Source organism: Sphingopyxis sp. HIX, from assembly GCF_001468285.1.
GTDB lineage: Bacteria > Pseudomonadota > Alphaproteobacteria > Sphingomonadales > Sphingomonadaceae > Sphingopyxis.
The window spans coordinates 1-54,237 of record NZ_LNSB01000036.1; the positions used below are offsets into that span (position 1 = coordinate 1).

At 67.0% G+C, this 54,237-nt stretch carries 63 protein-coding genes; 44 read left to right on the top strand and 19 right to left on the bottom strand.

What is annotated here, in order from left to right; translation table 11 throughout:
* Positions 1-217: 217 nt before the first annotated feature.
* Together ATE62_RS16295 and ATE62_RS16300 are read right to left on the bottom strand one after the other, a co-directional pair.
* Positions 218-565: a GntR family transcriptional regulator gene (locus tag ATE62_RS16295; RefSeq protein ID WP_058808177.1), complete on the bottom strand. Its 348-nt coding sequence runs from the start codon at positions 563-565 to the stop codon at positions 218-220.
* A gap of 70 nt (positions 566-635) precedes the next feature.
* Positions 636-1,217 (bottom strand): nitroreductase family protein, encoded by a 582-nt coding sequence (locus ATE62_RS16300; protein ID WP_058808223.1) that lies wholly within the window; start codon positions 1,215-1,217, stop codon positions 636-638.
* Between the two features lie 181 nt (positions 1,218-1,398).
* Here ATE62_RS16300 and ATE62_RS16305 point away from each other — a divergent pair, with 181 nt between their 5' ends.
* From ATE62_RS16305 to ATE62_RS16325, 5 genes are read left to right on the top strand one after another with little or no spacing between them, the layout of a single operon-like run.
* Entirely contained in the window at positions 1,399-2,982 is a 1,584-nt protein-coding gene (locus tag ATE62_RS16305; protein WP_058808178.1) for a peptide MFS transporter, read from the top strand.
* 3 nt (positions 2,983-2,985) lie between these two features.
* Complete coding sequence (locus tag ATE62_RS16310) at positions 2,986-4,401, top strand: amidohydrolase (RefSeq protein WP_058808179.1); 1,416 nt, start codon at positions 2,986-2,988, stop codon at positions 4,399-4,401.
* Positions 4,398-5,699 (top strand): amidohydrolase family protein, encoded by a 1,302-nt coding sequence (locus tag ATE62_RS16315; RefSeq protein WP_197411674.1) that lies wholly within the window; start codon positions 4,398-4,400, stop codon positions 5,697-5,699. Before ATE62_RS16310 ends, ATE62_RS16315 begins: the two co-directional genes overlap by 4 nt.
* A gap of 55 nt (positions 5,700-5,754) precedes the next feature.
* The gene (locus tag ATE62_RS16320) at positions 5,755-6,456 is read left to right on the top strand and encodes an NnrU family protein (RefSeq protein ID WP_058808180.1); all 702 of its coding nucleotides are present in this window, start codon (positions 5,755-5,757) and stop codon (positions 6,454-6,456) included.
* Complete coding sequence (locus ATE62_RS16325) at positions 6,453-6,956, top strand: DUF1003 domain-containing protein (RefSeq protein ID WP_058808181.1); 504 nt, start codon at positions 6,453-6,455, stop codon at positions 6,954-6,956. Before ATE62_RS16320 ends, ATE62_RS16325 begins: the two co-directional genes overlap by 4 nt.
* 146 nt (positions 6,957-7,102) lie before the next feature.
* Here the strand turns inward: ATE62_RS16325 and ATE62_RS16330 are convergent, their stop codons facing one another.
* Both ATE62_RS16330 and ATE62_RS16335 read right to left on the bottom strand, forming a co-directional pair.
* A complete protein-coding gene (locus ATE62_RS16330; RefSeq protein ID WP_058808182.1) occupies positions 7,103-8,098 on the bottom strand; it encodes an aldo/keto reductase in 996 nt (331 codons plus the stop codon).
* Positions 8,095-9,345 (bottom strand): dicarboxylate/amino acid:cation symporter, encoded by a 1,251-nt coding sequence (locus tag ATE62_RS16335; RefSeq protein ID WP_082662859.1) that lies wholly within the window; start codon positions 9,343-9,345, stop codon positions 8,095-8,097. The genes ATE62_RS16330 and ATE62_RS16335 overlap by 4 nt, the downstream gene beginning before the upstream one ends.
* 167 nt (positions 9,346-9,512) lie before the next feature.
* Here ATE62_RS16335 and glmM point away from each other — a divergent pair, with 167 nt between their 5' ends.
* The 7 genes from glmM to folP all read left to right on the top strand — a co-directional run bounded on the left by glmM (position 9,513) and on the right by folP (position 16,197).
* On the top strand, positions 9,513-10,850 hold the full coding sequence (glmM, locus tag ATE62_RS16340) for a phosphoglucosamine mutase (RefSeq protein WP_058808183.1): 1,338 nt from the start codon (positions 9,513-9,515) through the stop codon (positions 10,848-10,850).
* Positions 10,850-11,074 carry a DUF1272 domain-containing protein gene (locus tag ATE62_RS16345; protein WP_058808184.1) on the top strand — a complete coding sequence of 75 codons (225 nt, stop codon included), beginning with the start codon at positions 10,850-10,852 and terminating at the stop codon, positions 11,072-11,074. The genes glmM and ATE62_RS16345 overlap by 1 nt, the downstream gene beginning before the upstream one ends.
* Positions 11,071-12,246 carry a bifunctional hydroxymethylpyrimidine kinase/phosphomethylpyrimidine kinase gene (thiD, locus tag ATE62_RS16350; protein WP_058808185.1) on the top strand — a complete coding sequence of 392 codons (1,176 nt, stop codon included), beginning with the start codon at positions 11,071-11,073 and terminating at the stop codon, positions 12,244-12,246. Before ATE62_RS16345 ends, thiD begins: the two co-directional genes overlap by 4 nt.
* Positions 12,243-12,797: a ribonuclease HII gene (locus tag ATE62_RS16355; protein WP_058808186.1), complete on the top strand. Its 555-nt coding sequence runs from the start codon at positions 12,243-12,245 to the stop codon at positions 12,795-12,797. Before thiD ends, ATE62_RS16355 begins: the two co-directional genes overlap by 4 nt.
* Positions 12,798-12,813: 16 nt before the next feature.
* Positions 12,814-13,710, top strand: a complete 897-nt coding sequence (locus ATE62_RS16360) for an oxidoreductase (RefSeq protein ID WP_058808187.1) — start codon at positions 12,814-12,816, stop codon at positions 13,708-13,710.
* A 217-nt stretch (positions 13,711-13,927) separates the two neighbouring features.
* Complete coding sequence (locus ATE62_RS16365) at positions 13,928-15,067, top strand: site-specific DNA-methyltransferase (RefSeq protein WP_058808188.1); 1,140 nt, start codon at positions 13,928-13,930, stop codon at positions 15,065-15,067.
* Complete coding sequence (gene folP / locus ATE62_RS16370) at positions 15,067-16,197, top strand: dihydropteroate synthase (RefSeq protein ID WP_058808189.1); 1,131 nt, start codon at positions 15,067-15,069, stop codon at positions 16,195-16,197. Before ATE62_RS16365 ends, folP begins: the two co-directional genes overlap by 1 nt.
* 115 nt (positions 16,198-16,312) lie before the next feature.
* On the opposite strand, the gene ATE62_RS16375 is transcribed toward folP, so the two are convergent.
* The 3 genes from ATE62_RS16375 to ATE62_RS16385 form a co-directional block, all read right to left on the bottom strand.
* Positions 16,313-16,672, bottom strand: coding sequence for an ArsR/SmtB family transcription factor (locus ATE62_RS16375; protein WP_058808190.1), 360 nt, complete (start codon positions 16,670-16,672; stop codon positions 16,313-16,315).
* A 7-nt stretch (positions 16,673-16,679) separates the two neighbouring features.
* Positions 16,680-17,333: an SRPBCC family protein gene (locus ATE62_RS16380; RefSeq protein WP_058808191.1), complete on the bottom strand. Its 654-nt coding sequence runs from the start codon at positions 17,331-17,333 to the stop codon at positions 16,680-16,682.
* Positions 17,334-17,401: 68 nt separating this feature from the next.
* A complete protein-coding gene (locus ATE62_RS16385) occupies positions 17,402-18,838 on the bottom strand; it encodes a sigma-54-dependent transcriptional regulator (protein ID WP_058808192.1) in 1,437 nt (478 codons plus the stop codon).
* A 321-nt stretch (positions 18,839-19,159) separates the two neighbouring features.
* On the opposite strand from ATE62_RS16385, the gene ATE62_RS16390 reads away from it, so the two are divergent.
* The 7 genes from ATE62_RS16390 (at position 19,160) to ATE62_RS16420 (ending at position 24,284) form a co-directional block, all read left to right on the top strand.
* Entirely contained in the window at positions 19,160-19,279 is a 120-nt protein-coding gene (locus tag ATE62_RS16390) for an aa3-type cytochrome c oxidase subunit IV (protein ID WP_058808193.1), read from the top strand.
* Between the two features lie 10 nt (positions 19,280-19,289).
* Entirely contained in the window at positions 19,290-20,411 is a 1,122-nt protein-coding gene (locus ATE62_RS16395; RefSeq protein WP_058808194.1) for an NAD(P) transhydrogenase subunit alpha, read from the top strand.
* Between the two features lie 9 nt (positions 20,412-20,420).
* On the top strand, positions 20,421-20,786 hold the full coding sequence (locus ATE62_RS16400) for a PH domain-containing protein (RefSeq protein ID WP_058808195.1): 366 nt from the start codon (positions 20,421-20,423) through the stop codon (positions 20,784-20,786).
* A gap of 140 nt (positions 20,787-20,926) precedes the next feature.
* A complete protein-coding gene (locus tag ATE62_RS16405) occupies positions 20,927-21,547 on the top strand; it encodes a fasciclin domain-containing protein (RefSeq protein ID WP_058808196.1) in 621 nt (206 codons plus the stop codon).
* Between the two features lie 145 nt (positions 21,548-21,692).
* On the top strand, positions 21,693-21,974 hold the full coding sequence (locus ATE62_RS16410) for a proton-translocating transhydrogenase family protein (protein WP_058808197.1): 282 nt from the start codon (positions 21,693-21,695) through the stop codon (positions 21,972-21,974).
* Between the two features lies 1 nt (position 21,975).
* Complete coding sequence (locus ATE62_RS16415; protein WP_058808198.1) at positions 21,976-23,457, top strand: NAD(P)(+) transhydrogenase (Re/Si-specific) subunit beta; 1,482 nt, start codon at positions 21,976-21,978, stop codon at positions 23,455-23,457.
* A gap of 128 nt (positions 23,458-23,585) precedes the next feature.
* On the top strand, positions 23,586-24,284 hold the full coding sequence (locus ATE62_RS16420) for an aspartate/glutamate racemase family protein (RefSeq protein WP_058808199.1): 699 nt from the start codon (positions 23,586-23,588) through the stop codon (positions 24,282-24,284).
* A gap of 10 nt (positions 24,285-24,294) precedes the next feature.
* Here the strand turns inward: ATE62_RS16420 and ATE62_RS16425 are convergent, their stop codons facing one another.
* On the bottom strand, positions 24,295-24,825 hold the full coding sequence (locus tag ATE62_RS16425; RefSeq protein ID WP_058808200.1) for a DinB family protein: 531 nt from the start codon (positions 24,823-24,825) through the stop codon (positions 24,295-24,297).
* Positions 24,826-24,838: 13 nt separating this feature from the next.
* Positions 24,839-25,255 (bottom strand): DUF2147 domain-containing protein, encoded by a 417-nt coding sequence (locus tag ATE62_RS16430; protein WP_058808201.1) that lies wholly within the window; start codon positions 25,253-25,255, stop codon positions 24,839-24,841.
* Positions 25,256-25,374: 119 nt separating this feature from the next.
* Here ATE62_RS16430 and ATE62_RS16435 point away from each other — a divergent pair, with 119 nt between their 5' ends.
* The 9 genes from ATE62_RS16435 to ATE62_RS16475 all read left to right on the top strand — a co-directional run bounded on the left by ATE62_RS16435 (position 25,375) and on the right by ATE62_RS16475 (position 33,994).
* Entirely contained in the window at positions 25,375-26,595 is a 1,221-nt protein-coding gene (locus ATE62_RS16435) for a parallel beta-helix domain-containing protein (RefSeq protein WP_058808202.1), read from the top strand.
* Positions 26,592-27,620 carry an SO2930 family diheme c-type cytochrome gene (locus ATE62_RS16440; protein ID WP_058808203.1) on the top strand — a complete coding sequence of 343 codons (1,029 nt, stop codon included), beginning with the start codon at positions 26,592-26,594 and terminating at the stop codon, positions 27,618-27,620. The genes ATE62_RS16435 and ATE62_RS16440 overlap by 4 nt, the downstream gene beginning before the upstream one ends.
* Positions 27,621-27,627: 7 nt before the next feature.
* Complete coding sequence (maiA, locus tag ATE62_RS16445) at positions 27,628-28,260, top strand: maleylacetoacetate isomerase (protein ID WP_058808204.1); 633 nt, start codon at positions 27,628-27,630, stop codon at positions 28,258-28,260.
* Positions 28,257-30,320: a TonB-dependent receptor gene (locus ATE62_RS16450; protein WP_058808205.1), complete on the top strand. Its 2,064-nt coding sequence runs from the start codon at positions 28,257-28,259 to the stop codon at positions 30,318-30,320. The genes maiA and ATE62_RS16450 overlap by 4 nt, the downstream gene beginning before the upstream one ends.
* Before the next feature lie 287 nt (positions 30,321-30,607).
* Positions 30,608-31,054, top strand: a complete 447-nt coding sequence (locus ATE62_RS16455; RefSeq protein ID WP_058808206.1) for a MarR family winged helix-turn-helix transcriptional regulator — start codon at positions 30,608-30,610, stop codon at positions 31,052-31,054.
* On the top strand, positions 31,047-31,328 hold the full coding sequence (locus ATE62_RS16460; protein ID WP_231736295.1) for an HPr-rel-A system PqqD family peptide chaperone: 282 nt from the start codon (positions 31,047-31,049) through the stop codon (positions 31,326-31,328). The genes ATE62_RS16455 and ATE62_RS16460 overlap by 8 nt, the downstream gene beginning before the upstream one ends.
* Positions 31,325-32,191 carry an HprK-related kinase A gene (locus ATE62_RS16465; RefSeq protein ID WP_058808207.1) on the top strand — a complete coding sequence of 289 codons (867 nt, stop codon included), beginning with the start codon at positions 31,325-31,327 and terminating at the stop codon, positions 32,189-32,191. The genes ATE62_RS16460 and ATE62_RS16465 overlap by 4 nt, the downstream gene beginning before the upstream one ends.
* Positions 32,188-33,249, top strand: coding sequence for a nucleotidyltransferase domain-containing protein (locus ATE62_RS16470; protein ID WP_058808208.1), 1,062 nt, complete (start codon positions 32,188-32,190; stop codon positions 33,247-33,249). Before ATE62_RS16465 ends, ATE62_RS16470 begins: the two co-directional genes overlap by 4 nt.
* Positions 33,250-33,301: 52 nt before the next feature.
* Complete coding sequence (locus ATE62_RS16475; protein ID WP_058808209.1) at positions 33,302-33,994, top strand: alpha/beta hydrolase; 693 nt, start codon at positions 33,302-33,304, stop codon at positions 33,992-33,994.
* Here ATE62_RS16475 and ATE62_RS16480 read toward each other — a convergent pair.
* A complete protein-coding gene (locus ATE62_RS16480; RefSeq protein ID WP_058808210.1) occupies positions 33,991-34,659 on the bottom strand; it encodes an HAD-IA family hydrolase in 669 nt (222 codons plus the stop codon). The two genes, ATE62_RS16475 and ATE62_RS16480, sit on opposite strands and share 4 nt — an antisense overlap.
* A 59-nt stretch (positions 34,660-34,718) precedes the next feature.
* Between ATE62_RS16480 and glmU the strand changes: the two genes are divergently transcribed.
* From glmU to glmS, 7 genes are read left to right on the top strand one after another with little or no spacing between them, the layout of a single operon-like run.
* A complete protein-coding gene (glmU, locus tag ATE62_RS16485) occupies positions 34,719-36,077 on the top strand; it encodes a bifunctional UDP-N-acetylglucosamine diphosphorylase/glucosamine-1-phosphate N-acetyltransferase GlmU (RefSeq protein ID WP_231736296.1) in 1,359 nt (452 codons plus the stop codon).
* 4 nt (positions 36,078-36,081) lie between these two features.
* On the top strand, positions 36,082-36,621 hold the full coding sequence (locus ATE62_RS16490; protein ID WP_058808212.1) for a GNAT family N-acetyltransferase: 540 nt from the start codon (positions 36,082-36,084) through the stop codon (positions 36,619-36,621).
* Complete coding sequence (locus ATE62_RS16495) at positions 36,618-36,932, top strand: hypothetical protein (protein ID WP_058808213.1); 315 nt, start codon at positions 36,618-36,620, stop codon at positions 36,930-36,932. The genes ATE62_RS16490 and ATE62_RS16495 overlap by 4 nt, the downstream gene beginning before the upstream one ends.
* Complete coding sequence (locus ATE62_RS16500; RefSeq protein ID WP_058808214.1) at positions 36,929-37,393, top strand: GNAT family N-acetyltransferase; 465 nt, start codon at positions 36,929-36,931, stop codon at positions 37,391-37,393. The genes ATE62_RS16495 and ATE62_RS16500 overlap by 4 nt, the downstream gene beginning before the upstream one ends.
* A gap of 30 nt (positions 37,394-37,423) precedes the next feature.
* On the top strand, positions 37,424-37,648 hold the full coding sequence (locus ATE62_RS16505) for a ribbon-helix-helix domain-containing protein (protein WP_058808215.1): 225 nt from the start codon (positions 37,424-37,426) through the stop codon (positions 37,646-37,648).
* Positions 37,645-38,013 (top strand): PIN domain-containing protein, encoded by a 369-nt coding sequence (locus tag ATE62_RS16510; RefSeq protein WP_058808216.1) that lies wholly within the window; start codon positions 37,645-37,647, stop codon positions 38,011-38,013. Before ATE62_RS16505 ends, ATE62_RS16510 begins: the two co-directional genes overlap by 4 nt.
* A gap of 15 nt (positions 38,014-38,028) precedes the next feature.
* Positions 38,029-39,852 (top strand): glutamine--fructose-6-phosphate transaminase (isomerizing), encoded by a 1,824-nt coding sequence (gene glmS, locus ATE62_RS16515; protein ID WP_058808217.1) that lies wholly within the window; start codon positions 38,029-38,031, stop codon positions 39,850-39,852.
* A gap of 7 nt (positions 39,853-39,859) precedes the next feature.
* Here glmS and ATE62_RS16520 read toward each other — a convergent pair whose 3' ends face one another.
* Entirely contained in the window at positions 39,860-40,330 is a 471-nt protein-coding gene (locus ATE62_RS16520; protein WP_058808218.1) for a DMP19 family protein, read from the bottom strand.
* A 94-nt stretch (positions 40,331-40,424) separates the two neighbouring features.
* Positions 40,425-40,613 carry a hypothetical protein gene (locus ATE62_RS16525; protein ID WP_058808219.1) on the bottom strand — a complete coding sequence of 63 codons (189 nt, stop codon included), beginning with the start codon at positions 40,611-40,613 and terminating at the stop codon, positions 40,425-40,427.
* A gap of 69 nt (positions 40,614-40,682) precedes the next feature.
* Between ATE62_RS16525 and ATE62_RS16530 the strand changes: the two genes are divergently transcribed.
* Positions 40,683-41,342, top strand: a complete 660-nt coding sequence (locus tag ATE62_RS16530) for an HAD family hydrolase (protein WP_058808220.1) — start codon at positions 40,683-40,685, stop codon at positions 41,340-41,342.
* A gap of 442 nt (positions 41,343-41,784) precedes the next feature.
* Entirely contained in the window at positions 41,785-42,657 is an 873-nt protein-coding gene (locus ATE62_RS16535; RefSeq protein ID WP_058810405.1) for a dienelactone hydrolase family protein, read from the top strand.
* Positions 42,658-42,669: 12 nt separating this feature from the next.
* Here ATE62_RS16535 and ATE62_RS16540 read toward each other — a convergent pair whose 3' ends face one another.
* The 3 genes from ATE62_RS16540 to ATE62_RS16550 form a co-directional block, all read right to left on the bottom strand.
* Entirely contained in the window at positions 42,670-43,680 is a 1,011-nt protein-coding gene (locus ATE62_RS16540) for a lipase family protein (protein WP_058810406.1), read from the bottom strand.
* Positions 43,681-43,795: 115 nt separating this feature from the next.
* The gene (locus tag ATE62_RS16545; RefSeq protein ID WP_058810407.1) at positions 43,796-44,368 is read right to left on the bottom strand and encodes a hypothetical protein; all 573 of its coding nucleotides are present in this window, start codon (positions 44,366-44,368) and stop codon (positions 43,796-43,798) included.
* Between the two features lie 15 nt (positions 44,369-44,383).
* Positions 44,384-44,842, bottom strand: coding sequence for a DUF411 domain-containing protein (locus ATE62_RS16550; protein WP_058810408.1), 459 nt, complete (start codon positions 44,840-44,842; stop codon positions 44,384-44,386).
* Positions 44,843-44,883: 41 nt separating this feature from the next.
* Between ATE62_RS16550 and ATE62_RS16555 the strand changes: the two genes are divergently transcribed.
* Positions 44,884-45,468: a hypothetical protein gene (locus ATE62_RS16555; RefSeq protein WP_058810410.1), complete on the top strand. Its 585-nt coding sequence runs from the start codon at positions 44,884-44,886 to the stop codon at positions 45,466-45,468.
* Here ATE62_RS16555 and ATE62_RS16560 read toward each other — a convergent pair.
* Together ATE62_RS16560 and ATE62_RS16565 are read right to left on the bottom strand one after the other, a co-directional pair.
* Positions 45,453-46,418 carry an aldo/keto reductase gene (locus tag ATE62_RS16560; RefSeq protein ID WP_231736297.1) on the bottom strand — a complete coding sequence of 322 codons (966 nt, stop codon included), beginning with the start codon at positions 46,416-46,418 and terminating at the stop codon, positions 45,453-45,455. The genes ATE62_RS16555 and ATE62_RS16560 overlap by 16 nt on opposite strands.
* A gap of 99 nt (positions 46,419-46,517) precedes the next feature.
* Positions 46,518-47,108 (bottom strand): LysE family translocator, encoded by a 591-nt coding sequence (locus tag ATE62_RS16565; protein WP_058810415.1) that lies wholly within the window; start codon positions 47,106-47,108, stop codon positions 46,518-46,520.
* A gap of 74 nt (positions 47,109-47,182) precedes the next feature.
* Here ATE62_RS16565 and ATE62_RS16570 point away from each other — a divergent pair, with 74 nt between their 5' ends.
* Both ATE62_RS16570 and ATE62_RS16575 read left to right on the top strand, forming a co-directional pair.
* A complete protein-coding gene (locus ATE62_RS16570) occupies positions 47,183-47,635 on the top strand; it encodes an Lrp/AsnC family transcriptional regulator (protein WP_058810416.1) in 453 nt (150 codons plus the stop codon).
* Between the two features lie 67 nt (positions 47,636-47,702).
* Complete coding sequence (locus ATE62_RS16575; protein WP_058810420.1) at positions 47,703-48,689, top strand: LLM class flavin-dependent oxidoreductase; 987 nt, start codon at positions 47,703-47,705, stop codon at positions 48,687-48,689.
* 107 nt (positions 48,690-48,796) lie between these two features.
* Here the strand turns inward: ATE62_RS16575 and ATE62_RS16580 are convergent, their stop codons facing one another.
* Both ATE62_RS16580 and ATE62_RS16585 read right to left on the bottom strand, forming a co-directional pair.
* On the bottom strand, positions 48,797-49,699 hold the full coding sequence (locus ATE62_RS16580) for a cation diffusion facilitator family transporter (protein WP_058810422.1): 903 nt from the start codon (positions 49,697-49,699) through the stop codon (positions 48,797-48,799).
* Positions 49,696-50,133 carry a hypothetical protein gene (locus ATE62_RS16585; RefSeq protein ID WP_058810424.1) on the bottom strand — a complete coding sequence of 146 codons (438 nt, stop codon included), beginning with the start codon at positions 50,131-50,133 and terminating at the stop codon, positions 49,696-49,698. Before ATE62_RS16585 ends, ATE62_RS16580 begins: the two co-directional genes overlap by 4 nt.
* A gap of 162 nt (positions 50,134-50,295) precedes the next feature.
* On the opposite strand from ATE62_RS16585, the gene ATE62_RS16590 reads away from it, so the two are divergent.
* The 4 genes from ATE62_RS16590 (at position 50,296) to ATE62_RS16605 (ending at position 53,895) form a co-directional block, all read left to right on the top strand.
* Positions 50,296-51,483 (top strand): aspartate aminotransferase family protein, encoded by a 1,188-nt coding sequence (locus ATE62_RS16590; protein ID WP_058810426.1) that lies wholly within the window; start codon positions 50,296-50,298, stop codon positions 51,481-51,483.
* 31 nt (positions 51,484-51,514) lie between these two features.
* Entirely contained in the window at positions 51,515-52,438 is a 924-nt protein-coding gene (argF, locus tag ATE62_RS16595) for an ornithine carbamoyltransferase (protein ID WP_058810428.1), read from the top strand.
* Positions 52,435-53,349 (top strand): Hsp33 family molecular chaperone HslO, encoded by a 915-nt coding sequence (gene hslO, locus ATE62_RS16600; RefSeq protein WP_058810430.1) that lies wholly within the window; start codon positions 52,435-52,437, stop codon positions 53,347-53,349. Before argF ends, hslO begins: the two co-directional genes overlap by 4 nt.
* A gap of 141 nt (positions 53,350-53,490) precedes the next feature.
* The gene (locus tag ATE62_RS16605; RefSeq protein WP_231736298.1) at positions 53,491-53,895 is read left to right on the top strand and encodes a DUF3617 domain-containing protein; all 405 of its coding nucleotides are present in this window, start codon (positions 53,491-53,493) and stop codon (positions 53,893-53,895) included.
* The last annotated feature ends 342 nt before the right edge of the window (positions 53,896-54,237 follow it).

The window sequence follows — 54,237 nt, forward strand, 5'->3', positions numbered from 1 at the left end:
GCATCGCGACCAGATATGACAGGCTCCCCGCAAACTACCTGGCCAGCCTCTATCTCGCATCAATCCGCTTCTGGGCCTGAATGTCGAATCAACCTAGGCTTCGGGCGAAGCCCTTGATCCAGATGAAGGTCTGGCAAGGAAACTGAAGGCGCCTGCCGGCGCGATCATCTTCGTGTCTTTGCGTCTTTGCGCGAAATAATCCGCGCGATGGCCGGGATCAGGCCTCGGTCAGATCCAGCAAGGTCCGCGCATCCAGCCCGATGCGGCGCATCTGGTCGGCGACGGGGGGCCAGACATTCGCCAGGAAATCCTCGCGCATCAGCGTGCGCAGCCGCTCGGTCGCGCCGTCGGCGACGAACATGCCGACGCCGCGCTTGACCGTCACCAGCCCCTCGTCCTGGAAGGTCTGATAGGCCTTGGCGACGGTGAGCGGGTTGGCGCCCTCGTCGGCGGCGAGGCTGCGCACCGACGGGAGCATGTCCCCGTCCGCGAAGGTGCCGTCGAGGATGGCGTTGGCGATCACGTCGCGCAGACGCTGGTACACGGGTTTGGACTGGTCGAGCATGGCGCCTTAATGCCATAAGACAGCAGCACAGTCAAATCACAAAGTTAGCGATGTAAGCTTTCCTTTGTAACTAAATGTCCCAGCTGCGGACCACCTCGTCATATTCGGGCCGCGGCCGTTCGGAGAGGGGCGCGCCCGCGGTACCAAGGAAGAAATAGCCGACGATCGTGTCGCCCTCGCGCGCGCCGAACGCCGCGGCGACGTCGGGCGAATAGGCCGCCCAGCCGGTGAGCCAGCTGCCGACGAAGCCGTGCGCATGCGTGGCGTGGAGCAGGTTCATGCCCACCGCGCCCGCCGACATCTGCTGCTCCCAAACCGGAATTTTGGCGCCCGCGACGGGCGTCGAGAGCAGCACGAGCAGGGTGGGCGCCTGATGCGCGAACTGGTCGAGCGCCGACAGGTCGAGGCCGGCGGCGCCGGGGTTCTCCTTCACCCATGCTTCCTTGAGCAAGGTCGCGAAGGCCTCGCGCTGATCGTCCGCCACCGTGACGATCCGCCAAGGGGCAAGCTTGCCATGGTCGGGGGTGCGCAGCGCGAGCGCGATGACGTCGTGAAGCTGCGCAGCATCGGGGCCGGGCGCGACCATGTCGCGCGCCTTGCCCGAGCGGCGGGTGGCGAGATGGGCGAGGAGCGAGGAGGTGTCGTTGAACATGCGCGCCATGTGGCGCTTTCGGCGCGCCGGCGCAAGTGTTGCGAGTGATTCGCAACAAGATTCGGCCCGATCGCGATTGGTTTCGCGCGCAATTAGATTCTTCCCATACGCAATTTTCGCGCTAGGTTGCGGCCATCTGTCCCGTTTTCGGGACCAACATCATACCCAGGGAAGGGTCGCCATGACCAAAGCCTATGCCCAGCACGGGGATGCCGCCGGGACGATTCTCGGCCATCCGAAGGGCCTTTTCGTTCTGTTTTTCGCCGAGATGTGGGAGCGTTTCTCCTATTACGGCATGCGCGCGCTGCTGATTTTCTACCTCACCAAGCACTGGCTTTTCGACGATGGGCCGGCGGGGGTCATCTACGGCGCCTATACCGCGCTGGTCTATATCACCCCCGTTCTCGGTGGCTATCTCGCGGATCGCTGGCTGGGGCAGCGAAAGGCGGTCACCTATGGCGCCGTCCTGCTCACATTCGGCCATTTCATCATGGGGTTCGAGGGCGACGGCGGACAGGATCCGGCCAGCCTGAACATCTTCTGGCTGGCGCTGGCCTTCATCATCGTCGGCTCGGGTTTCCTGAAAGCCAATATCTCGGTGATCGTCGGCCAGCTCTATCCGCGCACCGACGTGCGCCGCGACGGTGCCTACACGATCTTCTACATGGGGATTAACCTCGGCGCCTTCCTCGGCTCGCTGCTCTGCGGCTATCTGGGCGAGGTCTATGGCTGGTCCTATGGCTTCGGCGCCGCGGGCGTCGGCATGCTGCTCGGCCTGATCGTCTTCATCTGGGGCAAGCCGCTGCTGCTCGGCCGCGGTGAACCCGAGGATCCGGCGAAACTCGCCGCGCCCGTCATGGGCATCAAGTTCGAATGGCTGCTCTACATCGTCGGCCTCGTCGCCGTCGCCGTCTGCTGGTGGCTGGTGCAGAATCAGGCGATCGTCGGGACGTTGCTCGGCGTCGCCGGCGCGATCCTCGTCGCCTATGTGGTGTTCACCGCGGTGGTGAAGCTGCCGTCGCAGGACCGCGACCGCATCTTTGCCGCGATGTTCCTGATCCTCGGCTCGATCCTCTTCTGGGCCCTGTTCGAACAAGCGGGGTCGTCGCTCAACCTCTTTGCCGACCGCTATGTCGACCGTGCGGGGGTTCCGGCGTCGGTCTTCCAGTCGCTCAACGCCGGCTATATCGTCCTTTTCGCGCCGCTGTTCGCGGCGCTGTGGACCTGGCTCGGCCGCCGCGGGTGGGAGCCTTCGGCGCCCGCCAAATTCGGCCTTGCGATGCTGCAGCTCGGGCTCGGCTTCTTCGTCCTCAAATGGGGTGCCGAAGCCGCGGGCATGGGGAATGCCACGCCCGTGCTCTTCATCTTCCTGATCTACCTCCTCCACACGACCGGCGAACTCTGCCTGTCGCCCGTCGGCCTCAGCGCGATGAACCGGCTGGCGCCGGCGCATATGGCATCGCTGATCATGGGCACCTGGTTCTTCGCATCGGCCACCGGCAATTTCGCCGCAGGCCTGATCGCGGCGGCGACGGGGTCGGAAAAGGCGAGCGGCGAAGGCGCGGGCAAGGCGCTCGTGCTCGACGTCTATCAGACGATCGGCCTCTGGGCGGTCGGCTTCGGTATCCTCGTGATCGTCGTGTCGCCGCTGATCAAGAAGCTGATGCACCTCGACACGCTGCGCGATACCGAGGATCTGCCCGGCCAAAAGGAACTCGGCGAGCCGCAGGCCGCGGGCGTCCATCCCGACCTGACGAAAGGCTGAAGCATGATCCGGGGCGTGAAAGCCGGCCTTTTGGCCGCGGCATCGCTGGCGTTCGCGGGTTGCACCGCGAATGGCGGCGAGGTGGAAACGGCGAGCAGCAAGCCGGCGTCGGAGAAATCCGAAAAGCCGGTGAAGTTCGACAAGGATCCCTATCCGTCGACCTACAAGGGATATCCGACGCGGCTGACCGTCGTGAAGGGCGTCACCATCTTCGACGGCGAGGGCGGGCGGATCGACAATGGGTCGATCGTCATGTCGAGCGGCAAAGTCGATCGCATCGGCGGCCCCGACATGGAACTGCCGACCGATGCCGACGTCATCGACGGCACGGGCAAGTTCCTCACCCCCGGGGTCATCGACATCCACAGCCACCTCGGCGACTATCCCAGCCCCAGCGTCGATGCGCATTCGGACGGCAACGAGGCGACCTCGCCGACGACGCCCGAAGTCTGGTCCGAGCACAGCGTCTGGCCGCAGGACCCTGGGTTCAGCCGCGCGCTGGCGAACGGCGGCGTGACTTCGCTCCAGATTCTGCCCGGCAGCGCGAACCTGATGGGCGGGCGCTCGATCACGCTCAAGAATGTGCCCTCGCGCACCGTGCAGGGGATGAAATTCCCAGGCGCGCCCTATGGCCTCAAAATGGCGTGCGGCGAGAACCCCAAGCGCGTCTACGGCGGCAAGGGGCGCATGCCCTCGACCCGCATGGGCAATTTCGCGGTCAACCGCGCGACCTGGCAGAAGGCGGCGGCGTACAAGAAGAAGATGGACGACGGGAAAGCCGTCGACCGCGACCTTGCGATGGAGACGCTCGCCGGTGTCTTGTCGGGCGAAATCCTCGTCCACAATCATTGCTACCGCGCCGACGAGATGGCGCTCGTCATCGATATGTCGAAGGAGTTCGGCTACAAGGTCTCGACCTTCCACCACGCGGTCGAAAGCTACAAGATCGCCGACCTGCTCGCCAAGGAAGGTATCTGCTCGGCGATGTGGGCCGACTGGTGGGGCTTCAAGATGGAAGCCTATGACTCGGTCAAGGAGAATATCCCGCTGGTGTACAAGGCGGGCGCCTGCACGATCGTCCACTCGGACGACGCCAACCAGATCCAGCGGCTGAACCAGGAGGCCGCCAAGGCGCGCGCCGCGGGGCACCGCATGGGGATCGACGTCAGCGACGAGCAGGCGTGGACCTGGCTGTCCTACAATCCCGCGAAGGCGCTGGGCATCGCCGACAAGACCGGCAGCCTGAAGCCCGGCAAGATGGCCGACGTCGTGCTGTGGAACGGCAACCCGTTCAGCGTCTATTCGCGGCCCGAGAAAGTGTGGATCGACGGTGCGATGATGTTCGACGCGATGGACCCCAAACGGCGGCCGGTGAGCGATTTCGAGCTGGGGCAGCCGGGCGAAGGGGATGTGAAATGATGCGCGCGCTCCTCCTTTCGGCCGCCGCGCTGATCGCACTTCCCGCCGCGGCGCAGGACATCGCGATCGTCAATGCCAAGCTCGTCATCGGCGACGGCAGCGCGCCGGTCGACGGCGGCACCGTCGTCGTGCGCGGCGGCAAGGTCGTCGCGGCCGGGGCCGGCGTGGCAATCCCGGCAGGAGTCGAACGCGTCGACGCGGGCGGCCGCTGGGTCACCCCCGGCATCGTCGCGGCGTTCAGCCGCGTCGGCCTGACCGAGGTCGACGCCGTTTCGGGCACCAACGACCGCTCGGCGACCAAGTCGCGCTTTTCGGCGGGGCTCGACATCGCGCCCGCATTGAACCCGATGGGCTCGCCCGTCGCGGTGAACCGCGCCGACGGCGTCACTCGCGCGATTGTCGCGCCGGGGTCGAGCGGCAGCCTGTTCGCCGGGCAGGGCGCGGTGGTCGACCTCGCCGACGACAATGATATGGTGACCAGGCCCCGCGCGCTGCAGTATGTGGCGTTCGGCGAGGACGGTTCGGCGAAGGCCGGCGGCAGCCGCGCCGCGCTGTTCCTGCTGTTCCGCGAGCAGTTGCTGGCAGCGCGCAGCTACGCGCGCAATCCCGCGACGTTCGCCGAATGGGGCAGCGACGCGCTGATCCAGCGCGCCGACGCCGATGCGCTGGTGCGCGTGATCGACGGGACGACGCCGCTGTTCGTGCGCGTCGACCGCGCGACCGACATCCTCAACGTCCTCAAGCTCAAGACCGAGTTCCCGGCGCTGAAGCTGGTGCTCGTCGGCGCGACCGAGGGCTGGCTGGTCGCCGGCGACATCGCCGCGGCGCGCGTGCCGGTGCTGGTGTCGCCGCTCACCGACCTGCCGTCGAGCTTCGAGCAATTGGGCGCGACCCAGTCGAACGCCGGGCGCCTTGCGGCCGCGGGGGTGTCGGTGTCGGTCGGGGTGTTCGACGACGATGACGCGCACAAGATGGGCTATGCGACGCAATATGCGGGCAATCTGGTGGCGCTGACGAAGCTGCCGGGCGCGAGCGGCCTCAGCTGGGACCAGGCCTTCGCCGCGATCAGCAGCGCCCCCGCGCGCGCGGTCGGCATGGACGCCAGCATCGGTTCGCTGCGTCCGGGCCGCGTCGGCGACGTCGTGATCTGGGACAATGATCCGCTCGAACTGGGCAGCCGCCCGGCGATGCTGTGGATCGACGGCAAGCGCCAGTCGCTGGTCACGCGGCAGGACCGCCTGCGCGATCGTTATGCGAACCCGGCGGAAGGTGTGCTACCCAAGGCGTATGACAGGTAAGGCCCGCACCTGACGACCAAGCGGCGGACCGGGGAGAAGGAGAGGGAGTCGCTCCATGCAACCGATGTCGCTGCTAATCGTCACGGGCGCGCTGTTCGTCGGCACGCATTTCGCGCTGTCGCATCCGCTCCGCGCTCCGCTCGCCGGCCGGATGGGCGAGCGGGCGTTCCAGATCGTCTATTCGATCGTCGCGATCGCGACCTTCATCATGCTCGTCCAGGCTTGGCGCGGCATGCCGCCCGAGCCGCCGCTCTGGGCGGTTGGCGACGGCCTCTGGATCTTTGCGACGGTCATCGTGCTGCTCGCGAGCATCCTGTTCATGGGCTCGTTGATCGGCAATCCGGCCTTGCCCGCGACGAACGCCGCGGCGGCCGCGCAGGGCGCGCCGCGCGGGGTGTTCGCGATCACGCGCCACCCGATGATGTGGGGCTTTTCGCTATGGGCGCTCGCGCACGCGCTGGTGGTGCCGACGCCGGGGCAGATCGTGCTTTCGGCGATCATCGCCTTTCTCGCGCTCGCCGGATCGGCCGGGCAGGACATCAAGAAGGCGCGGCTGATGGGCGACGCCTGGCGTCATTGGGCGGCGCGGACGAGTTTTTTCCCCTTCGCGCGGCAACTCGGCGGACGCGGCTCGTGGGTCGATGCGATCCCGCGGCCGCACGCGCTGCTTGGTGGAATCGTGCTGTGGGTCGCGGCGACCTGGGCGCATGGCGCGCTCGGTTATATGGTCGCGGGCATCTGGCGCTGGGTCGGATGAACGGCGAGACGCATCTCGCCGACCTGTCGCTGCGGCTCTTGGGCAAGCATGTCGACGCGCTCGATCCCGAAGAAAGCCGCGTCCTCCACGCGATCGCCGAGCGCGCGCCGACCAGCCGCGACGCCGCCGATCTCGACGACGCGCAGGCGAGCGTCGGCGACCGCCTCGCCGACCGCGTAGCGGCGGTGGGCGGCTCTTGGGGCTTCATCATCGTCTTCACGCTCGTGCTGCTGGCGTGGATGCTGCTCAATTCGGAAGTGCTCGAGCGCTTCGGGCTTGCTTTCGACCCCTATCCATTCATCTTTTTGAACCTGATGCTTTCGACGCTGGCGGCGGTGCAGGCGCCGATCATCATGATGAGCCAGAATCGCGCCGCCGCGAAGGACCGGCTGGCGGCGAGCCTCGATTACGAGATCAACCTGCGCGCGGAGCTGGAGATCATGCGGCTGCACCACAAGATCGATGTGCTGACGGAAAAGGTCGAGGGGTTGGGCAAATAGCCGGATAATCCTCCCTGCGGCGAAGCGGTGGGGAGGGGGACCGCCGCGAAGCGGTGGTGGAGGGGCCGCGACGTTGCGCCATCGCCCCTCCGTCAGCGGCTCCGCCGCTGCCACCCTCCCATCGCTTCGCGACAGGGAGGATTAGCTCACAACCGCACCATCCGCATGCCCATTTCGCCGTAGCGCGGCCCGCTGGTGCCGCCCATCGGCGCCGCGGCGTCGATTGCCTCCAGATCGTCGGCATCCAGCACCACCTGGGCCGCCGCCACGCTGTCCTCCATCGTGACGCGGCGCTTGGTGCCGGGGATGGGGACGATGTCGTCGCCCTGCGCGAGCAGCCACGCGAGCGCGACCTGCGCGTTCGACACGCCATGCTTCGCTGCCACCCCGGCGATCGCGTCGACGATCGCGAGGTTGGCGGGGAGGTTTTCCTCGCTGTAGCGCGGGTCGTTGCGGCGCCAGTCGGTCTCGGCGAGCTCGTCGCGGCTGCGGATCGTGCCCGCGAGGAAGCCGCGGCCGAGCGGCGAATAGGGGACGAAGCCGATGCCATTCTCGCGGCACGCGCCCAGGATTTCCTCCTCCACATCGCGTTCCCAGATCGAATATTCGCTCTGCAGCGCGGTGATCGGTGCGGCCTTGGCGGCGCGGCGGATCGTCTCGGGCCCGGCTTCGGACAGCGCGATGTGGCGCACCTTGCCTTCGGCGACGAGTTCCATCATCCCGCCGACGACTTCCTCGATCGCGATCGAGGGATCGACGCGGTGCTGGTAGAAGAGGTCGATCGTGTCGATGCCGAGCCGCTGGAGCGAGCCTTCGCACGCGCGGCGCGCATTTTCGGGCGAGCCGTCGACCCCGACGATCTGGTTGCCGTCGAACTTGAATCCGAACTTCGTCGCGATGACCAGCCCGTCGCGCTTGCCCTTGATCGCCGCGCCGAGCAGCTCCTCGTTGCTGAACGGGCCGTAGATTTGCGCGGTGTCGAAAAAGGTGACGCCAAGGTCGATCGCGCGGTGGATCGTCGCGGTCGATTCGTCGAGGTCGGCGGCTTCGCCATAGAGGATGTTGCCGCCCTTGATCATCGGCATGCAGCCGATGCCGATGGCGGACACTTGGAGGCCGTGGCCGAGCGTGCGATATTTCATGGCGTCTCTCCTGCGGGTTTCTCGTCGCCGACGCCGTCGGCGGCATATTTGGTGGCGGCGACGTCGCCGATGACATTGCCGAGGGTCCGGAAGATGTCGGGGAAGGTCTCGACCGCGACGAGCAGCCCGAGCGGCGCGACGGGCACCCCCATCGACACCGCGATCGGCGCGATCGAGGTCACGAAGCTGATCGACCCGGGCAGGCTGACCGACGACAGCGCCGCCGCCATCGCGACGCCGAGCCCGACCGCCATCTCCCACGGCGTCAGTTCGATGCCGAACAGCCAGGCGACATAGATGACGACCGCCAGATTGAACGCCGGGCTGGTGAAACGGAACAGCGCGACCGCGAGCGGCAGCACGATATCGGCCTTTTTCGGATCGACGCCGAGCTCCTCCGACGATTTGAGCATTGCGGGCAGGCTCGCGAGCGAGCTTTGCGTGCTGACCGCGACCGCCAGCGTCGGCACCATCGCGCGCAGGAAGCGCGGCGGCGCGATGCCGACCACGAACCAGGCGAGCAAAAGGCCGAGGATGAGGCAGCAGATGCCGATCCCGACCAGGATCAGCACATAATGAATCAGTCCGCCGAACGCCGCGACCCCCGCCTTGACCGCGAGCGCATAGCCGAGCGCGAAGACGCCAATCGGCGCGAGCGCGAGCACCCAGCCGATGACGATCAGCATCGCGTCGCCCAGCGCCTTGAACAGCCCCGACAAGGTTGCGCGCTGCGGCGCCTCGAGCTTGGTGATCGCGAAGGCGAAGATCGTCGTGAAGACGATCAGCGGCAGGATCGCGGTCTCGGCTGCGGCGGCGATCGGGTTGGTCGGGATCAGCGAGAGCAGGAAGTCGCCGAAGGTCGGCGAAGGCCCTGCCTCGGCCGTGCCGCCGAGCCCGTGGCGCAGCGCCTCGGCGGCGCTCGCCGAGAGCGGGAAGAGCTTGAGCAGCAGTGGCGTCATCAGCACCGACATCAGCCCCGAGAGGAAGATCGCGCCGAGGAAGATCGCCACCGACCGCGCCGCGAGCCGGCCCGCGCGCGCGGCGTCGGCGGTCGCGGTGATGCCGGTGATCAAAAGCGCGACGACCAGCGGCACGATCGTCATCTTGAGCGCGTTGAGCCAGAGTAGGCCGATCGGTTCGACGAAGGGCAGGATGGCGGTCGCGGTATCGAGCGACACGCTCTCGATCGCGATCCCCAGCAGCATGCCGGCGACCAGCGCCGAAAGGATGAACCAGGCGGATTTCAAGTTGGATTCTCCCGGCGTTTCTTATGGCCTGCTTGCCAAGCAAATATGGGTGACTTAGAGCACCTCCCATCAGAAACGGGAACCGGTTTTTGGGCCGGGAAGTGCTCCGCGAGGGCCATCCCTTGGACGTCGGGGTAGGTCGCTCCGGCTTATTGAGCAGAGGTGGCATGCGCAAGTTTTTCGGCACCGACGGCATCCGCGGGCTGACCAACCAGATCCCGATGACCGTCGAGGTCGCGATGCGCGTCGGCATGGCGGCGGGCGCGCATTTCCTGCGCGGGCAGCACAAGCATCGCGTCGTGATCGGCAAGGACACGCGGCTTTCGGGCTATATGCTCGAAAACGCGCTGGTCGCGGGCTTCACCAGCGTGGGCATGGATGTGGTACAGGTCGGGCCGATGCCCACTCCGGCGATCGCGATGCTGACGCGCTCGATGCGCGCCGACCTCGGCGTCATGCTCTCGGCGAGCCACAATCCCTATTATGACAATGGCATCAAGCTGTTCGGTCCCGACGGCTACAAGCTGTCCGACGCCGACGAGGCGCAGATCGAACTGCTGCTCGCGAGCGAGCCCAGGCTCGCCGAACCTGCGCAGATCGGCCGCGCCAAGCGCATCGACGACGCGCGCGGACGCTATATCCACGCGGTGAAGCAGAGCCTGCCCGAATCGGTGCGGCTCGACGGGCTCAAGATCGTGCTCGATTGCGCCAATGGCGCCGCCTACAACAGCGCGCCGACGGTATTCTGGGAGCTGGGCGCCGACGTCGTCGCGATCGGCGTCACCCCCAACGGCATCAACATCAACGACAAATGCGGATCGACCTCGCCGGGCCTCTTGCAGGAAACGGTGGTCGCCAGCGGCGCCGATATCGGCATCGCGCTCGACGGCGACGCCGACCGGCTGATCGTGGTCGACGAGAAGGGCGCGATCGTCGACGGCGACCAGATCATGGCGACGATCGGCGCGAGCTGGGCGCGGCAGGGCCGGCTCAAGGGCGGCGGTGTCGTCGCGACGGTGATGTCGAACCTTGGCCTCGAACGCTTCCTGCAAGGGCAGGGGCTGACGCTCGAGCGCACCAAGGTCGGCGACCGCTATGTCCTCGAACGCATGAAGACCGGCGGCTTCAACGTCGGCGGCGAGCAGTCGGGGCATATGATCCTCTCGGACCACGCCACCACCGGCGACGGCACGCTCGCGGGTCTGCAGCTGCTCGCCGAGTTGGTCGCCTCGGGCAAGCCCGCGAGCGAATTGCTCCACCAGTTCGATCCGGTGCCGCAGCTCCTGAAGAATGTGCGTTTCGCGGGCGGCGCGCCGCTCGACGATCGCCAAGTGCAGGCGGCGATCGCCGAAGGCGAAGCCGCGCTCGCGGGGCGCGGGCGCCTCGTGATCCGTGCCTCGGGCACCGAACCCCTCATCCGCGTCATGGCCGAAGGCGATGACGCATCCCAGGTCGAAAGCGTCGTCGACAGCATCTGCGACGCGGTCAGAAAGGCAGTAAGTTAATGTTGGAAATGCGTCCCGATTGCGAAAAATGCGGCAAGGATCTGCCCGCCGACGTGCACGGCGCGTTCATCTGCTCGTTCGAGTGCACCTTCTGCGCCAATTGCGCCGACCGGCTCGACGAGCGTTGTCCCAATTGCGGCGGCGACCTGCTCGACCGGCCGCTGCGCGAAGGCGCGGCGCTGCATAAATTCCCCGCCTCGACGGAGCGGAAGTTCAAGCGTTGACCGCACGCGTCCTGATCGTCGCCGGCTCCGACAGCGGGGGCGGGGCGGGAATCCAGGCCGATATCAAGACGGTCACGATGCTCGGCGGCCATGCGATGACCGCGATCACCGCGATCACCGCGCAGAATACGCTGGGCGTCGAGGCCGTCCACGCGATCCCGACCGAGATGGTGACGCAGCAGATGCGCAGCGTCGCCGAGGATATCGGGGCCGATGCGGTCAAGATCGGCATGCTCGGCGGCGCCGACAATGCGATGGCGGTCGCCGAGGAGATGATCTCCGGCGTCTATGGCGAGGCCTTCGTCTTCGACCCCGTGATGATCGCGACGAGCGGCGCGGTGCTCGCCGATCCGAAGACCATCGATGCTATGGAATTGCTCGCCAATCTGAGCACCGTCGTGACGCCGAACCTGCCCGAACTCGCCGCGCTGTGCGGCCGGGTAAACCTTGCCGACGACGCGATCGAGGGCGAGGCGGTGGCCTATGCGCAAAAGGTCAACGCGGCGGTGCTGGTCAAAGGCGGGCATGGCGCGGGCGAGACGATCACCGACCGGCTGGTCACCGAACATGGCACGATCGCGCTGTGGGAGGCGCCGCGCATCGACACGCGCAGCACCCATGGCACCGGCTGCACGCTGGCGAGCGCGATCGCCGCGGGGCTGGCGCAGGGCATGCCGCTCGAGCCCGCAGTGGCGCGCGCGCGCGATTTCGTGCGGCTGTCTTTGCTCGACGCGCCGGGGCTGGGGCAGGGGCATGGCCCGATGGGGCAGCAGGCGGTGCGCAACGACGGCCTGTTTACCGGCCCCGCGCTCAACCAGATCACCTTGCCCGCGAGCGACTATGCGGCTTCGGTCGCCTTCTACAAGCAGATGGGGCTGACGCAGATCGTCGACAGCCCCGGCAATGGTTATGCGCGCTTCGAGGCTGTGAACGGCGTGACCTTGTCGATCCATGTCGGCAACGGCGCGGCGGGCGGCGCGACCGTCTATCTGGAGAGCGGGGCGCTCGACGCGTGGGTTGCCTATCTCGCGCGCCGCGGCGTGCGCTTCGACCAGATGCCCGCCGACGAGGACTGGGGCTGGCGCGAGGCGAGGCTGACCGATCCCGCGGGCAACCTGCTGTGCCTGTATCAGGCGGGCGAATATCGGAGATATCCGCCGTGGCGCATATGATCGTCGGTGTCGACGAAGCCGGGCGCGGGCCGCTCGCGGGGCCGGTCGTCGCGGCGGCGGTGCTGCTCTGCGAGGGGGGCATCCTCGGCCTCGACGACAGCAAGAAGCTGACCGCCAAGCGCCGCGGCGAGCTCGAGATCGAGATCAAGGCGCGTTGCCGCTGGGGCGTCGGCGAGGCGAGCGTCGCCGAGATCGACCGCATCAACATATTGCAGGCGACCTTCCTCGCGATGACGCGCGCGGTCGAGGCGCTCGGCGTCGAGCCCGCCGAAGTGCTCGTCGACGGCAATCGGTTGCCGCGCTGGCGCTACACCGCGCGCGCGATCATCGGCGGCGACGCGTCGCACGCGTGCATTTCGGCGGCGTCGATCCTCGCCAAGGAGCATCGCGACCGCTTCATGGTCGCGGCGGCGCGCGATTTTCCGCACTTCGGCTGGGAAACCAACATGGGTTATGGTACCGCCCACCATCTCGCGGCGCTGCGCCAGCACGGCCCCACGCCGCTCCATCGGACCAGTTTTGCCCCGGTCGCACAAATGCAGCTGGTCTGATCAAGGGGAGACGGCGATGCGCAGCGGGTTCACGGCCGACGACGTCGGCGCGCAGACGGGCCGCCGCTTCCTTGTCACCGGTGCCAATGCCGGGCTGGGGTTCGAAGTCACGCGCGTGCTCGCGGCGCGTGGCGCACATGTCGTGCTGGCGTGCCGCGACGCCGACAAGGCTGAGGCGGCGATGCACCGGATCCGCGCCGATGTGCCCGCGGCCGACCTGTCGTTCCAGCCGCTAGACCTCGCCGATCTCGATCGGGTGAAGGATACGGCGCAGGCGGTGCTCGCCGGGCCGCGGATCGACGTGCTGATCAACAATGCCGGGGTGATGATCCCGCCCAAGACGCTCACGAAGCAAGGCTATGAGCTGCAATTCGGGGTCAACCACCTCGGCACCTTCGCCTTCACCGGCCTCATCCACCCCCATGTCGACGACCGTATCGTGATCACGAGCAGTATCGCGCACAAGGACGGCGCGATCGACTTCAGCGACCTGTCGGCGCGCCGCAGCTATCATAAATGGCCGCGCTACCAGGCGAGCAAGCTCGCGAACCTGCTCCATATGTTCGAGCTCGACCGGCGGCTGGGCGCTGCAGGGCGCGCGACGCAGGCGATCGGCTGCCATCCCGGGGTCGCGCTCACCGAACTGACGCGCCATCTGCCGCTGCCGCTCCGCACGATGACGCCGCTCGCCGGGCCCTTCTTCAACAGCGCGGCGCAGGGCGCTTGGCCGACCTTGCAGGCCGCGACGGGGGCGAATGTGCAGGGCGGCGACTATCTGGGGCCGCAGGGGCTCGGCGAGATCACGGGACGCTCGGGTCCGGCAAGGGCGACGCGCACCGCGCGCGACCCCAAGCTCGCGAAGGAACTGTGGGAGCGGTCGGTCGAACTGACGGGCGTCGATCCCGGACTCTGACCCGTCACAAAGGATTTTTTTCGCGACTGAGTCCTCTTCGCCACACCACCAGTGGTTGAGTCCGCGATTCGCGAGAGACTCCATATGCTGTGTGGGACTCGTTTCGTTCCCATCTCGTTAACCATTGTTACACCCGGAATCCCTAGAATCCCGGGCTTGACGGCGGACTCCGCCGGACTCATCAGGGCCTTCTTTCAATGCGGAACAGGGGCGAAACATGGGTGTGATGGAACGGGTCAAGGCGCCCGCGGTTAAGCAGCGTGCAGCCAAGATCGCGCCGGCCGACCTGCCGCTCGACAGCATCCTGCAAGGCGATTGCGTCGAGATGATGCGCAGCCTCCCCGCCGCGTCGGTCGACATGATCTTCGCCGACCCACCGTACAACCTCCAGCTCGGCGGCGACCTCCACCGTCCGGACGGCAGCCAGGTCGACGCGGTCAACGACGAATGGGACAAGTTCGACAGCCTCGCGACCTACGACCGTTTCACCCATGCCTGGCTCAAGGAAGCCAAGCGCATCCTGAAACCCGGCGGCAGCATCTGGGTGATCGGCAGTTATCACAATATCTTCCGGGTCGGAGCTGCTTTGCAGGATCAAGGCTATTGGATCCTCAACGACATCGTGTGGCGCAAGGCGAACCCGATGCCCAATTTCAAGGGTACGCGCTTCACCAACGCGCACGAGACGCTCATCTGGGCGTCGATGGGCGAGAAGGCGCGCTACACCTTCAACTATCGCGCGATGAAGACGCTCAACGACGAACTCCAGATGCGCAGCGACTGGCTGATCCCGATCTGCGGCGGGCAGGAAAGGCTCAAGAAGGGCGGGCACAAGGTCCACCCGACGCAAAAGCCCGAGGCCTTGCTCTATCGCATCCTGCTCGCCTGCTCGAACCCCGGCGACGTGGTGCTCGATCCCTTCTTTGGCACCGGCACGACGGGCGCGGTCGCCAAGCGCCTCGGCCGCCACTTCATCGGCATCGAGCGCGAGGATGATTATATCGCCGCAGCCTTGGAGCGCATCGAGATGGCGCTGCCGCTCGATGAAAGCGCGGTGAAGACGATGATGGCGCCGAAGGCCGCGACGCGCGTCGCGTTCGGGACATTGGTCGAATGCGGCATGATCGCGCCGGGATCGGTGCTCACCGACACCAAGCGCCGCTGGAAAGCGACCGTGCGCGTCGATGGCAGCCTCGAATGCGAGGGTCAGCCCGCGGGCTCGATCCACAAGGTCGGCGCGAGTGTACAGGGCGCGCCGAGCTGCAACGGCTGGACCTTCTGGCACGTCGACGACGGCAAAAAATTGCGCGTGATCGATGCGGTGCGGCAGGACTGGCTGCTGGCCAACGAGGCCTGATGTTTGCACCACTGACCAAGCCCGACCTCGGCAGCGCGTCGCCCGACGCGCGGCTCTATTGCCGCCCGACCTGCTTCGTCGATCGTCCGCACGAGCTCGATGATGCCTGCCTGCGCATCGCCGATACGATGGTCTGGTTCGCCGCGTGGCACGTCAGCCTGCGCGACGCGGGCGTGGTCAAATCGGCCATCGTCACTGTCCCCGAATTCGCCGACTGGGTCGCGGCGATGCCCGATCATCTCGTCGAGATGGCGGGCCGTCAGCGCGCCGGGGTCCTCCGCCCGCGCGGCGCGCTCCAGCTCGGCGAGCGGGTGGTGCGGCTGAATGAGCCCCAATTGATGGGCATCCTCAACGTCACCCCCGACAGCTTTTCCGACGGCGGCAAGCATGTCGACAGCGTCGCCGCGATCGACGCAGGCTTCGCGCTCGCCTCGGCAGGCGCGGCGATCATCGATGTCGGCGGGGAATCGACCCGCCCCGGCGCGCCGCTGATCTGGGAAGGCGACGAGATCCAGCGGATCGAGGGCGTCGTGTCGGGGCTCGCGAAGGGCGGCGTCGCGGTGTCGATCGACACACGCAAGGCCGCGGTGATGGAGACGGCGCTCGCCGCGGGCGCGACGATCGTCAACGATATCTCGGCGCTGCGCTACGACGACCATGCGATGGAGGTCGTCGCGGCCGCCGGTTGCCCAGTGGTGCTGATGCATGCCCCCGCGGCGAAGAGCGACCCGCACGAGGGCGGCGGCTACGACCACGTTCTCTTCGACGTCTACGACCTGCTCGCCGAGCGCGTCGCGGCGTGCATCGCGGGCGGCATCGATCCGGCAAGGATCATCGTCGACCCTGGCCTCGGCTTCGGCAAGGGGGTCGGCGATAATCTCGCGTTGATCAACGGCCTCGCGCTGCTCCACACATTGGGCTGCCCGATCCTGTTCGGCGCGAGCCGCAAGCGCATGATCGGCGCGCTCGACAACGAAGCCCCCGCCGATCAGCGGCTCGGCGGCACCGTGGCGCTGCACTATCAGGCAGCCGCGCAAGGCGCACAGCTGCTCCGCGTCCACGACATCGCCGAAAACCGGCAGGCGCTGCGCGTGTGGCGCGGGCTACGAGATGCGGCGCTGACGGCCTGACCGGAGAGACCAGACCACCACTCCCGTTCGTGTCGAGCGAAGTCGAGACACGCATGGGACGCGCAACGCGTCGGGGTGTCTCGACTTCGCTCGACACGAACGGACTTAGGAGCGGTCAGAGCTTCGACGTCGTAACGATCCGCCCCTGCAACAGCCTTTTCTTCTTCCCCCGCGCCACCTCGGTCGCCAGCGCCTCGAGCCGGGGTTCCCACGTCCGCCGAAACCGCGAGACCCAAGCGTCGACCTCGTCGAAACGCTCTGGCGCCACCACATACAGCCGCTGCCGCCCCGCCGCGCGTGCGGTCGCGAAGCCGCTGTCGCGCAAGATGCGCAGGTGCTGCGACACTGCGGGCTGCGAGATACCGAACTCGTCCGAAATCACCGCGACGATCGCGCCCGAACTCAGCTCGGCGTCGGCGAGCAGTTCGAGGATGCGCCGTCGTACGGGGTCGCTGAGGATATCGAAGGCGTGCATCAGCGCGTCATTCGGGCGCTGCGGCGCCGGTGTAGAAGGCGGTCGTGCTCGCACCCGCGCGGGTCGCGGCGTCCTCTGCGGTGCCATAGGCGATCGATGCCGCGGTCCAGCCGTGGCTGCTCGTCGTCGCGAAAGCCTTGCCTTCATCGCTCAGGGGCCAGCTCTCTTCGGCGAAGCGCTCTTGCACAGGCTCGCCGGTTTCGAGGTGCCAGGCTAGGCCTAGCAGCGACAGGTCCCAGCCGACGCCGACCGCGCCGGGGCCGAAGCGGTCCCAGAATTCCTCGGACTTGTCGTCGAGCGGCGCAATGTGGCGCAGCGTCAGCCGCGTGGCCTCGCCCGCTTCGGCCAGCTCGACCTCGACCCAGCTCATCCCGCCGCCGAATTCCCAGGTCAGCGCGAAGCGGCGCGGCGGGTCGCAGGCGGTGACGGTGCCGCCCGCATTGCCCTTGATCTGGTAGCGCCCGCCGAGTTCCAGATCGCCCTCGACCGGCGCGAACCAGCGCGGGATGCGCGTCTTGTCGGTGATCGCGTCCCACAGGTCGTCGATGTCTGTCGCATAGTCGCGCGTCGCGACCACGGCGCGCGCGGGCTGGCCCTCGTGGGAGACATCCTCGACCTTGCGGACGACCATTTGGGCTTGGGCGGCGGTATCGAACGGCATGTGACTCTCCTGATCTGTGTCAGGCGAGTCGTATAAGTTGTAAATTATATAAGTCGAGTCTTATGCGATCAGGCGGCGGTGTCGATCCCGAGGTCGCTCAGCTTGCGGTACAGCGTCGAGCGCCCAATCCCCAGCCGGCGCGCAACTTCGCTCATCCGGCCGCGATAATGACCGATCGCGAGACGGATCACATCCGCCTCGATCTCTTCGAGCGGGCGGAGATTGCCGTCGGGCAAGTAGAGCGTGACCCCGATCGCTTCGCCGTTGATCGCGATCTCGCCCTGGCCCGCGGCCATGCTGCTGCCGCCGAGCGCGCCCTCGATCGCCCGGAAATCGGCGCTGGTGAGCACGTCGGTCTCGCTCGCGACGGCGGCGCGGAACAGCACGTCCTGGAGCTGCCGGACATTGCCCGGCCAGGCGTAAGCGGCGAGCAGGCGCAGCGCGTCGTCGGTCACGCCGATCGGCCCCATGCCCGGCAGCCCGCCGATGCGCGCGAGCAGATGCCGCGCGAGCGGGCCGACGTCGCCGCGGCGCTCCGAAAGCGAGGGCAGGGTGAATTGCGCGCTCGACAGCGCGTAGAACAGATCCTCGCGGAAGTGCCCTGCCTCGATCAGCTTGTCGAGCGGGCTGGCGCTTGTCGCGATGATGCGCACGTCGACGCTCTGGCGGATCGTGCCGCCGATCATCTGGACCTCGCCCGAATTCAGGAATTCGACGAGCTTGGCCTGCGTCTCGAGCGGGATGCATTCGACATGATCGATGATGATGCTGCCGCCATCGGCCTGCACCAGGCGACCGACCTGCCGATCGAAGGCGCCCGGAAAGGCGCCGCGTTCGTGGCCGAAGAGCCCCGATCCGATCAGCCCCGGCGACACCGCCGAGCAATCGACCATCACCAGCGCGCCGCGCGCCCGCGGGGATGCGCTGTGGATCGCGCGCGCGAAGACTTCCTTACCGGTGCCGGGCTTGCCGTTGATCATCACCGGCACGCGCGCACGCGCGGCCTTGGCGGCGATCGCCAATGCGCTGCGGAAATTGGGCGACGAGCCGATGATTTCCTCGAAGGCCAGCGGCGCGCGCAATTTTTCGGTGAGCGGGCGCAGTTCGCCCTGCGGGCCGCTCTGGGTCGTGATGCGGTCGAGCGCGCTGAGCAGGCGGTCGGGGGCGATCGGCTTCTGCACGAAGTCGGTGGCGCCGGCGCGCATCGCGGCGACCGCCACCTCGACCCCGTTGCGCATCGTGATCACGATCAGCGGCAGCGCGGGGCGCCAGCGGCGCAGTTCGGCGACGAATTCGGCGATGTCCATGCCCGGCGCGCCCTGGTCGACGAGCACCGCATCGAGCGCCATGCCTTCCTGCGTGCCCAGCTTGGCGAGCGCGGTGTCGGTGTCGGCCGCGGTGACGCTGCGCCAGCCGCCGCGCGAGACGAGCGCCGACAGGAAGCGCTGCTGCGCCGGTTCGCTGTCGACGATCATCACCATCCGTGTGTCGCGCGCGCTAGCCATCGCCGTGTTTTGACCCCCGATTGGCCGCGGTTTTCCGTGGCCTGTTCCGCTTTGAACCAACAATCTACGTCAAAGGGGTAAAGGGGCGATTAAGCGGAGCGCGTCCTCGCGGCGCGCCCCGGCCACGCAAAACCTTCTATTGAGCATCGCCGGACGCATGGCTAAGACCGGCGCGAAGGCCGATTCTGGGCTAAAAGACAATGTCGCCCCCGCGAAGGCGGAGGCCGCTGTCGTCCCGGAACCGAAGGAACTGGTTAGACCTTATGACGGCCCCCGCCTCCGCGGGGGCGACGTTGTGGGTGAGGCAAAGGGGAAGAAGCCATGGCACAGCAGGAAATGAAGGCAGCGAACGAAACCTACACGGGTTTCCTGAGCCTGCTCAAGGTCGGGTCGGTCCTGACCGCGATCGTGACCGTTTTCGTCGTCCTCATCATCTCCTGACCGGACCGGCATGCGCATCGCCGTCCTGAAGGAGCTCGCCCCCGGCGAGACCCGCGTCGCCGCGACCCCGGAAACCGTGAAGAAATTCATTGGCCTGGGCGCCGAACTTGCCGTTGAGTCCGGAGCGGGCGAAGCCGCGTCGATCGCCGATGCCGACTATGGCGCCGCGGGCGCCGCGGTCGCCTCGCGCGCCGAGGTGCTGAAGGGCGCGAACATCATCCTCGCGATACAGGGCCCCGATCCCAAGGGGCTGAAAGGCTTCGCCGATGGCGCCTGGCTCGCCGCGGGGCTCAACCCCTTCGGCGAACGCACGCGGGTCGACGACTATGCCAAGCTCGGGATCGAGGCGCTGGCGATGGAATTCATGCCGCGCATCACGCGCGCGCAGTCGATGGACATCCTCTCCAGCCAGGCGAATCTCGCCGGCTACAAGGCGGTCTTGATGGCGGCGAACGCCTATGGCCGTGCCTTCCCGATGATGATGACCGCCGCGGGCACGGTCAGCGCCGCCAAGGCCTTCGTGATGGGCGTGGGCGTCGCGGGGCTGCAGGCGATCGCGACCGCGCGCCGCCTGGGCGCGCAGGTCAGCGCGACCGACGTGCGCTCGGCGACCAAGGAGCAAATCATGTCGCTCGGCGCCAAGCCGATCTTCGTCGAAAGCGTCGCGGGGATCGAGGGCGAGGGCGCGGGCGGCTATGCCACCGAAATGTCCGAGGAATATCAGAAGGCGCAGGCCGAACTGGTGTCGTCGCACATCGCCAAGCAGGACATCGTGATCACCACCGCGCTGATCCCGGGGCGCCCCGCGCCGCGGCTGATCAGCGACGCGCAGCTCGCGACGATGCGCACGGGCAGCGTGATCGTCGACATGGCCGCCGAAAGCGGCGGCAACGTCGAGGGTGCGGTCGCCGGCGAGACGAAGAAGATCCACGGCGTCACCGTGATCGGCGCGAAGAATATCGCCGCGCTGATGCCCGCCGATACCAGCGCGCTGTTCAGCCGCAACCTGTTCAACTTCCTCTCGGCCTTCTGGGACAAGGAAGCGGGCAAGCCCGTGCTCGACGAGGAAATCGGCAACGCCGTGCGCCTGACGCAGGGCGGCAAGGTCGTACACGAGCGCCTGCTGGGCTAGGCCGCCGCAATGGGTCTTTTCAGCGCGGGCGATATCGATGCGGGCGGGGCGCAGGCCGAGTTTCAGGCCTGGCTGATCGACGGCGAGCAGGTGCTCGCGGCGTTCCGCACGATCCGCGACACGGTGCTGCTCACCAATCTCCGCTTCATCTTCGTCGACGTCCAGGGACTGACCGGAACGAAGAAGGATATCCAGAGCGTGCCCTGGCGTTCGGTGACGCGTTTTTCGTTCGAGACCGCGGGCACCTTCGACCTCGACGCCGATATGAAGGTGTGGATTTCGGGCTCGGCCGCGCCGATCGAGGTCAAGATTTCGCGCAAGAGCGACCCGCAGAAGATCCAGCATCTGATGGCGCGGCTGGTCATCGGCCGCTGAGGCGGGGCGAGCCTCCCGCGGGGCGAAACGCGCGCCAAAAATGAAAAAATGGCTGATTCCGGCCTTTTCATGAAACTGTCATTGCTTAGTATGCGTTGCAGGGTTTTCGCCCTGATTCCCACTGTCCGGAGAATATTCTGATGCTGCGTGCCAAGTTTCTTGCTGCTCCCCTCCTTGCGCTTACCACCGTGATTGCCGCTCCCGCTTTCGCCCAGGCCGATGAAGCGGCACCGACGTCGACCGTCGCCGAGGCCGCGACGACCAATCCCGACCTGGCCACGCTGGGCAAGGCGCTGACCGCTGCTGGCGTGACCGAAACGCTGAACGGCGCGGGTCCTTTCACCGTCTTTGCGCCCACCGACGCCGCCTTCGCCGCGGTGCCGCAGGCGATGTCCGACTATCTGATGGATCCCGCCAACAAGGATACGCTGACGCAGGTGCTGACCTATCATGTCGTGCCCGGCAAGGTGACCGCCGACGACCTGTACAAGAAGATCAAGGCCGGCGGCGGCACCGCCAAGCTGACCACGGTCGAGGGCCAGGAAATCTCGTTCAGCGAGGTGCAGGGCAATATCAAGGTCGACGGCACGCAGGGCAGCTCGGGCTATGTCACGACGCAGGATCTGGCGCAGGCCAATGGCATCGTCCATGTCATGAACGGCGTGCTCATCCCGAACCTGACCCCGCCGAGCGCCGAGCCCGCCGCCGATGCGACCGCCGACGCCGCGGCGCAGGCCGCCGAGGCTGCCGCGACGAACTGACCGTCTGCGACATAATATTGCGGCAAGGGCCCGTGTTTCGCGATGTGCGAGGCGCGGGCCCTTTCTTTTGCGCGTGTTTAGGAGTCGACAGGGGGGCGGGCGCGCGGCAAGAGGTGCCCTCGCGGAATCAGCAGGGGAGCTTGCCGTGGACTTCATTTCCATTTTCTCGATTTTCGTCCTGGCGTGTTTCGTCGGTTATTTCGTCGTCTGGTCGGTGACCCCGGCGCTGCACACGCCGCTGATGAGCGTCACCAACGCGATTTCGTCGGTGATCATCGTCGGCGCGCTGATCGCCAGCGCCGCCGCGGGCTCGGCGACCTCGAAATGGCTCGGCCTCGCCGCGGTGGTGATGGCCAGCATCAACATCTTCGGCGGCTTCGCGGTGACGTCGCGGATGCTCGCGATGTACAAGAAGAAGGAGCGCTGAGATGGACGTCCAAGCGATCCTTTCGGCCGCGACCGGCCATGGCGCGGTGAACCCCTGGGCCGCGATCGCCTATCTGGTGGCGGGCATCCTCTTCATCCTCGCGCTGCGCGGCCTGTCGAGCCCGGCGACCGCGCAGAGCGGCAACCGCTTCGGCATGATCGGCATGACCATCGCGGTCGTCACGACGCTGCTGACGCATATGCCGAAGGGCGCCGACGGCGTGCTCGATACGATCTCGCTCGCCGAAATCCTCGCCGCGATCGGCATCGGTGCCGTCATCGGTATCGTCATGGCGCGCCGCATCGCGATGACCGCGATGCCGCAGCTCGTCGCGGCCTTCCACAGCCTCGTCGGCCTCGCCGCCGTTGCCGTCGCAGCCGCCGCCTATCTCAACCCGCAGGCCTTCGGCATCGCCGACGCCGCGGGGCAGATCTTCACGGTCAGCCGCGTCGAAATGGGCCTCGGCATCGCGATCGGTGCGATCACCTTCAGTGGCTCGGTCATCGCCTTCCTCAAGCTCAACGGCAATATGTCAGGTTCGCCGATCATGCTGCCGGGGCGGCATGTCATCAACCTCGGCACGCTCGCCGCGATCGTCGGGCTCACTGCCTATTTCACGCAGGATCAGTCGCCCTGGGTGTTCTGGACGATCACCGGGCTCAGTTTCGCGATCGGCTTCCTCTTGATCATCCCGATCGGCGGCGCCGACATGCCCGTCGTCGTGTCGATGCTGAACAGCTATTCGGGCTGGGCCGCGGCGGCGATGGGCTTCACGCTCGGCAACACCGCGATGATCATCACCGGCGCGCTCGTCGGCTCGTCGGGTGCGATCCTGTCGTACATCATGTGCCGCGCGATGAACCGCAGCTTCATCAGCGTGATCGCGGGCGGCTTCGGCGGCGACGATGCCGCCGCGGCCGCGGGCGGCGCCAAGGAACAGCGTCCGTGGAAACCCGGCAGCGCCGACGACGCGGCCTTCCTGATGAGCCAGGCCGAAAATGTCATCATCGTCCCCGGTTACGGCATGGCAGTGGCGCAGGCGCAGCACGCGCTACGCGAAATGGGCGACCAGCTGAAGAAGGAAGGCGTCAACGTCAAATATGCGATCCACCCGGTCGCGGGACGCATGCCCGGCCATATGAACGTGCTGCTCGCCGAAGCGAACGTGCCTTATGACGAGGTCTTCGAGCTCGAGGACATCAACGGCGAGTTCGCGCAGGCCGACGTCGCCTTCGTCATCGGCGCCAACGACGTGACCAACCCGGCGGCGAAGACCGACAAGTCGTCGCCGATCTACGGCATGCCGATCCTCGACGTCGCCAACGCCAAGACCGTGCTGTTCGTGAAGCGCTCGATGGGCGGCGTCGGCTATGCCGGCGTCGACAACGACGTCTTCTACATGGACCAGACGATGATGCTGCTCGGCGACGCCAAGAAAATGGCCGACGACATCGTCAAGGCGCTGAGCGGGACGGGGCACTAAAACCGACGGGCCGATCAAAATGCCGTTCGTGCTGAGCTTGTCGAAGCACCGTTCTTTCCTCTACCGAATGGAAGAACAGCCCTTCGACAAGCTCAGGGCGAACGGTTTTTTTTATTCTTGGAGATGAAATGCGCAAAATCGGCCTGATCGGCGGCATCAGCTGGGCATCGACCGAGCTTTATTACCGCCACCTCAACAAGGGCGTGCAAAAGCGCATCGGCACCTCCTGCTCGGCGCCGATCCTGCTCGAGAGCCTGAACTATTGCGAGCTGTCGCGGCTGACGACGCCCGAGCAGTGGGACAATGCCAAGGCGATCCTGATCGAATCGGCGCAGCGGCTTGAGGCCGCGGGCGCGACCGCGCTGATGGTCGCCGCCAATTCGATGCACAAGATCGCCAAGGAAATCGCAGGCGCGGTGTCGATCCCCTTGCTCCACATCGTCGACGAGACCGGCGAGAAATTGAAGGCCGACGGGATCAAGTCGGCCGCGGTGATCGGCACGCGCAACGTGATGACCGAACCCTGGTTCCGTCAGAACCTCGTGCGCTACGGCCTGACGCTCGCCCCCTATGACGCGGACCGCGCCGAGGCGATCGACAATATCATCTACGACGAGTTGATGCAGGGCAAGGTCACCGAAAATTCGCGCCGCCAGATGCGGACCTTCATCACGGACATCGCGAAACAGGATGTGCAGGCGCTGGTGCTGGCGAGCACCGAACTGGTGATGCTCGTCGATCCCGATGCCAATGTGCTGCCGGTCTACGACACCACGCGGATTCATGTTGCCGCGGGGGTCGACTGGATCCTGGGGGATGCGCCCTGAGGAAAACGGCCTAGCCGCGCGGGTCGAAACCCAGCCAGTCGGCGGGCGGCATCAGGAACAGGTCGGTGTCGGCGGTCCTACATCCCGCGGCGGTCAGCATCGCATGCACCTGCCCGCGATGATGCGTCTGGTGGTTGAAGATCTGCGTCAGCACGACACCCAGCGGTGCGGTCACCTCGCGTCCCGCGGCGCCGCTATACCATTGGAGGTCGCCCGATATCGGGCCGGCCGGAAATCCGTCGCTCCATTCGACCAGCATCGCGTCCATCGCTTGCCGATCCGCGGTGAGGGCCGACCAGTCGCCGGCAAAGGAGGCGCTGTCCTTGATCGACCCGCCCGGCGGCGGACACAGGTCGAACCGCGAGAACCAGATTCGGTCGGCCCACAGCAGATGCGACAGGGTCGCATGGATGCTGCCGAAAAAGGCGCCCCGCCCGAGCCGCCGTTCATCGTCGGAGAGCATGCCGGCGGCCGCATAGGCCTCCCGATTTTGCCACTTGTTGTAGCGCGTCATCGTCCGGAGGTAGCGATTGTCGATCATCGGGCAGGGTTCTCTATGTCATCTTCGTCCAGGTCACCGTCTTGCAGAAGACGCTGACGCAGCCTTTCATCGACATCTTGTTGCCCTTGGGGGTCAGCTGCGCCTTGTAATAGCGCCCGTCCTCGGGGCTATAGCCTTGTCCCTTCCACGCATTGCCGTCGGCGGCGAGGTCCCAGTAGATCTGCAGGCCCGAGACATGGCGCGTGCGTTTCGCCTTGTCGGGGTTGCGCTCGTCGCGCTGCCCGCCCGCGGGCTGCTTGATCAGCAATTTATGCACCTTGCCGCACAGCTTCGCGCCGCAGGCATAGATGTCGACGATCGCCTTGCCGTCGTCGGTGGCCCAGCGGCCGGTGATCGATGGCGGCGCGACCGCCGATGCCGGCGATGCGGCGATGGACGCGGCGGTCGCCGCGATGATGATGCGTTTCAAAACAGTCTCCCCGGTGCGGGCGGGGCTGCGACCCTGACCCTAGCTACATCCATGTCAGCAACATGGCTTGGCATGGCCGCACTCTTGCACCATGCTGGCAAAAAACAAGGGAGAGTCTGATGCGATTCCATAGTTTCGCCCAAAGTTTCGCACTTCCGCTGGTTGCCGTGATGCTGGCCGCCGCGCCCGCGCAAGCGAAGACGATCAAGGTCGAGGCGGGCGGCGCCGACGCCAATGAGAAACTCCAGGAAGCGCTGATCGTTGCTGAGCCCGGCGATGTCGTCGAACTTGGCGCGGGCACGTGGACGCTCAGCGACGGCCTGTCGCTCGACGTCGCGGGCGTGACGATCCGCGGCGCGGGCACCGACGACAAGGGCTCGATTCTCGACTTCGCCGGCCAGCAGGGCGCGGGCGAAGGCCTGCTCGTCACCAGCGACGACGTCTTCCTCACCAATTTCGCGGTGCTCAACACCAAGGGCGACGGCATCAAGTCGAAGGGCGCCGACCGCATCGTCTATCACAAATTGCGCGTCGAATGGACCGCGGGGCCGAAGGAAACCAACGGCGCCTATGGCATCTACCCCGTCGAAAGCACCGACGTGCTGATCGACAGCGTCTATGTCCGCGGCGCGTCCGACGCCGGCATCTACGTCGGCCAGTCGAAGAATATCGTCGTGCGCGATTCGATCGCGGTCGAGAATGTCGCGGGGATCGAGATCGAGAACAGCTACGACGCCGACGTCCACGACAATATCGCGACCAGGAACACCGGCGGCATCCTGGTCTTCGACCTGCCCAGCCTGCCGATGCAGGGCGGGCACAATGTCCGCGTCTTCGACAATGAGGTGAACAACAACAGCACCCCCAACTTTGCGCCGAAGGGCAACATCGTCGCGAGCGTACCCGCCGGCACCGGGGTGCTGATCATGGCCAACCGCAACGTCGAGGTCTTCGACAATGCGTTCGACCAGAATGGCACCGCAAACGTCATGATCGTCGGCTATCGCTACGAGCATAAGGACCCGAAATATCAGCCGCTGCCGCGCCAGATCGTCGTGCGCGACAATGAACATGGCAAGGCGGGCTATGCCCCTGCCTTCGACGGCGGGGCGCAGATTGCGGCGGCGTTCGGCGGGGCGATCCCGCCGGTGCTGTGGGACGGCGCGGGCGAAAATGTCGTCGTGCTCGACAAGGTCGGGGTGCTGTCGCTGAACCTGCCCGACGTCGCGACCCCGCGCAGCGAGGCCAAGCCGTCGCCCGCCGACCTGTCGAAGGGCACGCCGCCCGCGGCGCTGCCGGGGATCAAGCTGCCCGAAAGCATGGAGGCGAAGGTCAAGTGAAGCGCGTTTTCGCCGCGCTGTCCGCGGCGCTGCTATGTGCGAGCGGCGCGAGCGGTGTGCCGCTGCCCGGGGTCAATCAGGACGTCATCGACGGCGACGCGATGCCGGCGAAACTCTCGGCCTTCGGGCTGTTCCACGCGGGGAGCCCGCGCGCGCCGCTGGCGCGGATCGGCTATACGCTGCGCACGCCGCTGTTCAGCGATTACACCGACAAGCACCGCTATATCTCGATCCCCGCGGGCAAGAAGGCGCGCGTGCTGGCCGACGGCGTGATCGAGTTCCCCGTCGGCACGGTGCTGATCAAGAGCTTCGGCTGGCCGGATGTGAACGAGGGGCGTCCGGTCGAAACACGCCTGCTGATCCGCCGCGCAGCGGGCTGGGTCGCCTTGCCCTATATCTGGGACGCCGATGGCAAGGATGCGACATTGGCACTCGGCGGGCGGCGCGTGCCGGTGAGCTTCAAAAGTCCCGACAGCGAAGCGCACGAAATCCGCTATGCGGTGCCCAACAAGAACCAGTGCAAGGAATGCCACAGCCTCAACGGAGAAATCGTGCCGATCGGACCCAAGGTCCGCAATTTTGTGCTCGACCCGCCGGGCTCGGAGCATTTCCGGAGCGTCTATTTCGAAGACCCCGCCGCGCTCAAACCGACCATGCCCCAGTGGGACGACCCCAAGTCGGGCAGCGTCGCCGAGCGCGCGCGCGCCTATCTCGACGTCAATTGCGCGCATTGCCACAATCCGGCGGGCAACGCGTCGAACAGCGGGCTGTTCCTGCGCTGGACCGACGATCCGACCACGGTCAACTATGGCATCGGCAAGCGCCCGACCGCCGCGGGGCGCGGCAGCGGCGGCATGGATTTCGCGATCGCGCCGGGCGACCCCGACCACAGCTTCCTGATCTATCGTCTCGAAAGCACCGACCCCGGCATCGCGATGCCCGAGGTCGGGCGTTCGACGGTGCACCGGGAAGGCGCGGCGCTGCTGCGGCAATGGATTGCGGAGATGCCGAAAGCGTCGCATTAGGGCGCGCATGACACGCCTCGTCCTCCACGATTATTTCCGCTCCTCGGCCAGCTTCCGCGTGCGGATCGCGCTCAATCTCAAGGGGCTCGAATATGAGCGCGTCGAGATCAGCCTGATCGCGGGCGAGCAGCGCAGCGACGCCTATCTCGAACTCAATGCGCAGGGGTTCGTGCCCCTGCTGATTGCGGATGGCGAGACGATCATCCAGAGCCTCGCGATCATCGACTGGCTCGACCGCGCCTATCCCGAGCCGCGGCTTATCCCCGACGACGCGATGCCGCGCGCGGTCGCGTTGGCGCAGGCGCAGGTCGTGGCGAGCGACATCCACCCGCTCAACAACCTGCGCGTCCTCAAATATCTGACCAAGGACCTCGGCCTCAACGAGCAAACGAAAGACCGCTGGATCGCGACCTGGATCGCGCAGGGTTTTGACGCGCTCGAAGCTATGGCGGGCGAGGGGACCTACCTCGGCGGCGAGACGCCGGGGATCGCCGACTGCTGCCTGGTGCCGCAGATGTACAATGCGCGGCGCTTCGAGGTGGCGCTGGACGATTATCCGCGGCTCGTCGCCATCGACGCGGCGTGCATGGAATTGGACGCGTTCCAGAAGGCGCATCCCGACGCGGTCAAGCCCGCGTGATCCGGCTGCTGACGGGCGCCGCGCTGCTGGTCATGCCGGCGGCGGCGATGGCGCAGGACGCGCAGGCCGATCGCCCCGCCGAAGACGACGGCGGCTGTTGCAGCTTCACCTTCCCGCGTCTTTCGACCGAGGAGATCGTCGTCCGCGGAAGCGGCGTGCTGCGCCCCGCGGACAGCGACACGGTCCAGACCTCCAGCCTGATCGCCTATCCCGAGCAGGGCCTCGGCGCGCGGATCGAGAACCGCCTGCGCGACGAAGCCGGCATCGTCCAGTTCCGCCGCTCCGACGGGCGCAGCGCGCATCCGACGAGCCAGGGCGTCACGCTCCGCGGCCTCGGCGGCAATGCATCGGCGCGCGCGCTGGTGACGCTTGACGGCGTGCCGCAGGCCGACCCCTTCGGCGGCTGGGTCGCATGGAGCGCCTATGACGCGATCAACCTCGGCGGCATTCTCGTCACGCGCGGCGGTGGCAGCGGCACCGACGGTCCCGGCGCGCTCGCAGGGACGATCGGGCTGCATTCGAGCATGACGCAGGGCGTCGAAGCGAGCGCAGCCTATGGCAGCCGCGACGGCTGGGACGTGTCGCTTTCGGCCGGGACAAAACTCGGCAACGGCCAGGTCGCGGTCGACGGCCGCTACAGCCGCGGCGACGGTTTTATTCCGGTGGCAGAGGGCCAGCGCGGCCTCGTCGACCGCGCCGCGCCATACGAACAGGGCGGCCTCGGCGTGCGGCTGCGCTTCGACGCGGGCGCCGACAGCCGCATCGAGGCGAGCCTGCGCGGTTTCGCCGACCGCCGCGACCGCGGCACCGACTTCACGGCCAGCAAGACCGACGGCGTCGACGCCAGCCTGCGCTTCGTCCACGACCTCATGGGCGCGACGCAATGGCTCGCGCTCGCCTATGTCCAGGTTCGCGATTTCGAGAGCGGCTTCGCGAGCGTCGCCGCGGGGCGGAACAGCGTCGCGCCCGCGCTCTTCCAGCGCGTCCCCGCCACCGGCCTCGGCGCGCGCTTCGAACTGCGTCCCGCCATCGCCGGCACAAATCCGCTGCGCGTCGGCGCCGACTGGCGCCGCACCACCGGCCGCACCGAGGAGGATTTTTTCTTCAGCGGCACCATCCCCGGCCGCCACCGCATCGCCGGCGGCAGCAGCGACACCGTCGGCGCCTTCGCCGAATGGACCTCGGGCGATGCCGACGACGGCCTCCTCTGGACGCTCAGCGGGCGCATCGACCATTGGTGGCTGGGCACCGGCTATCGCCTCGAGCGCAACATCGGCGGTACGACGATCACCAACCTGAAATTCGAGGCGCGCCAGGGCTGGGAAGGCAGCGGCCGCGCGGGCCTGCGCTGGACGTCGGGCGCCTTGGCGCTCCGCGCCGCGGCCTACCGCGCCTGGCGCCTGCCGACCCTCAACGAACTCTACCGCCCCTTCCGCGTCGGCGCCGAGGTGACCACCGCGAACGAGATGCTCGAACCCGAGCGCCTGTGGGGCGGCGAGGTCGGCATCGACTGGACGCGCGACGGCACCAAGCTGTCGGCGACGCTCTTCGCCAACCATCTGTCGAACGCCATCGCCAATGTGACGCTCGCGCCCAACCTCAATCAGCGGCAGAACCTCGATGCGATCGACGGCAAGGGGATCGAATTCGCCGCCGAACAGCGGATCGGCCCCGCGACGCTGCGCGCGACTTACGCCTTCACCGACGCCGAGGTCGACGCGGAGGGCGCCGCCGCCGTGCTCGACGGCCGCAAGCCGGCGCAGATCGCGAAGCATGGCGGCAGCTTGTCGTTGCGCGGCAATGGCAGCGGGCCGCTCGATGGCTTCGCGACGCTGCGCTATATCGGCAAGCAGAATGAGGACGACCTTGGCCTGCTCGTGCTGGGCGACGCGCTGACGCTCGATGCCGGCCTCACGTGGCGCTTCTCCGATGCGATCAGTATCGAGGCGCGCGGCGAGAATCTGTTCGACGAACTCGTCCCCGCGGCGATTTCGTCGGCCGGCATCGTCGAACGCGCGACCCCGCGCACGCTGTGGGTGGGCGTGCGGACGTCGTTTTAGGGCCTCGCAACGTCTGGCGTCGGGCGGAAGGCAACGTTAGCGTAAACCACCTCCGTCACCCCGGGCTTGACCCGGGGCCTGCCTTTTCTTTGATCCGACGGCGAAAGAAGGAAGGCGGGTCCCGGGTCAAGCCCGGGGTGACGACTGAACAAGCGTCCGCTCCCACCACCCAAACCCACCTCCACCTTCGCCGCCGTACAGAAATCCTATCGGGATCGGCATTGCGCCGCGATAGCGCCCTGTCTAGGTTCGCCGCGCCGGGGCTCCGCGTGGGGGAATGGGAAGAGATGGCCGCCAAGAAACTCAACCTCGACAATTTCCTGCCGTACCGGCTGTCGATCGCGTCGAATGCGCTGTCGGAGCGGATCGCCGCCGAATATCAGAACCGCTTCGGGCTCAAGATCCCCGAATGGCGGCTGATGGCGATCCTCGGCGAGGGCAAGCCCAAGACGCAGCGCGAACTGGTCGAGGCGACGCGCATGGACAAGGTCACGGTCAACCGCGCGGCGAAGGCGCTCGCCGACCGCCAGCTGATCGCGCGCCAGGCGCACGAGGCCGACGGCCGCTCGCACCATCTCGAGCTCACCGCGACGGGGCGCGAGCTTTACGACGCGATCGTCCCCGCCGCGCTCGCCAGCGAGGCGCGGCTCGAGACCAACATCACCGCCGCCGAGCGCGCCACCCTGCTCGCGATCCTCGCCAAGCTCACCGCCGCCGCCGAAGATTATGGCTGACCCGGCCTATCGCGCGGCGGGGGAGGGGATGCTGCGCATCGAGCCGCTCGGCGAGCTCGCCGCGATCTTCGACCGCCGCTCGCAGCAGACGCATCTCGTCACCCAGCCGATGCCCGAAATCCTCGCCGCGCTCGCCGCGGGCCCCTGCGACGCAGCGGGGCTCGCCGCGCGGCTCGCCGACAGCTTCGACCTCGACGGCGAAGGCGACGCCGCAGCGATCCTGACCGAACGGCTCCAAGAACTGACGGCGATGGGGCTGGTCGAGCCCGTATGAGGCACAGCATCCGCATCGCGGTCGGCCCGGTGCAATTCCGCATCGGCAGCGACTGGGCGGGGCCCGTCGCCGCGCTCGGCCACCTCTACGCGGGCTATCCGCAGGACGACACCCGCCCCGCCGATGCCACCGTGCGGCTTTACGCCAACCGCCCGTGGCGCCGCTGGCTGCGCCCGTCGGTGCATATCGGCGGCGATTATATCGTCCCCGACGCGCTGCCGCTGCCGCTGTCGATGGGGCTGCTCGCCGCCGAGATGGGGATGAACCTGCAGGTTGCGCTCGGCTGGCGGCGGCATCTGCTGCTTCACGCGAGCGCGGTCGCCAGAGATGACCGCAGCGTCATCCTGTCGGGTGCTTCGGGCTCGGGCAAGTCGACGCTCGCGGCGCTGCTCGGCGAGAGCGGCTGGCGGCTGATGGGCGACGAATTCACGCTGATCGATCCGGCCAGCGGCGATGCGCTCGCTTTCCCGCGCGCGGTGAGCCTGAAGAACGAAGCGATCGCCGAGGTCGAAGCCCGTGTCGGCCCGGCACGCCTCGGGCCGCTGCTCGCGGGCACGCCCAAGGGCGACATCCGCCACCTGATCCCGCGCGCGGACGCGGTCGCGGCGATGCATGAACCCGTCCGCCCCGCGCTGCTGCTCTTCCCGCAGTTCGGCGGCGCGCCCGCGATCGAGCGGATCGGCCAGGGCGAGGCCTTCGTCCGCCTGACCGAGGCCTCGACCAACTATATCGCACTCGGCGAGGCGGGCTTTGCCGCGCTGACCCGACTGGTACGCGAGACCCCCGCCTTCACCATCGCCTACCCCGATAGCGCCACCGGAATGTCCCTCGTCGAGCAGCTCTGGGCCTTGGCGCCGCGATGAGCGCAATCCGCACCCTGGTCGAGCTCCTCGCAGGATGCCGCAACGCCGCCGACCTCGCGCCCCGCGAATGGGACGGCGTGATCGCCGTCGCGCGTGCCGAGGCCTTGCTCGCGACGCTCGCGCACCGGATCGACGGCGCCGCGCTTCCCGAACCCGTCGCGCGGCTGCTCGCCGATGCCCGCGCCGCCGCCGACGTGGCGACCGCGCAGGCGCTGTGGGAGGCTGAAATGGCGCGCCGCGCGCTTGCCCCCGCGGGCGTAGACTTCGTGCTGCTGAAGGGCGCGGCTTATGCCGCGGCCGACCTCCCCTGCGCGCCGGGGCGCCAGATCGGCGACCTCGACATCCTCGTCGCGCGCGACGCCTTGCCCGGCGCCGAGGCGGCGTTGATCACCGCGGGGTGGGAGTGGGTCAAAGAGGACGTCTATGATGACGCCTATTACCGCGACCATATGCACGAGCTGCCGCCGCTGATCCACAAGTTGCGCGACCGGATGATCGACGTGCACCACACGATCATCCCGCCGACCGCGCGCCCGAGCCCCGACGCTGCGAGCATGCTCGATCGCGCGATCATGCTGCCGAACGGGTATAAGGTGCTGCATCCTTTCGACCGCATGATCCACTGCGCGGCGCATCTCTTCGCCGACGGCGATCTCGCGGGCGGCTTACGCAACCTCTGGGATTTCCATTGCCTGACGCGCGATTTCCAGGCGCGCGGCGATGGCGACAGTGACACACCCGAAGGCGCGCTCGGTTACGACGCGTGGCTCGGCGACATGCGCGCGCGCGCAAGGCTGTGGGGCCTCGGCCCCGCGGTCCGCCGTGCGTCACACCTCTCTGCGGCGCTGTTCGAGAATGCGGGCGATTATCGCCGCCTCAGCCTCGGCGACCGCCTGTTCCGCGCCCGCCTGCTCGCGCGCGACGATTGGGGACGCGAGACGCGGCCCTTCCTGCGCCTCGCCTTCTACATCCGCTCGCACTGGCTGCGCATGCCGCCGCTGATGCTGGCGCGCCATTTGTGGACCAAGTGGCGCAAGGGCCACGCGGCGGCGCGCTAGGGACCGTCACATGCCTGTGGTACATATCGGTCTTCCTGGAGAGGAGAGACGTATGACGCTTCCGGCCATCATTCTCGTTCACGGCTTCTGGGGCGGGGCCGCCCATTGGAGCAAGGTGATCCTCGAACTGGACCGGCTGGGGCATAATTCGCTCCAGGCGGTCGAAATCCCGCTGACTTCGCTCGCCGACGACGTCGAACGCACGACGAAGATGATCGCGCAGCACGACGGCCCGGTGCTGCTCGTCGGGCACAGCTATGGCGGCGCGGTGATCACCGGCGCGGGGGGGCATCCCAATGTCGCGGGGCTCGTCTATATCGCTGCCTTCGCCCCCGACGAGGGCGAATCCCCCGGCGCGATCACGCAGCAGAACCCGCCGCCTGGCGCCGCGGCGCTCGCGCCCGACAGCGACGGCTATCTGTGGATTGTGCAGGGCAAATATCACGAATATTTCTGCCAGGACCTCGATGCCGACGAAGCGCGGGTGATGGCGGTGACGCAAAAGGCGCCGATCGCGACCACCTTCGGCGACACGATGACGAACCCGGCATGGCGCAACCGCGCCTGCTGGTACCAGATTTCGAGCGAGGACCGGATGATCCACCCCGACAATCAGGCGATGATGTCGGGGCGCATGGATGCGAAGAAGGTCATCACGCTGCCCGCGGGGCACGCCTCGCTCGCCTCGATGCCATCCGAAGTCGCCGCGCTGATCGACGAGGCGGCGCGGGCGGTCGCGACCTAGAGGCTTTCGAGCAGCGGCACCAGCGCGTCGTAATGGCCGATCACATGGTCGGCCTCGAAGGCTTCGGCGGGCCGGTCGAGGAAGCCGAAGCCGACGAGGATGCTCGTCACCCCCGCGCGTTTCGCCGCGGTCACGTCGTAGATGCTGTCACCGACGAACGCCGCGCGCCCGCCGCCGCAGCGCGCGATCATCTCGTGGATCGGGGCGGGGGAGGGCTTCGCATTCTCGCGCCCCAGCGTGTCGCCGCCGATGATCGTCGCGAAGCGATCGGCGAGGCCGAGCTCGCCGAGCAGCAGGCGTGCCAGCCGTTCGGTCTTGTTGGTCACCACCGCGGTCTTGACGCCCAGCGCATCGAGCCGGTCGAGCGCGTCGGTCAAGCCGGGGAAGGGCCGGCTGTGCACCGCGATATGCGCTTCGTAATAGGTCAGGAATGCCTCGAACAGCCGCTCGAACTCGCCCTCGGGCACGCCCCCGGTCGCGATCAGCCCTTGTTCGAGCATATGCCGCCCGCCGAGTCCGATCATCGGGCGCACCTGTTCGACGCTGAGTGGTGTGCGGTCGACGAGGCCCAGCGCATGATTGACCCCCGCGGTCAGGTCGCCTGCGGTATCGAGCAACGTGCCGTCGAGATCGAAGCCGATGATGGCGAAGGGGAAAGCGGTCATGCGCTGCGCATGGCGCGACGGTCTGGAAACCGCAACGATTTGCTGGCATGGCCACGCGCATGAGCAATCCGATCCCCGTCCCCATAGCTGCCATAGTCCTCGCCGCGGGCAAGGGCACCCGCATGAAGTCCGACACGCACAAGGTGCTGCACCCGATCGCCGGGCGGCCGATGCTGCTGCACCTGATGGCGAGCGTCGATGCGCTCGACCCCGCGAAAAAGGTCGTGATCGTCGGCGACAAGGCCGAGCAGCTCGAAGCCGCGCTCGCGGGCAGCGCGGACCTCGCGGTGCAGGAGCCGCAACTCGGCACCGGCCATGCGGTCCAGCAGGCCGAGGGCGCGCTCACCCGCTTCGACGGCGATGTGCTGATCCTCTACGGCGACGTGCCCTTCGTCCCCACCGCGACGATGCAGGCGATGATCGACCGGCTGAACGCGTCCGATGCGCCCGCGGTCGTCGTGCTCGCCTTCGAGCCCGACGATGCGCAGCAGTACGGCCGCGTCATCACCGACGGCGACCATGTCACCAAGATGGTCGAGCACAAGGACGCGACTCCCGAGGAGCGCGCAGTGCGCCTCTGCAATTCGGGGCTGATGGCGGCGAAATCGGCCGACCTCTTCGCGCTGCTCGCGCGCGTCACCGACGACAATGCGGCGAAGGAGTTCTATCTCGTCGACATCGTCAATATCGCCAACGCCGACGGGCGCCATTGCGCGGTCGTCGTGACCGACCCCTATGATGTCGCGGGCATCAACAGCCGCGGCGAACTCGCCGCGATGGAGGGCGAATGGCAGGCGCGCCGGCGCGTGGCGGCGATGGCCGACGGCGCCAGCCTGATCGCCCCCGAAACCGTCTGGTTCGCGTGGGATACGCAGCTCGGCCGCGACGTGCTGGTCGAGCCCAATGTCTTCTTCGGCCCCGGCGTGACGGTGGCCGACGGCGTGAAGATCCGCGCCAACAGCCATATCGAGGGCGCGAGCATCGGGACCGGCTGCGAGGTCGGCCCCTTCGCGCGGCTGCGCCCCGGCACGATCCTCGGTGAAAAGGCCAAGATCGGCAATTTCGTCGAAACCAAGAAGGCGGTGCTCGGCAAGGGCGCCAAGGCGAACCATCTGACGTATCTCGGCGACGCGACCATCGGCGCCGGCGCCAATATCGGCGCGGGCACGATCACCTGCAATTACGACGGCTATTTCAAATATCAGACGGTGATCGGCGAAAATGCCTTCATCGGCAGCAACAGCGCGCTGATCGCCCCCGTCACCATCGGCCGCGACGCGATCGTCGCCGCGGGCAGCGCGGTGTCGCGCGACGTCGCCGCCGGCGACCTGCGCATGGTCCGCGCCGAACAACTGATCAAGCCGGGCTGGGCCGACCGTTTCCACGACACGATGCGCAAGAAGAAGGCGGGCAAATAAGCCCATGCCCGCACCGACGCTGACCACCGCGCGCCTCGTGCTGCGCCAGCTGCGCGAGGACGATGCCGCGGCGCTGTTCGCGGTGCTGTCCGATCCCGACGTCATGACCTGGTGGTCGAGCGGGCCGCACGCATCGCCCGCCGAGACCGCGGACTATGTCAAAGGCAATGCCGCCGACGGACAGGGCTATCTCTGCTGGGCGATCACCGCGGGCGATGAGATGGCGCTCGGTTGGGTCATCCTGATCGACGCCAAGCCCGACGTGAAGGAAATCGGCTATATCCTGCGCCGCGACCAATGGGGCAAAGGCATCGCGCGCGAAGCGGTGGCGCGGGTGATCGACCATGGTTTCGGCGAAATGAAGCTGCGCCGTGTCTTTGCCGACACCGATCCCGAAAACCCGGGCTCGATCGGATTGCTCGAACGGCTGGGCTTCCAGCGCGAAGGCCGGCTGCGCGGCGAGTGGGAAACGCATATCGGCGTGCGCGATTCGCTGATCTTCGGCTTGCTGCGCGACGAATGGACGATGGAGAAGGCCAAGTGAGCGACCGTTACACCGACAAGCCCTTCCTGCGCTTCGTCGACGCCTATGTGCTGAAGGCGATCGGGCATCTCGACGAAGCGACCGACGCCTATTGCACCGCGATGGTGCCCAGCCTCGAAAAGAGCTTCGGGCTGAAAGGCACATGGCCGCAGATCGTCGCGCAGCAGATGAACTTCATGCCCGGTTTGCCCGCGCAAATCCTGCATACTTGGGCCGAAGGCAAGGCGCGCTACGAGGAAGCGAACGGCGAAGCGCCCGATCCCGTGCAGTTTGCGATGATCTGGGTTGACCAGAATTTCGGGCGGGCATGAGCCACCTCATCGTCCGGCCGGCAACGCGCGCCGACCATGACCGGTGGCTGCCGTTATGGGACGGCTACAACGCCTTTTACGGGCGTAGCGGCGCCGCCGCGCTTGCGCCCGAAATCACCGCCGCGACGTGGGAGCGCTTCTTCGATCCCTATGAGCCGATGTTCGCGCTCGTCGCCGAGCAGGACGGCGCGCTGCTGGGGCTGACGCATTATCTGCTGCACCGGAGCACGACCTCGCTGCTTCCCTCGCTCTATCTGCAGGACCTGTTCACCGTCGCCGAGGCGCGTGGAATGGGCGTTGGCCGGTCGCTGGTCGAAGCAGTGTACCGCGCGGCAGAAGCGCGCTCCTTGCCGCGCGTCTACTGGCTGACGCACGAAAGCAACGAAACGGCGATGCGGCTCTACGACCAGATCGCCGAGAAATCGGGCTTTCTCGTTTATCGGAAGCAGCTATCGCCTTGACATGATATCATGATATGATATCAATATCCCATGCGTTTCCTCGCCGACATTCCCGACTCCGACGTCGAATGGCTCGACGCTCTCGCTGCCGAGCAGGGCGTGTCGCGCGCCGAGCTCGTCCGCCGCGCCGTCGCAGCCTATCGCGCCGACGCCTCGGGCGACGCCATCGACAATGCTTTCGGCATCTGGCGTGACCGCGCCGACATCGGCGATGGCCTCAAATATCAGCGCCGCCTCAGAGGCAAGCGCGAATGATCGACGCGCAATTCGACAGCGACATCCTCATCGATGCGCTGAGCGGCGTCGAGGCCGCGCGCAGCGAAATCCGCCGCGCGGGGCGCAAGAGCGTCAGCCGGATCAGCTGGACCGAGGTGATGACCGCCGCCGACCCCGCGTCGGTCAAGGCGGTCGAAGCCTTCCTCGGCTGCTTCGCGGTCGAGGAGGTCGGCGACGCCGTCGCGCGCCGCGCTGCCGCGCTGCGCGCCGAGCGCAAGGGGCTGACGCTCTGCGATGCGCTCGTGCTCGCCACCGCGCAAATCGGCGGCCGCATCCTCGTTACACGCAATATCAAGGTGTTTCCGGCAGCGATGCCGGGTATTCGCGTCCCCTACACGCTCTAACGAAAGCAAAGACCCATGTGCGGAATCATCGGAATCGTCGGCAAGGACCAGGTCGCGGACCGGCTGGTCGACGGCCTCAAGCGCATGGAATATCGCGGCTATGATTCGGCGGGGGTGTGCACGGTCGAGGGCGGCCAGCTCGTCCGCCGCCGCGCCGAGGGCAAGCTCGGCAATCTGGTCAAGGAACTCGCAGGCAACCCCGCGCCCGGCCTCGTCGGCATCGCACACACGCGCTGGGCGACCCACGGCGCGCCGACGACGAGCAACGCGCACCCGCACGCGACGGGCGAGGTCGCGCTGGTCCACAACGGGATCATCGAGAATTTCAAGCCGCTGCGCGAGGCGTTGCAGGCGCGCGGCCGCAGCTTCGAGAGCGAAACCGATACCGAAGTCGTCGCGCATCTCGTCAGCGAGCAGGTCGAGGCGGGCCAATCGCCGACCGAGGCGGTGCAGGCGGTCCTCCCGCAGCTGCGCGGCGCCTTCGCGCTCGCCATCGCCTTCCGCCGGCACCCCGACCTGCTCATCGGCGCCCGCCTCGGCTCCCCGCTCGTCGTCGGTTACGGTGAGGGCGAAACCTATCTCGGCTCGGACGCGCTCGCGCTCGCGCCGCTGACGCAGAAGATCGCCTATCTCGAGGAAGGCGACTGGGTCGTGATCACGCGCGAGGGCGCGCAAATCTTCGACAGCGCCAACAACCCAGTGACGCGCGAGATCACCACCAGCGGGGTCACTGCCGCGACGATCGAGAAGGGCAATTACCGCCACTTCATGCAGAAGGAGATTTTCGAGCAGCCGACCGTCGTCGCGCAGACGCTTTCCTCCTACATCCGCCCGCTCGAACAGACCGTCGCGCTGCCGCAGATGGATTTCGACCTGTCGGCGATCGACCGCATCACCATCGTCGCCTGCGGCACCAGCTTCTACGCCGGCATGGTCGCCAAATATTGGTTCGAGACCTTCGCGCGCGTCCCCGTCGACATCGATGTCGCGTCGGAATTCCGTTACCGCGACCCGGTGCTCCAGCCCGGCGGGCTCGCGCTCTTCATCTCGCAGTCGGGCGAGACCGCCGATACGCTCGCCGCGCTGCGCCATTGCAAGGCGAACGGCCAGACGATCGCGGTCGTCGTCAATGTGCCGACCAGCAGCATGGCGCGCGAGGCCGACCTGCTGCTGCCGACGCATGCGGGGCCGGAGATCGGCGTCGCCTCGACCAAGGCCTTCACCTGCCAGCTCGCGGTGCTCGCCGCGCTCGCCGCGCATCTTGCGCTGAAGAAGGGCAAGCTCAGTGCCGACGAAGAGCGCGAGATCGTCAAGCATCTGATCGAGGCCCCCGCCGCGCTCAACGCCGCGCTAAGCCATGACGAGGAGATCGCCGCGATGGCGCATCTCGTCGCCCCGGCGCGCGACGTCCTTTATCTGGGCCGCGGCCCCGATTATCCGCTCGCGCTCGAAGGCGCGCTCAAGCTCAAGGAAATCAGCTACATCCACGCGGAGGGTTACGCCTCGGGCGAGATGAAGCACGGCCCGATCGCGCTGATCGACGAGGCGGTCCCGGTGATCGTCCTCGCGCCCTCGGGTCCCTTGTTCGAAAAGACCGTCAGCAACATGCAGGAAGTCATGGCGCGCGGCGGCAAGATCGTCCTGATCAGCGACGCCGAAGGCCTCGCCGAAGCCGGCGACGGCTGCATGGCGACGATCGAAATGCCCAAGGTGCATCCGTTGATTGCGCCGCTGGTTTACGCGGTGCCGGTGCAACTGCTCGCCTACCATGTGGCGGTGGCGAAGGGGACCGACGTCGACCAGCCGCGCAACCTGGCGAAGTCGGTGACGGTGGAGTGATGCGCGCCTAGATGGTGGCGGCGTAGGCGTCGGCGAAGGGAACGAATTTCGGCCGCTTGCGGAAGAAGGTGTCGGCGCAGACCAGCGACCAGAACTCGCTATCGAGTTCGTCGAAATCCTGGCGCTCTTCGGGATAGCCGACGATTTCGCGGCGTTCCGTCTGCGTGCCGGGAACGCTATCGCCGAGCAATGCCCCGGCGCGGCGCAATATATCGGCGACTTCGGGCATGCCAATCGCGTCGAAGCCGCGAATGGCTTCTGGCCAGGTCGTGCCAGTCGAATTGAAGAAATATTGCCAGTGGCCGCCATTTTCGATTTCGGCATGCGCCCAGTGAACGGCGAACAGGTTCACGATCTTTTCCGGGATATCGGCTATCGATTCCAGCCAAGCGTCGCGCCCGTCGTAGAAGTTGAACTGGTCCCAATAGGGATCGATCGCCTTGGGATATTCGCGTGGCATATTGAAGATATGGAACATGGCACTTCCTGCATGGACTGAAGGAAGAAGAATGCCAGTTTCTGTCGAAGCATTTGTTAATGTAGGTCCGGATCGGACCAGATACTCGACCGTCTCACTCCCCCGAATTCGCCTGCTCCAAAATCGACGCCGCGATTTCCTCCAGCTTGCCGACGATCAGCAGCGGCGCGCCGCCGACCATGCCGACCTGCACCTGGCCATTCTCATAGTCGCGCAGCCACGCGACATTGTCGGCGACCACCAGATAATTGCCGCCGCGCGATTTGAGCTCGATGAACTTCATGATTGCGTCTCCTGTCGCCTTGGCCTTTAGCGCCGACAGGTTGCATTCGCATAAACAGGACAAGCTTCGATGACTCCCGCCGCCATCATCTTCGACTTCGACGGCGTGATCGCCGACAGCGAGGTGCGCGCCAACCTGTCGCTGTCCGAAAGCCTGACCGCGGTCGGCATGCCGACCACCTACGACGAGAGCCTGCGCGACTATTACGGCCACAACTGGCAGGAGACGCAGCGGCGGATCGAAGCGCGTTTCGGGCGTCCGCTGCCCGCCGATTTCCGCGAGCAACACCGGACGCGCGCAAGGGCGCGCTTCATGGAAGGCTTCGACGCGGTGCCGGGCGCGCCCGCTTTTCTCGACTCGCTGGGCGCCACGCCGCGCGCGATCGCCTCGTCGAGCCGCGCCGAATATATCGGCTGGGCGCTCGGGCTGTTCGGGCTCGGCCATCATTTCGGCGCGCATATCTACAGCGCCGACGGCTGGGACCGCGGCAAGCCCTTTCCCGACATCTACCTCGCCGCCGCTAGGGGCCTCGGCGTCGATCCGGCGCAGTGCCTCGCGATCGAGGACTCCCCCACCGGCGCCCGCGCCGCGCTCGCGGCGGGGATGACCGTCATCGGCTTCTGCGGTGCCGGCCACATCGTCGACCGCGCCGCGCACGGCGCCATGCTGCGCGAGGTGGGGGTGCATCATGTGGCGCTGAGCTTCGACGATATCGCTGCCGTCGCCTGACGCCAATCCGGCGTGACGTGAGCGCGACGCGCCCGACTTCCGGATTTCTTTGTGGCTTCGTGGCTTTGTGCGAGTCTCATTTTTCTCGCACAAAGCCACGAAGCCACAAAGAGGGCACCAGGCAGCAAGCCGCGGCTGGCAAGGCGACAAAAAGCGCTGTCCTAAAAAACATCGCCATATTAGCGTGATGGCGACTCCATGCTGCACCCGTCACGGGCAGCACCGAAAAGGCCGATCGCGAATGAAGTTGCGCAGTTTTCCGCCATTTTTTTCGCGGGCAATATCGTGTTCCCCGGCGAAAGCCGGGGTCCAGTCGCGCTGGTCGAGCCTTCGCCTATATGGGCACCGGCCTTCGCCGGGGAACACATGATAGTTATGCGAGTCCACTGTTAAGTTCGGCGGTTTTCCGTCGCTTTCGAAAAGCCCCCCAAGGAGAGACGCCATGTGCACCCATGATACCGAAGCCGATCTCGACCGCGCCGGGCTGCCCGTCGGGCGCCGCGGCTTTACCGCGCTCGCGGGGGCGGGCGCGCTGATGGCGGCGCTGCCCGCGCGCGCGATCGAGGGAAGGGCGCTGGTTCGCCGCGACGTGACGATCGCCACCGCCGACGGCACCTGCGATGCCTATTTCGTCGCCCCCGCCGAGGGCAAGCACCCCGGCGTCCTGGTGTGGCCCGACATCCGCGGCCTGCGCCCCGCCTTTCGCCAGATGGCCGACCGGCTCGCGGGCGAGGGCTATGCGGTGCTCACCGTGAACCCCTTCTACCGCTGGCAGAAGTCGCCCGTCGTCGACGCCGCCAACGACTGGAGCGATCCCGCGGTGCGCGAGAAATTGTTCGGTTACCTCAAGCAGCTGACCCGGCCGATCGTCGAGACCGACGCCAAGGCGCATCTCGCCTTCCTCGACGCGCAGGCGGAGGTCGACACCAGGCGGCGGATCGGCACCACCGGCTATTGCATGGGCGGCGCGATGACGATCTACACCGCGGCGCTCGGCCCGAACCGCGTCGGCGCGGCGGCGAGCTTCCACGGCGGCGGGGTCGCCACCGACAAGCCCGACAGCCCGCATTTGCTGATCGACGGCACCAACGCCGGCTATCTCTTCGCGATCGCCGACAATGACGACAAGGAAACCCCGAACGAGAAAGTCCTGCTGGCCGAAACCCTTAAGCCGCGCCCGCAGTGGCACGAGGTCGAGGTCTATGCCGGTGCGATGCACGGCTGGTGCCCGCCCGACGGCCGCGCCTACAACGAGGCGGCCGCCGAAAAGGCGTGGGGACGCATGCTCGAGCTGTTCAAGGCCGAGCTCGCCTGACGGCGAGCCGGCTCAGGGGAAGCAGGGCAAATAGCTGCTCACCGCCGAATGCGCGTCGGCGACGGTCGAGAATTGCTCGCTGTTGAGCGCGTTCACCACCGCGGGCATCGCCGATGTCAGCACGTCGGCGCCGGGCACCCACAGATGGTTGGCGTCGAAATAGGTGAAGTCGCCCACGGCATAATAGCCGCCGTCGGTATCGACGATGATCCCCAGGATCAGCGCCGCCCACGCCAGCTCCTCCCACGTCTTGGGGAAATGGATGAAGGGGAAGAAATCGGCTTCGGCCCAGAAGGGCAGGAAGGGGACGACGTCATTCTCGACCTGGTAGCGATGCGTGGTCGCGGCGAGGCTGCCGTAGAAGCTCTGGAAGATCTTGTTGCCCACCGGCGGCGGGGCGAAGGCGTGGACCTCGATCGCATTCTTGAACTGCGGAAAGGCCGCCTCGATCAGCTGCGCCGCGAGGAAGGTCATCGCCGCGCCCTTCGAATGGCCGGTGACCACCACCCCGGTGCACGGCGTCGTCGCGAGCACCGTGTCGATCATATGGCCGATGCTGGGCCAGAGGCTGAGCATCGCCTTCACGAAGCCCGTTTCGGCGCGGCAGTCGCGGATCACCGGCAGCTGCTTCACCCACCAATGCGTCTGCGGGATGTCGGCGTCGTTCATCCAGTCGGCCATCCAGGCGAAGATGTCGTTGTTGTGCAGCGTCGGCGGGATGGTGCCGCGGATCGCGACGAGCAGCTTGCCATTGGCGAGCGCGCCGACCAGCGCGGCGTTGATCTCGTCCTTGCCGGTCGAGGCGAAGAGCGGGGCATAGCCGCTCGCCGCGGTGCCGACGAAGCCGACCTGGTCCTGATAGGTCGGCACGACATTGTAGAAATAGGCGCCGCCCGGCCCCGGGATGGTGCGCGTCACCGGCGGCGTCGGCGGATCGGGAACCCAGCCCTTGGGGTGGATCTGATAGGCGCAGATGCTGGCGTTGATTGCGCTCTTCGCGGCGGCGGCCTGGCTCGGTGTCATGCGGAAGTCCCCCAAGGATGCGGGAGCGCGGGCAGATGATGGCCGGCGACCCCGATGAGTGCGACCCGGGGCTTGTTGTGGCGAAATGCGACGATAGCGCGTTTCGCCGCCGCTGTCACATCGCCTGCAAGAGCGCCCTGCCGCGCGGCGACAGCCGGTATCCGGTCTCGAGGCTCTCGGTGAGGCCGAGTTCCTTGAGCTTGCGGATGTCGCGCTTGAGGTCGAGCTTGTCGGTGCCCAGCATCGCGGCGATCTCGCGCGCCGCGAGGCCCTCGTTCGTGGCAATGATCCGCAGCACGCGGGCGGTCCACGGCGTATCGCGCGGCTTGTCGAGGCGGCCCAGCCGCTGGCGGAGCGCGTCGAGCGCGTCCGGCGTCAGCGCCCCCTGCTCGCGCAGCGCGATCCGCCCGTCCTCGCCGGCATGATGGAGCGCGATGCGATAGACTTCGCCTTCGCCGCGTCCGTTCAATTCGGCGAGCAGCGCCTCGCGTCCGGCAAAGCCCGCGGCTATCGCCTCATCATCGGTTATCCCCGCAGGATCGCAAGGCTCGACCGCGTCGATCGCAAGCTCGCCAATCGCGGTGCGCAGCCGCCCGCCCGCCTTGACCGTCGGTTTGCGCCAGCGGCGGAAAGCGAGGCTGACTTCGCCGCATCGGATCCGCTCGAGCAGGGCCATGCGGATCAGCATCGCCGGCTACGCCGTTCAGCGCGCGCCGCTCGCGGCGTAGCTCGCATAGACGCGCTGGCCGCCGGGGCCGAAGGTCATGACCTTATAGGCTTCGCGGATATTCCGATATTCCATGCCGGGCGAGCCCGTCGGCATGCCCGCGACCGCGAGGCCCTTGACGCCCTTGGGCTTTTCCTTGAGCAGCCGCGCGATTTCCTTCGCCGGGACATGGCCCTCGATGACATAACCGCCGACGAGGACGGTGTGGCAACTCCGCAGCGCCTGCGGCACGCCCTGCTTGTCCTTGACCGCGTCCATGTCGGCCGCGTTGACCACGGTGACCTTCGCCCCGAACGAGGACTTCACCAGCTCGAGCCATTTGAGGCAGCAGCCGCAGCCGGCGTCGCGGAACATCGTCGGGTCGGCGGCCTGCGCGGTGCCGATGATCCCGGCAAAGGCGGCGAAGGCGAAGAATGTGCGGCGGGCGAGCGACATGGCGGGGTTCCTTTCGGGACCGAAACCTATAGGCTAAGCCCATGAAAGTCCATTTCATCCGCTCGGGCGAACGCCGCTATTCGATGCGCATCGAGCGCGCCGGGCTGCCCGTGCTGGCCATGGACCCCGCACCGGGCTTCGACCCCGACGTGCCGCACGACATGGTGCATTTCGTCGTCGAGGCCGTGCTCGGGCTGAAGGGCGGGGTGTTCGGCCAGATCGCCGCGGGGGGCACCGCGGGGTCGTTCCACGTCGAAGCGGCGGGCGGCAAGGTCGATGCCCGCGAGCAGCGCCGGACCGTCCGCAAGCAGGTCGCCAGGGGCAAGAAGCTGATCGAGGCACAAGGCCGCGAGGGCGAATTGTCCGAGCTCGCCGCCTTCCTCTTCGACATCGCCTGGCGCAGCGGGCACCGCCCTGACAGCCCCGAACAGCGCGCCGCGCTCAGCGAGGCCGATCGGGTGCGGGCGACACTCAGTCCCGAAGAGCGCGCAGCCATCGACGCCGCTCGACCCGCGGTGTTTGCGGCGTTCGACCGGCTCGCCGCCGACTGGCGCGCGCTCGGCACCGGTGAGGCGCTGGTCCTCGAATGGCCGACGCTGCGGCGGCTCGATCAGCCCATCGGGTAAAGGATGTCGCGGCTCACCTGGTGCAGCGCGCTCATCACCTCGTCGCTCAGCACCAGATCCTTCGCCGCGAGGATCGGGTCGACCTGGTCATAGGCGCTGACCCCGACGATCGTCGAGGCGACGAAATCATGCTGTTTCGACCATGCGGTCGCCATCGTCACCGGATGCAGCCCGGCCTCCTCGGCGATCTTGAGATAGCGTTCGGTCGCGGCGAGGCTCTTGTCGTTGACGAACCGGCGGCCCATCACGGCCTGTCGACCTTCCATCTTGAGGTAGCGCGAGAAGCGCGCGCCGTCGGGGGTCGCGCCGCCCTGATATTTGCCCGACAGCACCCCGCCCGCGAGCGGCGAATAGGGGATCAGGCTGACGCCTTCCTGCCGGCACACCTGCTTGAGTTCGTCCTCGAAGCGGCGATTGTTGAGGCTGAAATTATTCTGGATCGTGTGATAACGCGCGCCGCCCAGCCGCTCGGACGCCGCGATCGACTTCATCAACCCCCAACTCGTCTCGTTCGAGCAGCCGAGGATGCGGACCTTGCCGGCGCGGACGAGCTCGTCGAGCGCATCCATCATCTCGTCATAAGGGGCGTCATGGTCGGGCCAGTGCGTCTGGTAGAGGTCGACATAGTCGGTCTGCAGCCGCGCCAGGCTGTCGTCGATCGCCTGGAAGATATTCTTGCGGTCGAGCGCGGTCATGCCGTTCCGGCACGGCGACTTGAACCAGACATGGCTCGGTCCCGACACCTTGGTCGCCAGGATGATCGCGTCGCGCGGCTTGGTCTTCATCCAGCGGCCGACGATCTCCTCGGTACGGCCGACCCATTTGGTGTCGGGCGGCACCGGATAACCCTCGGCGGTGTCGTAGAAATTGATGCCCTCGTCGAAGCAGCGGTCGAGGACGCGGAACGCTTCGCCCTCGTCGGTCTGGCTGCCGAAGGTCATCGTTCCCATGCAGATGTCGGACACATGGATGGCGCTCTTGCCAAGGCGGCGGCTTTGCATCGCTTCTTTCTCCGGTCGCGGGGGAGGGTCGCGCCGGTGCATAGGCGATCAGATCAGAAGCGCAAGCGATCCGACGAGCAGTGCCGCCATCGTCCAGTTGAACGCCTTCAGCCGCGCCGGGCTCGACAGCCAGCCGCGCAGCACCTGGCCCATTACCGCCCACAGGCTGGTCGAGGGCAGGTTGATGATCCCGAAGATCAGCGCGACGAGCAGCACCGCCGCAAAATTGCGGTCGGGCGCATAAAGCGCGATCGCGGTCAGCGCCATCGACCAGGCCTTGGGATTGACCCACTGGAACAGCATTGCCTGGACGAAGCTCATCGGCTTGCCGCGCGGGCTCTCGCCCTCGCCGGGCGCCGCGGCATTGGCGATCTTCCACGCGAGCCACAGCAGATAGGCGACGCTCACCACCTTGAGTATGATGTTGAGCACCGGGAAGAGGTCGAACAGCCCCATCAGCCCGACCCCGACCAGCACGATCATCAGCGTGAAGCCGAAACCGACGCCCAGCGCGTGCGGCACGGTGCGGCGAAGGCCGAAATTGGCGCCCGACGCCATCAGCATCATGTTGTTCGGCCCCGGCGTGATCGACGAGACGAGCGCGAAGGCGGAAAGCGCGGCGAGGGTGGTCTGTTCCATGCGGCACAACATAATGCGTTTCGATGCGCGATGGATTGCAAAGATACCTAGTCATCGGCTAGATTCTGCAACCTATGACCAAGATCGATGCCATTGGCCGCAAGATATTGCACGAACTGTCGCGCGACGGGCGAATCTCGAACCTCGAGCTCGCCGAGCGCGTCGGGCTGTCGCCCTCCGCCTGTTTGCGCCGTGTGCAGGAGCTCGAACGCAACGGGGTGATCAAGGGCTATCGCGCGGTGATCGATCCCGCGAAGCTGGGCAACAGCTTTCTCGCTTATGTCACGGTGGGCCTGTCGACGCATACCAAGCAGGCGCAGGCCGATTTCGAAGCGGCGATGGCCGAGGCGCCCGAAGTGCGCGAATGCCATAATATCACCGGCGCGATCGAATATCTGCTGCGCGTCGAGGCGGCGGACCTAGCCGCCTACAAGCATTTCCATACCGAGGTGCTCGGCGTGCTGCCGCAGGTGCATTCGATCACCACCTATGTGCTGATGGATTCGCCGAAGGACGAGCGGGCGTAGAATTTCTTGGGCAGGTCCGCGAAGCGCTGCGGTTGAACCGCGCGACGCGCAACCGCATATCGGTTTCATGCTGAAACTCTCCTTGCTCGACCTCGTCCCCGTCACCGACACCGGATCGATCGCCCAGTCGCTCGCCAACGCCGCCGACCTCGCACAGCACGCCGAGGCGCTCGGCTATGGCCGCTACTGGGTTGCCGAGCATCATGGCATGCAGGGGATCGCGAGCGCCGCGACCGCGGTCGTGCTCGCGCACGTCGGCCATGCGACGTTGGACATCCGCATCGGCTCGGCCGGCATCATGCTGCCTAACCACGCGCCGATGGTGATCGCCGAGCAGTTTGGCACGCTGGAGGCGCTGTTTCCCGGGCGCATCGACCTCGGCCTCGGCCGCGCGCCGGGCTCCGACGGCGTCGTCGCGCGCGCACTGCGTCGCAATCTCGCCAGCGACGAGCGGCAATTCCCGCAGGACGTCGTCGAGCTGCAGGCCTTCCTCGCCGGCGACGAGCGGCTCGGCATCCGCGCGGTGCCGGGCGAAGGGACCAACGTTCCGATCTGGATCCTGGGGTCGAGCCTGTTCGGCGCGCAGCTCGCGGCGATGCTGGGGCTGCCCTATGCGTTCGCCAGCCATTTCGCGCCCGACGCGCTCGACGAGGCGCTCGACGTCTATCGTCGCCAGTTCAAGCCTTCGGAGCAGCTCGCCGAACCCTATGCCGCAGCGGCGTTCAACATCTTCGCCGCCGACACGCGCGAGGAGGCCGAATTGCTCGCGAGTTCGCAGCAGCAGGCTTTCGTCGCGCTGCGCACCGGCAATCCCGGCAAGATGAAGCCGCCGCTCGCGGGCTACAAGGACAGCCTGCCGCCCAACGCGCGCGCGATCCTCGACCATGTGCTGCAATGCTCGGCCGTCGGTACCGTCGACGACGTCCGCGACGGGCTCAAGGCCTTCGTGGCGCGCACCGGGGTCGACGAGGTCGTCGTGGCATCGTCGATGTATGATCACGGCGCGCGGAAGCATTCGGTGGCGCTGGCGATGGAAGCGGCGAAGTCGCTTTAGTTCAAGGGACCACCCCTATTCCCGTTCGTGTCGAGCGAAGTCGAGACACCATGGGGAGCACGTGCCTTCGCGTGTCTCGACTTCGCTCGACACGAACGGATCTATGGTTACTCCGGTCGAAAGCTGAGGCTCGCTAGCCGCCAAGCCTTGTCGCCCATCAACTCGGCACCAGTCGGGATTGTCGCAGGCGGCCGGCAGTCGACCTCCGCGGCGATATAGCGACCGGTTTCGCGCAGCCGCACCTCGACGTCGCCGAAGCGCGCCTTGAGTGCCGCGATCAGCGCCTGCGCGTCGTCGGCCAGTTCGTTCGAATCGAGCGCCCGCGGCGTCCCGTCGAGGAGTTCGGCAACCGCCTGTTCGAGCGCGCCGACCGCATCCTTGATGATCGACAGCGCGATGAACAGTGCCGCGCTGGCGTCGGCCCACCACCAGCCGAGCCCGATGCCGGTAATCCCCGCAATCGCGGCGAGGCCGGTCTGCCAGTCGGCCTTCTGCATCAGCGCGTCGGTGTGGAGCACCTTGTCGTTGATCCGTTTCGCCACCGGCAGCTTGATCCGTCCGAGGACCAGCGGCGGGATCACCGAATAGACGAGCGCCGCCATCATCAGCCAGCCGAGCCAGATCGTGTGGCCGAACAGCGTGATCCCGCCGACGGTCGGATGCTCCTGCCGCACCAGCGTCGTGACGCTCTCATAGACGAGGAAACCGCCGACCGAGAGCAAGGCGGTCGCCGCAACGAGGAAGGCGAGGCTGTTGGCGCGGCGATAGCCGAAGGGGAAACGGGGGTTCGCGCGCTTACGCTCCCAATGCACCGACAGCAGGAAGACGATCGCCGGGATCAGGCTCAGCATATCCTCGATCACCGCCGATTTCATCGCCTGGCTCGCACCCATCACCAGCGCCATCACGACGACGACGCTGCCGATCCACAGCAAAGTCCACCATTCCAGCCGCTCGCCGTGCCGGACGTCGGCCTCGATCGCCGCAGGGATGCCGCCATGCAGGCTCATCGCGCGCTCCCGGCGACCAGCCGGTCGGTGGCGAGGATCAGCGCATTCTCGCCATTGCGGCGCGCGATGCGCAACACCGGATGATGCTTGTCGTCGGGTTCGCCGCGCGCGACGGGTTTCGACAGCGCGATATCGGCCTGCCACGGCGAGGTTTTTGCGAAATGACCGACCAGCGCGTCGATCTCGCCGTCCTCCAAAGCCTTATGCGCATGCTCGCCGTGGATCGGGACAAGCGTCAGCCGCGCGCCATGCTCGCGCGCAAAGGCGTCGAGCAGCGCCAGCGCCGGGTGCGCATCGGGCGTTCCCGGCAGCACCGTGACGCGCACCGCGTGCGTACGCTCGATCCGTTCGGTCGTGCCCGCCGCGTCGCGTGGGAGGCCGTCGCAGCCGGCGAGCAGCAGCGCCAGGATCGGAAGGGCGAACGGGTATCGCATCCTCGCTCATACGCCGCGCCGTAGCCTTGGTTGCGGGCGGTCGCGCTGTGTTGACGCGGCCAAGCACGCGGCAGTATAGGGGCCGCCCGACCCAAGGGCGGCCCGTACGGGGTCGCCTTTTTGCTTTGGCCGGTTCTTTTGTCTTTTGGAAAGGTGCCCGACATGTCGATCACGCCGCTGATGCCCGTTTACCCCCGGTGCGGTGTGCGTCCGGTGCGAGGCGAGGGCGCCTATCTGATCGGCGAGCGCGGCGAGCGCTATCTCGATTTCGCGAGCGGCATCGCGGTCAACCTGCTCGGCCACGGCCACCCGCATCTGACCAAGGCGATCCAGGACCAGGCCGCGACGCTGATGCACGTGTCGAACCTGTACGGCAGCCCGCAGGGCGAGGCCTATGCGGCGCGGCTGGTCGAGAACACCTTCGCCGACACGGTCTTCTTCACCAATTCGGGCGCCGAGGCGGTCGAATGTTCGATCAAGACCGCGCGTGCCTATCATTCGAGCGCGGGCAACGCGCACAAGCATACGCTCATCACCTTCAACAACGCCTTCCACGGCCGCACGCTCGGCACGATCTCGGCGACCAACCAGGAAAAGCTGCGCAAGGGGTTCGACCCGCTGCTGCCCGGTTTTGCCTATGCGCCGTTCGACGACGTCAATGCCGCGCTCGACCTGGTCGACGACAATACCGCGGGCTTCCTGCTCGAACCCGTGCAGGGCGAGGGCGGCATCCGCCCGGCGTCGCAGCCCTTCCTCCAGGCGCTGCGCGACATCTGCGACAAGCGCGACCTGATGCTCGTGTTCGACGAGGTCCAGTGCGGTGTCGCGCGCACCGGCTCGCTCTATGCCTATGAACAGTTCGGCGTCGTCCCCGACATCCTCGCCAGCGCGAAGGGCATCGGCGGCGGTTTCCCGATGGGCGCGTGCCTCGCGACCGAAAAGGCGGCGCGCGGCATGGTGATCGGTACCCATGGCTCGACCTATGGCGGCAATCCGCTTGCGATGGCGGCGGGGCAGGCGGTGCTCGACGTCGTGCTCGAAGAGGGTTTCCTCGAAGGCGTCAAGGCGACCGGCGAGCGCCTCCGCGGCGCGCTCGAACAGCTGATCCCGAACCACGACGATCTGTTCGAGAGCGTGCGCGGCATGGGGCTGATGCTCGGCGTCAAGATGAAGAGCGACAGTCGCGCCTTCGTCGCGCATCTGCGCGACAATCACGGGCTGCTGACGGTGGCGGCGGGCGACAATGTCATCCGCATCCTGCCCCCGCTCAACATCGAGGAAGCGCACATCAACGAGTGCATCGAAAAATTGTCGGCAGGCGCGGCGAGCTATACGCCGCCCGAGTCCTGATGATTTCCGTTCCTGTGGAACGGAGGGCGTAATGCGGCACTTCCTCAACCTGTCCGACGCGGGCGGGGATGCGATCGCCGCGATGCTGTCGGACGCGATCGACCGCAAGGCCGCGCGCGTCGGCTGGCCGAAGGCGAAGCCCGACGCCGACGCACCGCTCGCCGACCATGTGCTGGCGATGGTGTTCGAGAAGAATTCGACGCGCACCCGCGCCTCCTTCGACATCGCGATCCGCCAGCTCGGCGGCGTGCCGATGATCCTCGATGCGGGCACGACCCAGCTCGGCCGCGGCGAGACGATCGCCGACACCGCGCGCGTGCTGTCGCGCTACGCCGACGCGATCATGATCCGCACCGACGATCATGCGAAGATCGAGGAACTGGCGCAGCATGCCAGCGTGCCCGTCATCAACGGCCTGACCGACCTGTCGCACCCCTGCCAGATCGTCGCCGACCTGCTGACGATCGTCGAAAGCGGCAAGGCGCTGCCCGGGCTCGAACTTGCGTGGCTCGGCGACGGCAATAATGTGCTGGCTTCGCTGATCGAGGCCGCGGGGCTGTTCGGCTTCAACGTCCGCGCGGGCGTGCCGCAGGGCTATGAGCCCGAGGCGAGCTTCGTCGAGGCGGCGCGTGCGAAAGGCGCGCGTATCGACATCCTCCGCGACGCGCGCGAAGCCGTCGCGGGCGCCGACCTGGTCGTCACCGACACCTGGGTGTCGATGGGGCAGGATCATGCGCACAACAAGGTCGCAGCCATGGCACCCTATCAGGTCGACGAGCGGTTGATGGACGCGGCGAAGGGCGACGCCTTGTTCCTCCACTGCCTGCCCGCGCACCGCGGCGAGGAAGTCACCGACGCGGTGATCGACGGGACGCAGTCGCGCGTCTGGGACGAGGCCGAGAACCGCGTCCATGCGCAGAAATCCGTCCTGCTTTGGGCGCTGGGGAAGTTATGAGCGACACCGTCGAAACCTGGTTCGACCAGCCGCTGGTCTTCACCATCGCCGAGCGCCATGTGCGCGGGCGCTTCGTGCGCCTCGGGCCGACGCTGAACACGATCCTCAGCGCCCACAGCTATCCGCCGGTGGCCGAAAAACTGCTCGCCGAGGCGCTGGTGCTCACCGTGCTGCTCGGTTCGACGCTCAAGGCCGAGGGCGGGCAGCTGACGCTGCAGGCGCAGACCGGCGGCGGGCCGGTCGAACTGCTCGTGTGCGACTATCGCGGCGGCGAGCTGCGCGGTTATCTCAAATTCGACACCGAAAGACTGGTCGAGGTCGGCCCCGACCCGACGCTGTTCGCGCTGTTCGGCGAAGGCTTCCTCGCGATCACCTTCGACCAGCCCGCGACCGAGGAGCGCTACCAGGGCATCGTGCCGCTCGAAGGATCGTCGATCGCCGACGCCGCCGAGCATTATTTCGAACAGTCCGAGCAGATCCCGAGCCTCGTCCGCCTCGCGGCGCGGCACGATGCCGAAGCGGGCTGCGTCGCGGGGGGGCTGCTGCTCCAGCATCTGCCCGAGGGCGAGGTCGGCCGCGACCGGCTGCACACGCGCCACGACCATCCCGAATGGGAACATGCGCGCACCATCGCCGCGACGCTGAAGGCAGAGGAACTGACCGACCCGGCCAATTCGCTCGAAACGCTCGCATGGCGGCTGTTCCACGAGGACGAGGTGCGGATCGAACCCGGCGCGCGCGTGTCGCGCGGCTGCCGCTGCAGCGCCGATTATTACGCCGGGGTGCTGCGCCAGTTCCCCGAGAGCGAGCGGATCGACATGGCCGACGAGGCGGGCAATATCGTCGTCGATTGCGCCTTCTGCTCGCGGATTTTCCCGATCCCGCTCGAAGAGATCGCCACGCCGAACTGAAGCCATCGACGACGAAGCGAAGCGTTTCAGCGCCAAATGGTTGAAATCGCGCGGCCGAATCGCTACCTTGTTTCCACAGGGTCGCATTTGCCCGCGATAAGGGCAGCCGATGGATAGGGTGAAATGGCGATCTTCTCTCCCATGACGAAATATGGCCTGGCGGCGTGCGTGCTCGCCGGGGCGACCGCCGTGCCCGCGCAGGCGCCGTCGCTGGCGATGCTCGACCGGCTCGAAAAGGGCCAGTGGCAGCTCAAGGAACGCGACAGCGACACGATCGTCCAGTCGATGTGCGTCGGCGACGCGCGGCGGATGATCCAACTCTATCACCCGCGCGGTACCTGTTCGCGCTTCGTGATCGAGGACGGCGCGAAGTCGGTGACCGTCCAATATACCTGCCCCGGCGCCGGGCACGGCCGTACGACGATCCGTTCCGAAACCAATCGCCTCGTCCAGATCGACACGCAGGGCATCGCCGAGGGCAAGCCCTTCTCGCAGGCGATCGAGGCACGCCGCATCGGCGCCTGCGCCGCGGGCGGCGGACGCTGAACGGGCGCAACAATTTGTTAACCATAGGCTGGTAGGAAGAGCGAACGACGCACCGATGTGTGTCCTTCTCCCTAACGGCTTTCATGCCGAACTGGGCCGTACGGAAACCCCGTACGGCCCGTTTTCTTTTACAGGATCGCGGCGCCATCACGGCTGCTTTCGGGCGGTTGCTGCCCTTTTAATCCTCCCTGTCGCGAAGCGATGGGGAGGGGGACCATGCGAAGCATGGTGGAGGGGTGGCGGCCTTGAGCCGACGTTTATGGCGTCGACCCCTCCACCACCCTGCGGGTGGTCCCCCTCCCCACGGCTTCGCCGCAGGGAGGATTAAGAGGTCCGCCCCCC

Coding starts and splice junctions, on each gene's coding strand:
- ATE62_RS16520 (WP_058808218.1), bottom strand. CDS start 40,330: ATGTTCCATATCTTCAATATGCCACGCGAATATCCCAAGGCGATCGAT.
- ATE62_RS16435 (WP_058808202.1), top strand. CDS start 25,375: ATGCGATTCCATAGTTTCGCCCAAAGTTTCGCACTTCCGCTGGTTGCC.
- ATE62_RS16505 (WP_058808215.1), top strand. CDS start 37,424: ATGCGTTTCCTCGCCGACATTCCCGACTCCGACGTCGAATGGCTCGAC.
- glmS (WP_058808217.1), top strand. CDS start 38,029: ATGTGCGGAATCATCGGAATCGTCGGCAAGGACCAGGTCGCGGACCGG.
- ATE62_RS16300 (WP_058808223.1), bottom strand. CDS start 1,217: ATGTTCAACGACACCTCCTCGCTCCTCGCCCATCTCGCCACCCGCCGC.
- ATE62_RS16425 (WP_058808200.1), bottom strand. CDS start 24,825: ATGATCGACAATCGCTACCTCCGGACGATGACGCGCTACAACAAGTGG.
- ATE62_RS16355 (WP_058808186.1), top strand. CDS start 12,243: ATGATCGTCGGTGTCGACGAAGCCGGGCGCGGGCCGCTCGCGGGGCCG.
- ATE62_RS16525 (WP_058808219.1), bottom strand. CDS start 40,613: ATGAAGTTCATCGAGCTCAAATCGCGCGGCGGCAATTATCTGGTGGTC.
- ATE62_RS16315 (WP_197411674.1), top strand. CDS start 4,398: ATGATGCGCGCGCTCCTCCTTTCGGCCGCCGCGCTGATCGCACTTCCC.
- ATE62_RS16575 (WP_058810420.1), top strand. CDS start 47,703: ATGCTGAAACTCTCCTTGCTCGACCTCGTCCCCGTCACCGACACCGGA.
- hslO (WP_058810430.1), top strand. CDS start 52,435: ATGAGCGACACCGTCGAAACCTGGTTCGACCAGCCGCTGGTCTTCACC.
- ATE62_RS16510 (WP_058808216.1), top strand. CDS start 37,645: ATGATCGACGCGCAATTCGACAGCGACATCCTCATCGATGCGCTGAGC.
- ATE62_RS16585 (WP_058810424.1), bottom strand. CDS start 50,133: ATGCGATACCCGTTCGCCCTTCCGATCCTGGCGCTGCTGCTCGCCGGC.
- ATE62_RS16385 (WP_058808192.1), bottom strand. CDS start 18,838: ATGGCTAGCGCGCGCGACACACGGATGGTGATGATCGTCGACAGCGAA.
- ATE62_RS16475 (WP_058808209.1), top strand. CDS start 33,302: ATGACGCTTCCGGCCATCATTCTCGTTCACGGCTTCTGGGGCGGGGCC.
- maiA (WP_058808204.1), top strand. CDS start 27,628: ATGACACGCCTCGTCCTCCACGATTATTTCCGCTCCTCGGCCAGCTTC.
- glmM (WP_058808183.1), top strand. CDS start 9,513: ATGCGCAAGTTTTTCGGCACCGACGGCATCCGCGGGCTGACCAACCAG.
- ATE62_RS16530 (WP_058808220.1), top strand. CDS start 40,683: ATGACTCCCGCCGCCATCATCTTCGACTTCGACGGCGTGATCGCCGAC.
- ATE62_RS16535 (WP_058810405.1), top strand. CDS start 41,785: ATGTGCACCCATGATACCGAAGCCGATCTCGACCGCGCCGGGCTGCCC.
- ATE62_RS16540 (WP_058810406.1), bottom strand. CDS start 43,680: ATGACACCGAGCCAGGCCGCCGCCGCGAAGAGCGCAATCAACGCCAGC.
- ATE62_RS16605 (WP_231736298.1), top strand. CDS start 53,491: ATGACGAAATATGGCCTGGCGGCGTGCGTGCTCGCCGGGGCGACCGCC.
- ATE62_RS16345 (WP_058808184.1), top strand. CDS start 10,850: ATGTTGGAAATGCGTCCCGATTGCGAAAAATGCGGCAAGGATCTGCCC.
- glmU (WP_231736296.1), top strand. CDS start 34,719: ATGAGCAATCCGATCCCCGTCCCCATAGCTGCCATAGTCCTCGCCGCG.
- ATE62_RS16320 (WP_058808180.1), top strand. CDS start 5,755: ATGCAACCGATGTCGCTGCTAATCGTCACGGGCGCGCTGTTCGTCGGC.
- ATE62_RS16480 (WP_058808210.1), bottom strand. CDS start 34,659: ATGACCGCTTTCCCCTTCGCCATCATCGGCTTCGATCTCGACGGCACG.
- ATE62_RS16580 (WP_058810422.1), bottom strand. CDS start 49,699: ATGAGCCTGCATGGCGGCATCCCTGCGGCGATCGAGGCCGACGTCCGG.
- ATE62_RS16360 (WP_058808187.1), top strand. CDS start 12,814: ATGCGCAGCGGGTTCACGGCCGACGACGTCGGCGCGCAGACGGGCCGC.
- ATE62_RS16500 (WP_058808214.1), top strand. CDS start 36,929: ATGAGCCACCTCATCGTCCGGCCGGCAACGCGCGCCGACCATGACCGG.
- ATE62_RS16565 (WP_058810415.1), bottom strand. CDS start 47,108: ATGGAACAGACCACCCTCGCCGCGCTTTCCGCCTTCGCGCTCGTCTCG.
- ATE62_RS16555 (WP_058810410.1), top strand. CDS start 44,884: ATGAAAGTCCATTTCATCCGCTCGGGCGAACGCCGCTATTCGATGCGC.
- ATE62_RS16590 (WP_058810426.1), top strand. CDS start 50,296: ATGTCGATCACGCCGCTGATGCCCGTTTACCCCCGGTGCGGTGTGCGT.
- ATE62_RS16560 (WP_231736297.1), bottom strand. CDS start 46,418: ATGGGAACGATGACCTTCGGCAGCCAGACCGACGAGGGCGAAGCGTTC.
- ATE62_RS16310 (WP_058808179.1), top strand. CDS start 2,986: ATGATCCGGGGCGTGAAAGCCGGCCTTTTGGCCGCGGCATCGCTGGCG.
- argF (WP_058810428.1), top strand. CDS start 51,515: ATGCGGCACTTCCTCAACCTGTCCGACGCGGGCGGGGATGCGATCGCC.
- ATE62_RS16460 (WP_231736295.1), top strand. CDS start 31,047: ATGGCTGACCCGGCCTATCGCGCGGCGGGGGAGGGGATGCTGCGCATC.
- ATE62_RS16470 (WP_058808208.1), top strand. CDS start 32,188: ATGAGCGCAATCCGCACCCTGGTCGAGCTCCTCGCAGGATGCCGCAAC.
- ATE62_RS16570 (WP_058810416.1), top strand. CDS start 47,183: ATGACCAAGATCGATGCCATTGGCCGCAAGATATTGCACGAACTGTCG.
- ATE62_RS16395 (WP_058808194.1), top strand. CDS start 19,290: ATGCGCATCGCCGTCCTGAAGGAGCTCGCCCCCGGCGAGACCCGCGTC.
- ATE62_RS16365 (WP_058808188.1), top strand. CDS start 13,928: ATGGGTGTGATGGAACGGGTCAAGGCGCCCGCGGTTAAGCAGCGTGCA.
- ATE62_RS16400 (WP_058808195.1), top strand. CDS start 20,421: ATGGGTCTTTTCAGCGCGGGCGATATCGATGCGGGCGGGGCGCAGGCC.
- ATE62_RS16545 (WP_058810407.1), bottom strand. CDS start 44,368: ATGCTGATCCGCATGGCCCTGCTCGAGCGGATCCGATGCGGCGAAGTC.
- ATE62_RS16490 (WP_058808212.1), top strand. CDS start 36,082: ATGCCCGCACCGACGCTGACCACCGCGCGCCTCGTGCTGCGCCAGCTG.
- ATE62_RS16415 (WP_058808198.1), top strand. CDS start 21,976: ATGGACGTCCAAGCGATCCTTTCGGCCGCGACCGGCCATGGCGCGGTG.
- ATE62_RS16390 (WP_058808193.1), top strand. CDS start 19,160: ATGGCACAGCAGGAAATGAAGGCAGCGAACGAAACCTACACGGGTTTC.
- ATE62_RS16325 (WP_058808181.1), top strand. CDS start 6,453: ATGAACGGCGAGACGCATCTCGCCGACCTGTCGCTGCGGCTCTTGGGC.
- ATE62_RS16465 (WP_058808207.1), top strand. CDS start 31,325: ATGAGGCACAGCATCCGCATCGCGGTCGGCCCGGTGCAATTCCGCATC.
- ATE62_RS16420 (WP_058808199.1), top strand. CDS start 23,586: ATGCGCAAAATCGGCCTGATCGGCGGCATCAGCTGGGCATCGACCGAG.
- ATE62_RS16455 (WP_058808206.1), top strand. CDS start 30,608: ATGGCCGCCAAGAAACTCAACCTCGACAATTTCCTGCCGTACCGGCTG.
- ATE62_RS16405 (WP_058808196.1), top strand. CDS start 20,927: ATGCTGCGTGCCAAGTTTCTTGCTGCTCCCCTCCTTGCGCTTACCACC.
- ATE62_RS16375 (WP_058808190.1), bottom strand. CDS start 16,672: ATGCACGCCTTCGATATCCTCAGCGACCCCGTACGACGGCGCATCCTC.
- ATE62_RS16305 (WP_058808178.1), top strand. CDS start 1,399: ATGACCAAAGCCTATGCCCAGCACGGGGATGCCGCCGGGACGATTCTC.
- ATE62_RS16380 (WP_058808191.1), bottom strand. CDS start 17,333: ATGCCGTTCGATACCGCCGCCCAAGCCCAAATGGTCGTCCGCAAGGTC.
- folP (WP_058808189.1), top strand. CDS start 15,067: ATGTTTGCACCACTGACCAAGCCCGACCTCGGCAGCGCGTCGCCCGAC.
- ATE62_RS16330 (WP_058808182.1), bottom strand. CDS start 8,098: ATGAAATATCGCACGCTCGGCCACGGCCTCCAAGTGTCCGCCATCGGC.
- ATE62_RS16550 (WP_058810408.1), bottom strand. CDS start 44,842: ATGTCGCTCGCCCGCCGCACATTCTTCGCCTTCGCCGCCTTTGCCGGG.
- ATE62_RS16295 (WP_058808177.1), bottom strand. CDS start 565: ATGCTCGACCAGTCCAAACCCGTGTACCAGCGTCTGCGCGACGTGATC.